Raw genomic sequence first — 57,671 nt, 5'->3', positions numbered from 1 at the left:
GGTATTTACCCAGGTTTCCATATGAATAAAAAACATTGGAACACCGTAAAAATCAACACTGCTGATGTTTCTGATGCTATGGTTTTTGAGTTGATAAATCATTCTTACGATTTAGTTGTACAAGGTTTAACTAAAAAAGCAAAAGCTGAATTAGCTAATTTGTAAAATGAAAAAAGCAGAACTTAGAAAAATATACAAACAAAAAAGACAACATTTATCTTCGGATGAAATTCGTCAACTTCAAGAAAGTATCTACAATCAAATTTATACTTTGGATATTTCTAACATTAAAATCATCCATATTTTTCTTTCGCTAGAAAAGTTTAAAGAGATTAATACGAAACCAATTATTGATTATTTTAGAGATAAAAAGATAAAAATTGTAGTTTCTAAAAGTGATTTTACAAACAATACCTTAACTCATTTTTACTTAGAAAAAGATACAGAAATTGAAGTAAATACATACGGAATTCCTGAACCCAAAAATGCAGAACAAGTTTTAGAAACAGAAATAGATTTGGTTTTTGTACCTCTTTTAATTTCTGATGAAATGGGTTACAGAGTAGGATATGGTAAAGGTTTTTACGATCGATTTTTATCTAATTGTAGAAAAGATGCAAAAAAAATAGGTTTAAATTTCTTTAAACCTATTTCGAATATTTCTGATGTTTATGAGTTTGATATTCCTTTGGATTTTGTTATTTATCCTAAGTAATAAATAATTTATAACTCATTTTTTACTCATGACAACTACAAGTAGGTGTCATAAAACTATTCGTATTCATATTTAAAGGAACCCCTTGGTTGTAACCTTCCATTTCAAAATAAAATGGGGTTCTTTTTTTATCGTAATTACCAATTTCATTCATAGTATCTACATCAAATAAACGACCATTTACCATAGTGTAAATTACAGAATTAGAGTTTTTAATATCCTCTAAAGGATTTTTATCAAGTATAATTAAATCTGCTAATTTCCCTTTTTCTAAAGAACCAATTTCATCAGCAACACCAATGTAATTTGCTCCATTTATGGTGGCTGCTTTTAAAGCTTCGTGATTACTTAAACCACCTTGTTGTAGCATCCATAATTCCCAGTGAGCGCCCAAACCTTGTAATTGCCCATGAGCACCTAAATTAACTTTTACACCTTCTTTTGCTAAAGCAGTAACAGTTTCAGAAGTTAAAACATGTCCGTTTTTATACTCTTCTTCAGGTATCATAGTTCTATGTCTAGAACGTGAATCAACCACATATCTTGGTGTGTATTTCATTAAGGTTTTGTTTTCCCAGACATTTGTTTTTTGATACCATTCATATTCACCACTCATACCACCATAATTTACAATTAAAGTAGGCGTGTAACCAGTTTTACTGTTTTTCCAAAGCGATATTACATCTTTATAAACAGGTGCAACAGGTATGTTGTGTTCAATTCCTGTATGGCCATCAAAAATCATAGACATGTTAGAGAAAAAATTAGAACCACCTTCAGGCACCACATTTACACCCAATTCTCTAGCTGCTTGCATAATTTGTTGACGCTGTTCTCTTCTTGGCTGATTGTAACTTTTAATTGATTTTGCACCAAAAGCTTTAGTTCTTGCAATTGCAAAACGAGCATCATCTAAATTATTAACAACTGCTTTAAAATCGCCTTCTGCTCCATATAAAATAAAACCAGTAGAAAACATTCTAGGACCAACTAAATCACCACTTTTTTGTAATTCTTCTAAGGTAAAAGCAGCAGCTGTATGCACAGAAGGGTCATGTGAAGTGGTAACTCCAAAAGCTAAATTCGCATAAAATTGCCAGTGTTTTTGAGTGCTTAATCCGTTTCTAAAAGCGCCAACATGTGCATGTACATCTACAATACCAGGCATAATGGTTTTACCTAACATTTTGTAAACCTTAGCATCAGCAGGAATATCAATATCATTGGTTTTACCAATTTTTTCAATTTTATTTTTATGGATGATAATGGTACCATCTTCAATTACTTGATTGCCATTCATAGTAATTATTCTGGCATTTTTAAACGCAATTCTACCTTCAGGAACATCAGATTTTTTAGTTAGATTTATTTTAATACTAGTAACATCTGTTGCTGCTAAATTTGTTTTTGCAAAAGGATCTGTTGTATTATTTACTACTGATTTCGATGAATATTCATCACCCAAAGTCCAGAATACTTTAGAATCGTTTTTTGCCCAATGTAAATTGATACCAGCGTTTATAGACAAGCTTTCTACATTAAAAGACTGTGTGTTGTTATCTAAATTAATTTCACTTCCGTTCTTAACAAAAGGAGCAACATACAATTTATGCAAATGAATAAAAGCAATAAATTTATTATCGTTACTTGGTACTAACCTGTTGGCTAATTTTGATGAAAAATGACTTCTTTCTTCTTTTCCATTTAAATCTACACTTTTTAATTTCTTTGTTAAACCACCAAAAAATGATCCTCCAGTTTGAAAGAAAATACGTTTATCATCCACAGAAAAACTTGGAAATTCTCCATTTTTAGAAACTAATTTTGGATCAGTTCCATTTGCATTAGCTAAGTAAATTCCTGTTTTTTTGGTGTAATCAAAACCTTGATCTCCATTTCCAGATTCTTTTCTGTATATAATTTTAGAATCAGTACTATTAAAAGCAGGGGTTCTGTATATTCCTTTTTCTTTTGTGATTTTAACTAAGTTGGTTCCATCCAAATTTATTTGGTAAATGTTCCCTAATTCTTCATCATTCCAAGTTACAAATAATATCGAATTTCCATCCGAAGAAAAACTAGGTTCAGCTTCAAAATCAGATAAAGTTGTAATTCTAGTAGGTATTCCTTCTGGTAAAACTTTTTTGTAAATATGACCTAAAGCTGTAAAAACTATCGTTTTTTCATCAGGAGAAGTTTGTACATTTTTAATCATTTTTGATGTGAAATTTTCTTCAAAAACTTTTCTTTTTACGCTGTGAGTTTTGGCCAGTTTAATTTCTTCATCAACTTGAAAAGGAATATTCTGAATCTGTTTTGTTTCAATATTTATTCTGTTAATTTTACCTTGAGCCCAAATAATAATGTCTTTGCTATCTGGCATCCAAGCAAAATGTGGATACACTCCGAACACAGCCCAAGCCTCACTTTGATCTTTGCTTAAGTTCTCGTAAATAGGCCATTCTTTACCTGTTTCTAATTCGTGAATGTATAAAACAGATTTTGTTCTTATACGTTTTACAAATGCCAAAAATTTACCATTTTTAGAAATAACAGGTCTTGCTGCACCTCCAGGACCACCAGTAATTCTTTCTGTTTTTCCGGTTTCAAAATTATATTGATTAATCACATAAATCTGTTTGTTAGGATCTTTATTGTACTGAAAAAATCCTCCAGGATACATATCTTCTGCATAATATAAATACTTTCCATCTGGCGAAATTGATGGGTCATTTACATCTTGTTGATCGTTTTTTCTTTTGGTTAATTGCAAACCTGCTGCACCAGAAAGTGGATATTGCCACATTTCTCCTGCACCAACAGAACGTTGAGAAGTAAAGTGTTTTCTAGCTACTAAAGATTTTCCATCTGGTGTCCAAACTGCATTGTTTAATAATCTGAATTTTTCTTTGGTAATCGATTTTGCATCATTACCATTTGCTTTCATCACCCAAATATTATTACCACCTTCAGCATCACTTGTAAACGAAATATATTTTCCATTTGGGCTAAATCTTGGTTGTACTTCATAAGCTAAACCAGAACGTAAACGAGTAGTTGTACCTCCAGAAATTGGCATTTTGTAAATATCACCTAGCAAATCGAAAACAATGGTTTTTCCATCAGGAGAAACGTCTAAATTCATCCAAGTACCTTCTGTTGTGCTCAATTGAAAAGAATTGTATCTCCAATCTTCATGCGGATTATTAACATCCCATTTTTTAGGTTTTTCTTGCGAATTGATTTGTATCGAAAACGCTAAACAAAGCAGTAGTAATATATTTTTAGACATAATTGATCTGGATTAAAAATTATACTTTATAAATGTAAGGTTTTTATTCTTGCTACGAATTCACGAATTAATTATTTTAATGAAATTAAATATTCGTTTATTAACGGCTAATTTTTTGAAAGTCAGTACTTCTAAATAATAAAATAGGATTAGGACAAATCTTTTTCCAATAATCAAGTTCACTTTCTAAAACAACACCAGGAAAATCATTTTTATAATTTAGTAATGAGAGAATTACTTGAAAATGTAAGTGAGGTACCCATTCACCATTTTCGTTATAATTTCCTAAATCACCAATTTTTTCACCTGCTTTTATTACATCATTCAAATTAAATTTTAAAATACTTTCTTCGGATAAATGTCCATATAAAGTATAAAATTCAACATCTTGAAACTGATGTTTTAGAATGACAAATCCGCCATAACCTTTTAAATCTTTTTGATGAATAGCGCATACAATTTCACCATCTAAAATTGCGTGAACAGCTGTATTTTCTGGTAACCAAAAATCAACACCCAAATGAATGTTTCTTTTTTCTGATGAATTTTCTGCATTATAAATATCAGAAGTGTATAAAGCACGTTTTTCTAAATAACCACCAGCAATTATTTTCTCTGGATTTTTGTTTTGAATAGCGAATAATTGAGCTTCAAAAAAAGTAGGATTATTGAATTCTGCCTCTGTTTTTACAGTGGAATTGTAAATGCTTAAATCAATAGGATAAAGTGCTGTTTTCTGAATTGTTGGGAATAATTCTTTTAAAGATAATTGTTGGTTTTTAGCCCAATTGATAAAATTTTGATAGCGTTGTTTTTCATCCATTATCAAAAATAAGTCTTTGAATTGAACTTACAAATATTTTTTATTTTGTTTGATAGTAGTTGACAAGGTAAGTAAGTTAAAATGAAATAATTCTTGACTATTTTTATCAACCTTATTCTAAATCCTTTTTTTATTATTTGTAATTTTGTGTTAAAGCATCAAATTATGATAGTACAAGGAAACATTGTCGATATTCAGAATAAAACCATTTTTAAAGGAGAAGTTGAGGTTAAAGATGATAAAATCATTGCTATTCGTGAAGTAAATCACGATATAGAAAATTATATTTTACCTGGTTTTATAGATGCTCATATTCACATAGAAAGTTCGATGTTAGTACCTTCTGAGTTTGCTAAAATTGCAGTTGTACATGGAACTGTTGCTACAGTTTCTGATCCGCATGAAATTGCCAATGTTTTAGGTGTAAAAGGTGTTGATTTTATGATTGAAAACGGAAAAAAAGTTCCGTTAAAATTCAATTTTGGAGCACCAAGTTGTGTGCCAGCAACTTCTTTTGAAAGTGCAGGAGCCATTATTAATGCAGATGACATTAAAAAAATGATGGAAAATTCTGACATTAAATATTTGGCAGAAATGATGAATTATCCAGGTGTTCTGTTTGATGATAAAGAAGTTTTAGCAAAGATTAAACACGCAAAAAATAACAACAAACCCATAGATGGTCATGCACCAGGTTTAAGAGGCGATGATGCTACAAAATATATTGCTGCAGGTATTTCTACAGATCATGAATGTTTTTCTTTTGATGAAGCCAAAGAGAAACTAGAAAAAGGAATGAAAGTAATTATAAGAGAAGGTTCTGCTGCCAAAAATTTTGAAGCTTTAATTGATCTTTTGCCAGATAATTATGATCATATGATGTTTTGCTCAGATGATAAACATCCAGATGATTTATTGTTAGGCCATATAAATCAATTGTGTGAAAGAGCAGTTGCTAAAGGAATTGATGTTTTTAAAGTGTTACAAGCAGCTTGTATAAACCCCGTAAAACATTATAATTTAGATGTTGGTTTATTAAAAAAAGATGATTTTGCTGATTTTGTTGTGGTTGATAGTTTAGAGAAATTTAATGTTTTAGAAACCTACATAAATGGAGAATTAGTTGCCAAAAATGGAAACTCATTTGTAAAAGATGTTGACTTCGAAGTTTTGAATAATTTTAATACAGATATAAAGAAAATTGAAGATTTTAGATTTGCATCATCAGCAGCAAAAATTAAAGTAATTGAAGCTTTAGATGGTGAGTTAGTAACCAATAAAATAGAAGCAGCATCTTTAATTGAAGATGGAAATTTAGTTTCGAATATTGAGACTGATATTTTAAAAATGACAGTCGTAAATCGTTATAAAAATGCTGAACCATCAATAGCATTTATCAAAAATTTTGGATTAAAAGAAGGTGCTATTGCAAGTTCTGTTGGGCATGATTCTCATAACATAATTGCAATTGGAGTTTCTGATGAAATGATTTGCAAAGCCGTTAATTTAATAATCGAAAATAGAGGAGGAGTTTGTGCTGTAACATCATCCAAAGAAAAAATAGTTTCATTGCCAGTTGCTGGTATCATGTCTGATAAACCAGCCAAAGAAATTGGTAAAGCTTATGCAGAATTAGATAAAATGGCCAAAGAAATGGGTAGCCAATTAAGAGCACCTTATATGAGTTTGTCTTTTATGGCTTTGCTTGTTATTCCGTCTTTAAAACTATCTGATAAAGGTCTGTTTGATGGAACAAGTTTTCAGTTTACATCATTAGAAATCGATTAAATCTTAAATCTTATTAATCTTTTTCACTAAACTTTCTGATAAATTAAATAACCATTTTACCTGTTCAAAAACCAATTGAGTTTCGTGTAAAGCAACTTTCATTTCATTAGAAATAGGAATCCCTTTTTCAATTTCTTCATCTCTTGTAGATGAAAGGTTTTTGTAATGTTTTTTGTAATTTTTTTCAGCAATTTTTAATTCTTTTGTGTTTAAAGAATTATTATTTTCTTTATCGTTTGTAGTGTCAATTACACTTTTTAAATTGGTCTGTATATTGGTTACGTAAATCTCAAATTGTTCTGGTGCAATACCTGTTTCGTTACTTCTAATAAACATCCCTAAAGAAGTTAAAGAAGATAAAAATGTATTACTAATAGATACCAAGTCATAAATTATTGCACTATTTTCTTGTTTAGATTTTGGTTCTTGGACAAATCTTTGATAAGCTGCATTTAGATTACCAACCTTTAAAAAAGCTTCTTTTCTTGCTAACCTATAATTGATTGATGTTTCCCCTTTTTTATGATAATAGATATTTATTTCGTTTAAAAGATTAGAAAAACTATTGGTAGATTCTTTTAAGAAATCTTTCATGTTTCTAGCCTCCCAAGCAGGCCAAAATAAATGGTTGGCTGCATACGCTAATAATGCTCCTATTAATGTATCAAAAACTCTAAATTGAATAACTTCTAATACATTTGGATAAATTATAGCATACATAAAAATTACATAAAGTGTAATAAAAGCGGCGCCATTTCTATAGTTCTGTTTCACTAAAGAAAAGCCTATAATTAAAGAAATTACTGCAATAAATGCATAAATGATTGTGTTTTGTGTAATAAGTACAATAGCAACACCAACCAAAGCACCTATAATTGTACCAATAACCCTGTTTTTAGTTCTTTCTTTTGTTAAACTATAACTTGGTCTCATGATTACGATTATGGTTAAAAGAATCCAATAAGATTGTTGTAATTCAATAATATGACCAACAATAAACCCAATTAAAGTGGTTAAAGTTAATCTTAAAGAATGCCTAAAGATTGGCGATTTAATACTAAAATTAGCCCTTAGCTTTTTTAAATCATAATCTTGAGGAGTAATAAACTGTTCTGCATTTTTTATACCTCTAATTTTATCATTTTTAGAGTATTTGCTTAAAATTCTAACAATATCATTTAAGTTTTGAATTTGCTTTTCTTGATATGTTTTGTAATTTAATAACAGAATTACATCTTCTCTAGATTCTGGTAAACCTACTTGTAGCTCAAAAAGATCAATCTGATTTTCTATTTTTTTTAATAATATTTTGAAATTGTTTGTAAACGAAAGTTTTTCTTCTTTTAAAATAACTTTAGAAATATGTAAAAGTCTTTCTGAAATTTCAATAATTAAAACTTTAAATTCATCAATTTTTTCTGGATGATCTTTATATAATACATCAAACTTTTTATAATTAATAGGGTTAGAAATGGCTAACTCATAAACTTCCATGAGTTTAGAAAATATTAATTGCTGACGTCTAATTCTGTTGCTAAAACCAGCATTAGTTCTTCTTTCTAAAATTACTTCTCTTAAGGTTTCATGTAGCTCATTAATATCAATCTGTAGTTTAAAACTTTTCTCTAATAGTAAAGTCCTATCTTCTTTTTCTACTAATAATTCACCTCTTAATTTTATAAAACTAGCTGTTTTTTCTATTAATGTAAAAAATAAAAAGTCGGTTTGAACTTTAGGGAAAATCAATTGAGTAGAAAGCGTTAAAAATAAATACCAAAAGCCACCCAGAGCAATAAATAAAGCATGTTGTAACAAAGAAACTTCATTACTATCGTAGGCAAAAGCCAAAACCAAAGCCAATAAACCTGCCAAAGAAATTAAAGAAGCTCTAAAACCAAATACAGAAATATACGAAACAGAAAAAACTAAAATTATTAAAATCGGAATTATTAATAACAAGTAACTACTAAAATAACCAACCATTAGAGTTATTGTAAAAGCTAGAATTATAGAGGCTAAAATACCATAGAATTTATGTTTTAAACTACCATTGATATCTGCAGGCAAACTTAATATTGCACCAAGAGCAATACTAAAACCAATATCCATACTATCAAAAAAATAGATAGATATAAATACAGGAATTGTCATGGCTAAAGCAACTAAAACCGCTTTTAAAAATTGAATACTTTTTATATATCTTAAAAAAGATGTAATCATAACTTATTTTATACTGCAAATTTAAGAAGTAATTTTAGGGCAGTATATTTATATGCATTATTTAAATATTTTTTTTAATACTATCAATCATCATAAAATAAAAGGGTTTGATTATTTTTGTACAATCAAAACATAGAAATGAGTTTATTACAAGATTTAGAAAAGAGAAGTGGCAATCAATGCGAATTGTGTTCAGCAACAAATAATTTAGCTATTTACGAAGTTAAACCAGTATCTACAGGTGGTTTTGATGGTAGTATTTTGGCTTGTGAAACTTGTATAAATCAAATTGAAAATCCTGAGGAAGTAGACGCAAATCATTGGCGTTGTTTAAATGATTCTATGTGGAGCGAATTTACACCTGTAAAGGTTACAGTTTGGCGAATGTTACATCGTTTAAAGAACGAAGGTTGGCCACAAGATTTATTAGGAATGATGTATTTAGAAGATGAAGAAATCCGTTTTGCAAAAGAAACAGGAGATCATTTATCAGAAAGTGAAAAGATTATTCATAGAGATGCAAATGGGGCAATTTTACAAGCAGGCGATTCTGTTGTGTTGATAAAAGACTTAAAAGTAAAAGGTTCTAGTATGGTTGCAAAACAAGGTACAGCTGTTCGTAGAATTTCTTTAGATCATGAAAATGCAAAATATATAGAAGGTAAAGTTGGGCCAACTCAAATAGTAATTATTACTGATTATGTAAAGAAAATGGCAGAAAAGGAATAATTTTTTTTTGATAAAAACTTAAAAAAGGCTTGTAATTTATTGAATTACAAGCCTTTTTTTATGCTTTAAAGAGAGATGTGATATAAAACAATAATATTTACAACTAAAAAATTAGTTTAAACTAGTTTTTTAGTTATATTTGTGTCGTTAAACTAAAAGTTTAGTTGAAAATTATGAAGAAACAATTAACAAAAGCAGAAGAGCAGATTATGCAAGTTTTATGGAATTTGGAAGAATCTTCTGTAAAAGAAATCATAGAAAAATTACCTGAACCTAAACCAGCTTATAATACAGTATCTACAATTATTAGAATTTTAGAAACTAAAGAATTTGTTGCACATAAAGCAAAAGGTAGAGGTTATGTGTATTACCCATTAATTGAAAAAGAAACGTATAGCAACCAAAGTTTACATAAATTAATGAATGGTTATTTTAATGGCTCATTTAAAAGTATGGTTTCCTTTTTTGTAAAAGAAAATAATATGGATGTTGCTGAATTGGAATCTATTTTAAAAGAAGTGAATAAAAAATAAAGTGATGAAAAATTTATCGTTCACACTTTTAATAATTTTCTGTTTTTGCTATGGATGTAAGTTAGAATCGAAAGAGGAAAATGTTTTAGTAATTAATTTAAATACTATTTCAGAAATAGAACAAAAGGATTTTTTAAAAATGAATTTAGATAAAAATCATCCAAATTTATTAAATCCTGATATTAGTAATCTGGATTTTGAAATAGTAGTGGAGTCTTGGACAAAATTGCATTCAGATTTATATCATTTTTTAAAAGACCATAACTTTAAATGGAATTCTAAAAAAGAAAACATTAAGATCTTTAACAAAATATATTTTACTAAAAAAGGAAAAATAAAAGTATACGCTTTTAAAATATTAGAAGATATAAGTGAAGATAAGATTATTGAGTACGAAAAGCTCGTTAATGAGTTTGCAAATAATGCTAAAATTAATGTAAAGAGAGATAGTGATTTTGCGCAATGTGGAAAAGCATCTTTACCTAATTTATAAAATATAAGCTATGATCAATTACATCCTTCAGGTTATCTTATTCCAAGTGTTATTCTTGACTGTTTATGATTTTTTTCTGAGCAAAGAAACCTTTTTTACCAAAAACAGATGGTATTTGTTAAGTACACAAATTTTATCTTTTGTGTTACCATTGATAAAAATACCAACGTTTCAAAAAGCAGTTCCACAAGAATTTGTAATACAATTACCAGAAATTGTTTTAAATCCTGATCAAGTAATCCAGCAAACAATTCAAGAAACAAATATAGAACAATCTATTAACTATATCAATATTTTATTTTGGATTGGAGTCGCTTTTTTCTCGGTTTTGTTTTTGATAAAATTGATAAAGATTATTTCATTTATTAGAAATAATGAAACGATTAATAAATCTGATTTTACTTTAATTTTAATTCCAAATCAAACCAAAGCCTTTTCATTTTTTAACTATATTTTTTTAGGGAAAGAAGTGCCCAAACATCAACAAGAAAACGTAATTCAGCACGAGTTGGTACATAGCCAGCAAAAGCATTCTTTTGATTTACTTTTTTTTGAAGTATTAAAAATTGTGATGTGGTTTAACCCAATGATTTATTTCTATCAAAAGCGAATCACTTTGGTACACGAATACATTTCTGATGCAATTGTAGCCAAATCAGAAACCAAAGAAAGTTATATCAATAATTTGTTATCTAGCTTTTTTCAAGTAGAAAATATATCGTTTGTAAATCAATTTTGTAAAGAATCTTTTATAAAACAAAGAATACTGATGATGAATCAGAATCAATCAAAAGCGGTAAAACAATTAAAATATTTGGTTTTAGTACCAATATTAATCAGTATGCTTTTTTACAGTTCTTGCGCATCTTTTGATAGTAGGTTAAAGAAAAGAATTGTAACGCATTATAGTGTTGCTGATGGAGAGTTATTTAGTTACAAAGGAGAAAAAGAATCAAGTTTAGACACTTACTATGGTCCTAATCCAAAAGGGCTTTTAGAAGAAATACCTTTAGAAGAATTGCCAGAAGAAATTAAAGAACGAGAGTATAATAGGTTTAAAAAATTCAGAAACAAAGGTGAAAGAAATCAATTGTTTTTATCTTTTTATAAATTCAATAAATATTTTAAAACACCTGATGGAAGAATTGCTCATGGTATGATTGGAGATAATTTGACTAGCATTCATCCAGATAAAGTTGGGGATGAATTGTTATTCATAAAATTAACTAAGTCACCCATTTTCCCTGGTTGTTCAAAAAGAGATTCTGATTGTTTTTTAGAAAAACTAGAACAACATTTCTTAGATAATTTTGATAGAAAAACTTTAACTGGTTTAAAATTAAATACAAAAAAAGTAAAAGTTTTGGTTGATTTTAATATTAATCCAAATGGTTATGTAGGAGATATTTCAGTAGAAGCACCAAATGAAACGATTAAAAATGAAGCTAAAAAAGTTATAGCTTCTTTACCAAAAATGACTGGTGGAGAAAAATATGGAAAACCAATAAAGGCGAAATACATATTGCCTTTTACAATTATACTTTAAAAAAAAATCTATGATTAATTACATCCTTCAAGTTATCTTATTCCAAGTGTTATTTTTGGCTATTTATGACTTCTTTTTAAGCAAAGAAACCTTTTTTACAAAGAATAGATGGTATTTATTAAGTACACCAGTTTTGTCTTTTTTAATTCCCTTGATAAAAATACCAACCTTTAAAAAAGCAGTTCCACAAGAGTTTTTTATTCAATTACCAGAAATTGTTTTAAACCCAGATAAAATAATTAAAGAAAGCATTACAACAATAAGTTTTACAGATTCTATCAATTATATTAATATTTTATTTTGGATTGGAGCCGCTTTTTTCTCGGTTTTATTTTTGATAAAATTGATTAAGATTATCAATTTTATCAAAAAATATGGAGCTCAAAAACTATCCGAATTTAGTTTGATAATGATTCCTAATGAAACCAAAGCCTTTTCATTTTTCAATTATATTTTTTTAGGATCTGCCATTAAAGAAATCAACAGAGATAAAATAATTAAACACGAATTGGTACATAGCCAACAAAAGCATTCTTTAGATTTAATATTTTTTGAAGTGCTAAAAATTCTGATGTGGTTTAATCCAATGATTTATTTCTATCAAAAGAGAATCACTTTAGTGCACGAATATATTTCTGATGCTGTAGTTAGTAAATCAGAAACCAAAGAAAGTTATATCAACAATTTGTTATCTGGTTATTTTCAGGTAGAGAATATTGAGTTTGTAAATCAATTTTATAAAAAGAGTTTAATTAAAAAAAGAATAATTATGATGAAAAAGAATCAATCTAAAAAAATGAATCAGTTAAAGTATTTAGTATTAGTTCCTGTTTTAATAAGTATGTTGTTTTATAGTTCTTGTTCAGATATAGATTCAAGCGAAATTGAATTATCAAAATTACAATTAGAAACAAGATATAGTATAAAAGAAGATAAATTAGTAGGTACAAAAGGGAGTAAAGAAACTTATTTGGATTCTTATATAGGTGTTGAAGAACCTATTGGTGTAAAAGAAATCTCTTTTGAATCACTTTCTGAAGAAGAAAAGAATGAATTTAATACACTGAACGAAAGAATGGTTGCACTTATGGAATCTAAACCTGAATATGAAAATATGGTTAGCTTTAAATTTTATAAAATGCCAAATGGAAGAAATGCATCTGGACTTTTTTTTAATTTTGATAAATTAAAAGAAAGAGAAGAAGCTAGAGTTAGTTCTATGACAGATATAACTGAAACTGAAGAAATTTCTTTTATAAATATTGACAAAGTACCAACTTTTCCTGGTTGTGATGAGGGAGATAGAAAGTGTTTTTCTAAAATGGTTCAAAAGCATTTTTCAAGAAACTTTGATGCAGATATGCCAAAAACATTAGGTTTAGAACCAGGTAGAAAAAGAGTTTTTATCGCTTTTAAAATTGATAAAGAAGGAGATGTTGTTGATGTACAAGCTAGAGCTCCTCATAATGATATTAAAGAAGAAGTATTAAAAGTAATGAATTCTTTACCAAAAATGATTCCAGGTGAACACCAAGGAAAAAATATAACAGTAAAATATTCAATACCTTTTACCTTATTTATAGAATAAACGATTTATGAAAAAGAAGATTTTATTTATATTAATATTTGCAATTGTTAAAGTTGAGGCACAAACCTCAACTTTTTCTGTTGCTGACAGTTTGTTTGCTAAAGGAAGATATAAACTTGCTTTAAAAGAATTAGACACCAAAGAAGCCTCATTTTTGTCCAACTACAAAAAAGCAGTTATTTATGAATCTATAGATAATTATAAAAAAGCAGCTTATTTTTTAGAAAAAGCCATCACTTTTAAAGATGATGAAAAGGCAAAATTAAAATTAGCTAAAATTTATAGAGCTTCTAAATTATCAAAAAAAGCCATTCCTATTTACGAAGAAATTCTAGCCATAGACTCTTTAAATTTAGTTTTAAAATATCAATTAGGTAAACTTTACATCATCAATAAAAAACCGAAAAAAGCTATTGAAACCTTTACCTACTTAATTAAAAACGATACAGAAAATCCAAATTATTCTTATCATTTAGGGTTATCTTATGCTTTAAATGGGCAAAGAGATCCTATGATAAATAGTTTTATAGATACATATCAAAAAGATTCTACACATATTAGAGCAATTTCTAGATTGGCTAAAAGTTTCCTTAAATTAAAAGATTTAGATTCAACCCAATTGTTTGTAAATAAAGGTTTAGCAATTTCGCCAAACGATTTAGACTTAAATAAAATAAAGATTAATCAATTTTTTAGAGACAAAAAGTACAAAGAAAGTATTCCCTATTTATTAAATATCGATTCTTTATATAAAAAAGAAACTTATAGTACATCACTTTTAGGTAAAGCCTATTACAATATAGATAGTTTGGAAAAAGCCAAAAAATATTTTACCAAATTAAAATTTAAAGATAGAGCAAACTTTAAAGCACATACATATTTAGGGCATATCGATTTTAAGCAAGAGAAATATAATTCAGCAAGAATGAATTATATGATGGCTACTTTTATTGGTAAAGAAAGTAGAGACGAAGAATATTATGGAATGGCAAGAGTGTTTTACGAATTAAAAAAGCCAAAACAAGCTATAAATGCATATCAAAATGCTTTTGAAGAAAACCATAGAAATTACAGGGCATTATATCAATTAGCCAAACTTTCTGATGATTATTATAAAGATAAAAAGATAGCCTACAAGCATTATATAAAATATATCGAAACTTTTTATGAAATAGATGAAGGGATGTCTGCTTTTGTAAGAAACAGAATAAAAGAGATAAAAAAAGAGTATTTTTTAAGAGGAGAAACTTTAAAATAAAAGTCATTAAAATTTAGTAAGTTTACGCTTTATAAGAAAACTATAAATGCGCGTTTTTTCTTTTTTAATTTTAATGATTTTTTGCACTTCGTGTGATAAATTCTCTTTCTCAAAAAATAAGAATGTACAAGTTGTAGATACTATTGTAGATTATACTTCTGTAGATACTTTTCCGTCTTTTAAAGTTTGCGATTCTTTTATTGATAAAATTAAAAAGCAAGATTGTTTTAGAAACACAATTCATCAAAAAATAGGAGAGGAGTTACAAAAACACATCTATTCTATTAAAGATTCTATTGATACAACTGTTTTGGTTGATTTAATTATCAATGCCAAAGGCGAAATAGTTTTTGATGGATTACAATCTGAAAATATAGAAATGCAATTACCAGAATTACAAGGTATAATTCGTAATTCTATTAATAATTTACCAACTGTTCTGCCAGCTGTTAAAAGAGGAATTCCTGTAACTACAAAATATCAATTACCAATAAGAATTTTGTTGAAAGAATAAAAGATGTTATTTCTTTAAATTCAAAACTCCAGAAATTAATAATAACAACCAAGGCAAACCGTGTAAAAGAACATCGAACCAATCTTGTGGTTGTAATCCTTTCTGAGCATCAAACGCATTTCCACCTAAAAGCCATTGTAATTTACCCCAAATATGAGGTGGATTAAAAGGGGCTAGTCCTAAAGTTAAACTCGCAATTAAAAAAAGTTTCCAATTATTTTTAAGTTGATCTTTCATTCTTTTTAAGTTTATAACTTTTATAAATAGCAAAAACAACCCCTATTATTGTGTGTAGAATTAGTGCAAATATTAATCTAAAAAAAGCACCTAATCCATACTCATCATATCCCCATAAAGATTTGCCTCCATATATTATTATACTAAAATAGATTGCAATTAATATTAGGTTTAAAAAAGCATACCAATATACATATTTCCAATAAGATAAAAGGTAAATACTAAACAACCACATTGCTATAATAAAGAAAATAAATAAAAGTATATACATAACATTTTATTCAAAAATCTGCTTAAAATCCTTTTTAGTGTTTAACGAAGTCTAAATAAAAATGATTCAGCTTAAGGTTTTTATATAAACCAATTCCAAACCAAACCAAAACGAATAGTAAAATCTCTATAAGGATAATTAGGAGCAGAAAAATAATTTTTTTCAGAAAAGCTAGAAGTTACATTATCTATCTTAAAGTAAATTCGAGTTCTACGTACTCTTGCGTTAAAGAACACATCAAAAGTTGGGTAGCCAATTTCATCCGTATTTTGTAGCGTAAATTCTGCCAATAAAGGGTTATAAGCATTGGCATTATACTTTGTAAAATACTTAAACGTAACTCCAATATTTACCAACATTGGTTTTCCCTTAAACCACTCATCAGTATAATATAAAGTATTTCTAGTAACAAATTCGGGTACTCTAAAAACTTCTGCACCACTAGTAACATTTTGATACATAACAGTGTTGTCTAATCCTAATTTCCAGAATTTAAACTCTCTGTTTGCTTTAACCTTTAAATATGTAATTTGACTTCCATATTGCTGAGGTAAATTACTTTCATCAAAATAAGTGTAGTTATCAATATTTGTAAAGTTTAAATTGGCATTTATCAATTTAGAAGTAAAAGCAAAACCTAAATCTCTTGTATTTACGTTACTAAAATCGTTTTGCCAATTATAATCATCATATTTACTTTGATGCAATAATGTATTAAAATTGGGCGATTTAGAACTTAATAATAAACTTCCTTTTAAGCCAAAAAGGCTGTCTTTTAAATACACAGCTTCACCTTGTAAATGGCTTCCAGATAATCTTCCAGAACCAGGAGTTAAAGCTGCATCAGCATTTAATTGAAAGTTTTTAATTCTTGCATTCCAGTCTGCACCAACAGAAATTGCGCTACCCTCTAATTTTAACTTGTTAATAGAACTACTCGTATTTAAAATGGTATCATAACCATAAGAATAGTTAATAAGGTTTGCTTTTGCTTTAAATTTACCTAAAACATATTTCGAATTAAATTCAAGATTTAATTCATTATTGGTTATAGAACTTTTGGCTTCGTTATTTGTAGCATCAGAAGCATTTGCACTACCAAAAATATCTGTTGTAGTTGAGGTTTGATTAAAGCTATAAAACTTGTTCTCGCTAGTAAAAACGTGACCAACTTTTAAATTAGTAAAATCTTTATCATTAATAGTGTCTTTGCTAGATAGTATTTTATAACTATGTTCTACATAAACCCTAGTACCATCAAACTGACTTTCTGCATCCTCAAGATTAACATCTAATCTAGAACGTTGTGTAAAATCAGGATCTTCAGTAACAAAATAATCTAAAGCATCAGCAGTTAAGCCACCACTTTCTTCGTGAAAAAAATCTTGGGATGTTAAATGCCCTCTAATTTCATATTGGTTTTCTTTAGTTCTGTAATGAAAAGCACCTCTAAAATTACCATTACTTACCAAAGATTGTCTGTATTCTCCCAAAGAACGTAAGCCTTTGTAAGAAAGTGAAACGTTTAATCTTTTAGAAAAATTTAGAGTAAAGAGTGCATCAACAACTTGCCCTTGTTGTAAGCCTGTTCTGTATAAAATTTCGGTTGTTGGTGTAGGCACTTCATAATATTTAATGTCTTCAACATCTAAATAACTAAATTGTTTTGCGCTAAAACCAATATCAGGAAATTGACTAACATTATCAAAACTATACCCTAAATTATTAAAAGTTTGCCCTTGGTTATGGAACTCAAGTAACTCAAAATTATCTTTTCTAAGATAATTGAATTTGTATTCTTTTTGTAAAGTTAAAGTAGTGTCTATGTAAGAAGTGTCTCTCTTATGAGAAAATATTTTGTAATCTGTATACTTTGTTTTACCAGATAAAATTACTTTAGTTTCGTTAGAATTATTTATGGTATCATTTCTAGAGTTTCCAAAAGACCCTCCTTCAATTTGTTCTTTTAGTCGCTGTCCAAATAAATTATTAGAGCAGATAAGCAGTAAAAAAATGTAAAAAAACGTTTTATTCATAGTAGATAAATACAAGAGCAAATGTAAAATAATTAAACGAAAAGAATAGTTAATAATTATGCTGAAATCTGTTAATTTGTAAAATGTTACAATCAAATTATAGTGGTTTTACTTTAGAAGCAGGTACAGACGAAGCTGGTAGAGGCTGTTTATGTGGTCCTGTTGTGGCAGCAGCCGTAATTTTGCCTAAAGATTTTACGCATCCTTTTTTAAATGATTCCAAGCAATTATCAGAAAAAAAGAGAGACGAATTAAGACCTTTTATAGAACAAAATGCCTTGGCTTTTGGGGTTTCTTTTATTTGGCAAGAAGAAGTGGATGAAATAAACGTGTTACAGGCTTCAATTACAGGAATGCACAGATCTTTAGATCAACTAAAAATTACACCAGAATTTATAATTATAGATGGTAATAAGTTTAGAGATTATAAAGACATACCACATAAAACCATTGTAAAAGGCGATGCCAAATTTTTGAGTATTGCAGCAGCATCTGTGTTAGCAAAAACGTATAGAGATGAGTATATGGCTAAAATTCATCAAGAATTACCCATGTACAATTGGCAAAAAAACAAAGGTTATCCAACTAAAGAACACAGAAATGCCATTCGCGAATTTGGTGCCACAAAATATCACAGAAAAACATTTAAGTTGTTGCCAGAACAATTAAAAATGAAATTGTAATTTTTTTAGAAGCTATTTCCTGCTTTCACTACTCGCTTTTTTTGCTCCAAAAAGCAAAAAAGAGCTCAAACAAGTCGTTCAATCAGGGCTAAACTTGTTTGCAAACTTTAGTAAATAACTTCAAATTATTTAAAAAAGTTCAACTATTTTTACGCTCCAAATTTCTAGATGATGATTAAAAAAACAAGAGCCGAAATCACCAAATGCATTTTACACAAAGTCGCTAATAAATTCAATAGTGGTCAAAATGTGCTTTCAGAAGATTTAATTCGTTTTGATCAAGAAGGTTACGATTTAATGAAAGGGTTTTTATTAAAACCATTTGGTAGTTTAACACAAAGTTATCGCTTTTCTCATCATGCAGATGTACGTTTAAATGAGTTAAATAATTATGCATCAGAAGTTTTTAAAGACGAAAATACGTTTATAGAATATTCTAAAAACATCGTAAATCATTTGTACGAACAATCGAATTCTGCACAAATTAAAACAGGAGATGTAATTGTTGTTTTTATAGAAGGTATAGAATATAAAGATGTTTTAACAGAGGCAATTGGAGTTTTTAAAATCGAAAATAAAGTTGACTTTTTTCAAACGTATTTAGATGATAATGAAAGTTTTGATGTTGTTGTACAAAAAGGAATATCAACAAAAAGAATAGATAAAGGATGTTTAATTTTAAATACATCAGATGTAGAAGGTACAGTTGTTTTTTCTGTAGATAATAACAACTACGATGCACAATATTGGATTAAGAATTTTCTTTCTGTAAAATTAGCTGATGATTATAATTCGCATACACAGAACTATTTAGAGTTGTGTAAAGAGTTTTCTGAAGAAGTAATAAAACCAGAATTTGGAAAACACGAGCAAGGTAATTTCTTAGCAAATACCGTAGATTATTTTAAAGAACACGAAGCTGTAGATTATCACGATTTTAAAGACGAAATTTTCGAAGAAGATAAACACAAGGATTTGTTCGAAGATTATAAAAAACATTACGAAGATTTAAATGATGTTTTAATTCGTAATAATTTTGATGTTTCAGGAGTTGTTTTAAAGAAAGAAAAAAGCAAGTTAAAAACAGAAATTAAGTTAGATACAAACATCAACATAAAATTAGATGTAGATGCACCAGATGCAGCCTCAGAATATTTAGAAAGAGGTTATGATGAAGAGAAAAAAATGAAATATTACAAAGTGTATTTTAACGAAGAGAAATAATTATTTGTAATTACAAAAGATAGTGAAGTAATCTGTTTAATAAATTTTGCAGATTACTTCGCAAATTCGCAATAACGTATTTTATGAAGCAACAAAAGCTTCAACCTCAAAAAGCGTTTTAAAATGCTTTAAAATTTTAGTTTTTACTTCTTCTAAATCAACCTTCCTATTTAATTCAGCTTCCATAGAAGTAACTGCTTTGCCTTTAATTCCACAAGGAATAATATTATCAAAATAACCTAAATTCACATTAGCATTTAAGGCAAAACCATGCATGGTTACCCATCTAGAAGAACGAATACCCATTGCACAAATTTTACGAGCAAAAGGTGTTCCAACATCAAGCCAAACTCCAGTTTCTCCTTTACTTCTTGTACCTTTTATTCCATATTCTGCAATGGTTAAAATTATGGTTTCTTCTAATAAACGTAAGTATTTATGAATATCTGTAAAGAAATTTTCTAAGTCTAAAATTGGGTAACCTACAATTTGTCCTGGCCCATGGTAGGTAATATCTCCACCTCTGTTTATTTTGTAAAAAGTAGCACCTTTTTCTTTAAGTTGATTTTCATTCAATAACAAATTACTCATATCACCACTTTTTCCTAATGTATACACATGAGGATGCTCTACAAACAAAAAGTGATTTTTTGTAGTTTCTTGTAAGTCATTTCTACGATTAGAAATCTTAACGTCTACAGTTTCTTGTAGTAATTCAGTTTGATAATCCCAAGTTTCCTTGTAATCCTTAACTAATAAGTCTTTTAATTCGATGTTTCTATTCATAATCTAAAGTACAAAGGTAAATATTTCATTATATTTGGAGAGCTAATATTAAAACGATATTATGAAAAATATAAGCCCTCTTTTTTTATTATTAACATTGTTCCTTTTGATAGGTTTTCAAATCAATGCTCAAGACAATTGGCAAAAGGTTTCAAAAACAAAATATGATAAGAATGAAACTGCTGTTTTTAGTAAAAAACATTTTCCAAAGGAATATAATTTGGTTTCTTTAAACTTAGAGAGTTTTGCTTCTAATCTTAAATCAAAATCAAAAAAAGCTAACAATATTATAAAGTTACCAGATGCAAATGGAAAATTGCAGAAATTTCGTTTAGAAGAATCTTCAAATTTTGAAGTTGAATTACAAGAGAAATTTCCTGAGATAAAATCATATTCAGCACAAGGAATTGATGATCCTACAGCAATTGCAAAAATAAGTATGGGTACAGATGGTTTACATGGAATTGTTTTTTCTGGTAATCAAGAAACAATGTATATAGATCCATACTCAAAAGACAAACAAGATTATATTGTTTATAGTAAAAATAGTATAGCTAAAGACGAAGCCGATTTTCAATGTATGGTAGAAGAAACTGCAAATAAAGAGCTTGTTTTTTCTGATGCAGCAAAAAATGCAGACGATGGTAAATTAAGAACTTTTAGATTGGCATTAGTTTGTAGTGGAGAGTATGCGCAATTCCATTTAACAAGACAAAATGTTTCATCAGCAGCAACAGATGCAGAAAAAAAAGCGGCAGTTTTATCAGCAATGAATACATCAATGACAAGAATAAATGGTGTTTTCGAAAAAGATTTATCAGTTAAACTAGTTATTGTGGGTAATAATGATGATGTTATTTTTTTAGATGAAGATACAGACAACATCACTGATGGTAATGCTAATACTATGATAGATGAAGTACAATCTATTTGCGATACTCAAATAGGTACTGCAAATTACGATATTGGACACATTTTTAGTGTTGGTGGAGATGGTTTAGCTGGTTTAGGAGTTGTTTGTATTTCTGGTCAAAAAGCAAGAGGTGTAACTGGTATTGGTTCTCCTGTTGGAGATCCCTATGATATTGATTATGTTGCTCATGAAATGGGACATCAATTTGGTGCAACTCATACACAAAATAACGATTGTAATAGAACAAGTTCTACAGCAGTAGAGCCTGGTAGTGGTTCTACAATTATGGGTTATGCAGGTATTTGTTCGCCAAATGTAATTGGTACAGGTTCAGCTACTGGTAATAGCGATGATTATTTTCATACAGTAAGTATAGCTCAAATGTGGAGCCACATACAATCTTCTGGTAGTTGTGCAGTTACTTCAAATACAAATAATACTGCACCTACAGCAAATGCAGGTTTAGATTATTCTATACCAAAATCTACACCTTTTAAATTAGAAGGTATAGCAACAGATGCAGATGGTTTAAGTTCATTAACTTATAATTGGGAACAGATAGACAACGAAGTAGGTACAATGCCACCTTCTGCAACAAACGATGTTGGCCCAATGTTTAGATCTTTGCCATCGAAAACTACACCAATTAGATATATGCCAGAATTGGCAACTATAGTTGCAGGGAATTCTTCTACAACTTGGGAGGTATTGCCTTCTGTTGCAAGAGATTTAAACTTTTCTTTTTTAGTTAGAGATAATAATATTGGTGGTGGAAGCACAGCAAGAGATGATGTTAAAATTACAGTTACAGATGCTATTGCATTTACAGTAAATACTCCTAATTCTGCTGTTATTTGGGATGTAGGTTCTACACAAACCATTACCTGGAATAAAGGTACAACAGATGTAGCACCAATTAATTCTACTTTGGTAAATATCAAATTGTCTACAGATGGTGGAATTACTTTTCCTATTTTATTAAAAACAAATACGGCAAATGACGGTTCAGAAAATATTATAATTCCAGATAATGCAACATCTAACGCAAGAATTATGGTAGAAGCAGCAGACAATGTTTTTTACAATGTAAATAGTACAAATTTTACAATAAATTCTACAGCACCAACTTTTGTAATGAATAATAATAGTGGTACTCAAATTGCTTGTAATTCTGGTAATGAAACTGTTAGTTATACTTTAAATTTCGATTTTGTTAATGGTTTTTCAGAAACAGTTACACTTTCTGCTACTGGTCAACCTACTGGATCTGTAGTAACTTTTAATCCGACAACTATAAATAGTGATGGTAATGTAACAATGTCGGTTTCTAATTTAGATGATGAAACTGCACAAGATTATGTATTATCAGTTTTAGGGTCTTCATTAAGTATAGTTCAGAGTTTAGATTTGGACTTAAAATTAACATCACCTGAATTTGGTACTTTAAAACTTACTTCACCAACAAATGGTGACACAAACATTGCTTTAACAGGAGATTTAGTTTGGGGAGCCAATACAAATGCTACCTCTTATGATGTTGAAGTAGCAACAGAAACAGGTTTTACAAACATTGTTTCTTCTGGTAATGTAACTACCAATTCTTACACAACAGATAATTTATCTGGATTAACAGAGTATTTTTGGAGAGTAAAACCTAAAAATGATTGTGGAGAAGGTTCTTATTCTACTGTGTATAGTTTTACAACATTATCACCAAGTTACTGCGAGTCTATATTTACAGATGAAACTGGTGGTTCAGAACATATACAAAATGTTACTTTTAATACCATTGAGAATGATTCTGGTAATGACACTGCAGATGGTTATATAAATTACACAAAAATATCAACAAATGTTAAAAGAGGAGATACACATCAAATTTCTGTAACTATGGATACAGCAGGTTATCAAGATCATTGTTTTGTTTTTATTGATTGGAATCAAGATTATGTATTTGATAATGATACAGAAAGATATGATTTAGGAAGTGTTACACAAGATATTGGTACTGTAACAGCATCTATAACAGTACCTGATGATGCAAGATTTGGAAGTACAAGAATGAGAGTAATTATTGAATACGATGATCCTAATGAAGGTTATGGTTTAGGTGCTTGTTTAGCAGATCATATTTGGGAATGGGGAGAAACAGAAGATTATAGTGTAATTGTAGACAACACAGCATCTATAGAAGACACCTCTTTTTCTAATTTTAATTTATACCCAAACCCTACTAAAGGAGCATTTACTTTGAATTTTGATATGCACAATGAAGAAGAGGTTAATCTAAAATTATATGATATTAGAGGTATGCTTGTAGGTGAAAAAAGATATGAAAATACAAGTTCTTATTTTTCTAGAAAAATTCAGTTTTATGATGTTGCTAGCGGATTATATCTATTGAAAATAATAAATGGAAACCTACAAACCACTAAAAAATTAATGATTGAATAATCATTTAAATAAAAAATAATTTTAAAAACCACACCATAATACATGATGTGGTTTTTTGTTTTAACTCCCAAAAAAGAAAGTGTGTAAATATCTACCAGGAGTAAAAGTAAATCCGCCAGCAATAATGATAGCACCTAAATAAAGAAAAATCATTTTAAACTTATGTTTTTTGATTTGTCCTTTTTTTACGGCGATAATTGCTGTAGGTACAGAGTATAAAGTTAAAAAACTAAATAAATGTATATAGCCAAAATGATTTAAAAATTGTGGGCCAACATAAGCAGGCATAAACAAAGTGATTATTGCAGTTATCATCATTAAAGCCATATATATTTTACCTAATGACTTATGAAATGGAGTTCCTTTTTTTACAGATAAAAGATAAGCACCAATAAAAAAACAAGGAACCACAGTTGCCAAATGAGCGTACATTAAATATTTATATTCCATAGTATTATAAAGTTTTTGTCTAAAAATAAGAAATAAAAAAAACCGTATAAAATTTTATACGGTTTTTAAATAATATGTTGTTTTTATTTATCCTAAGAAAGGATATTTATAATCTGTAGGCGTAACAAAAGTTTCTTTTATTAATCTTACAGATGTCCAACGTAATAAGTTTTGTGCAGAACCAGCTTTATCATTGGTTCCAGAAGCTCTAGCTCCTCCAAATGGTTGCTGACCTACAACAGCTCCTGTTGGTTTATCATTTATATAAAAGTTACCAGCAGCATTTTCTAATGCTTTTGATGCTTGCTCTACAATATATCTATCAGTTGAAAAAATTGCACCTGTTAATGCATATTCTGTAGATTTGTCTACTAATTTTAAAGAAGCCTCCCATTCAGCATCTTCGTAAACATAAACTGTCATTACTGGGCCAAAAAGTTCAGTTGTCATTGTAGAGAATGTTGGCGATTTTGCAAGAATAACTGTAGGTTCAATAAAATAACCAACAGATTTATCATAATTACCACCAATAATTACTTCAGCATTTTCATCAGCTTTAGCTAAGTCAATATACTTTGCAATTTTATCAAAAGAACCTTCGTGTATAACTGCGTTTATAAAGTTATCAGGGTTTTCTGGTGAGCCCATTTTTAATTCTGATGTCTGTGCAATTAAATGTGCTTTAACGTCACCCCAAATAGAAGCAGGTATGTAAGCACGTGAAGCTGCAGAACATTTTTGACCTTGATATTCAAAAGCACCCCTTGTAATTCCTGTTGCAACTTGTAAAGGATTTGCAGAATTGTGTGCCCAAATAAAATCTTTACCACCTGTTTCACCAACAATTCTTGGGTATGTTTTATAAGTATGGATGTTTGTACCAATTTGTTTCCATAATTCTTTAAAAACAAAAGTAGAACCTGTAAAATGTAATCCAGAGAAATCTGGAGAAGATAAACAAGTATCAGAAATCATTACAGGGTCTCCATAAACAACGTTAATTACGCCATCAGGTAAACCAGCTTCTTTAAATAAATCTACAATTACTTGTGCAGAATATGCTTGATGATCAGAAGGTTTCCAAACTACAACATTACCCATTAAAGCTGCTGCTGCAGGTAAATTTGCTGCAATAGAAGTAAAGTTAAAAGGAGAAATTGCATACACAAAGCCTTCTAAAGGTCTGTACTCAACTCTGTTCCAAATTCCTGGTGCAGATGCTGGTTGATCTTTAAAAATATCAGTCATGTATTGTACATTAAATCTAAAGAAATCAATCATTTCACAAGCAGCATCAATTTCTGCTTGGTGTACATTTTTAGATTGTGCAATCATTGTTGCAGCATTCATTTTTGCTCTATATGGTCCTGCTAATAACTCAGCAGCTTTTAAAAATATAGATGCTCTTTCCATCCAAGAAACAGAAGACCAAGCTTGTCTTGCTGCTAATGCAGTTTCAATAGCTTCATCTATATGTTTTTTTTCTGCTGTATGATATTGGCCAACAATATGCTTGTGATCATGAGGAGGTGTAACATTTTTTGTATTTCCTGTTCTTACTTCTGCACCATTAATATGCATAGGTATATCTATAGAACCATTAAACATTTCTTTGTAAGTTGCTAATAATTCTTCTCTTTCTGGAGAGCCAGGTGCATAGCCTTTTACAGGCTCGTTTACTGCAACTGGAACATTAAAAAATCCTCTTGCCATTTTGTATGTTTTTTAAATTTGAATCGACTAATTTTGTCTATGCAAAGTTACAGTTTTTGTTTCAATAAATTTAATGGTTTTTAGGTGTCTTTTGTTAAGGAAAATTTAAAAACTATATCAATATTTAAGATTTATCATAATTTTTTAAAAGATTTTTATGTGTACAGTTACCTATCTTCCTTTAGGAGGAAATAATTTTATTTTAACTTCTAATAGAGATGAAACTCCATTAAGAAAAACAATTCCGCCAAAAACTTATTTAGAAAATGGTGTGGAAATTACCTACCCAAAAGATGAATTAGCAGGTGGAACTTGGATTGGTACAAGCAATAAGAATAGATTAGTTTGCTTGTTAAATGGAGGTTTTGAAAATCATAAAAGGGAATTGCCTTATAAAATGAGTAGAGGTATTATTGTTAAAAACATACTTTCTGCGGATGATGCAGTAGCGTATATAAATAATTTTGATTTTAATAATATTGAGCCTTTTACGCTAATTCTCGCTGATTGGAATAGCTCTTTAGAAACTTATGAGTTAGTTTGGGACGGATTAAAAAAACATTTTAATAAATTGCCACAAGAACCAAAAATTTGGTCTTCGTCTACGTTATATACTTCTGATATGAGACGATTAAGACAAGTTTGGTTTGCAGATTGGTTAGCGAAAAATAGGTTATTTACCCAAGAAAAAATATTACAATTTCATAATAATTCTACTTTGGGAAGTGTAGGAACATCAATTAAAATGAAACGCGAATTTGTAGAAACTGTTAGTGTTACATCAATCTTAAAAATAGTAGATAGTGTTACGTTTGATTATTTTGATTTAGCTAAAATGGAAGTATAGTTTTTGTTTAAAACAGCGCAAAAGATATCACAAAAACAAAAATAATACCAATTGTAGCTACTATAGAATAGCTGAAATTCAATAACATAAACTTCATAAAAGTTTTAATATAGCCCTGCTGATAAAACTTTTTCATTGCAATAATTAAATACAGTAAAAAGAGAATAGTAAAAATCCAGAGTTCTGGTTTTAGTCCACAAATTTTTAATAAAAAGAAAATAGCAAACAGCATAAAAAATACAGTTTGTATATGAAAAACAAAGATTAAGTGATCTATGTAGCCAAATTTTCTTCGGATGTAAAAGAACTTTAGAAACAATGTAAAAAAGGGTAAAAGTATAAATAGAGAAATAGAGCCCGAAGATAAAATTTGACTAAAAAATTGATCTCTACTATCTTCATCCTCAGTAAAAGAATATAAAGTTTTTGCTCTTGTAAATAAAAATCGATTTGTAAAATTTTTCTCAAAACCCAAAGAGTCTAAAGCTACATCCATTTTAGAATTTGGATATTCTTTTATATAATCAGTAAATTTATCTAACCTTGTAATTCCACCAAAATTAAAACTGATATCATCTTTTTTATTGGTTGTAGTAGTGTCTCTAGCTTCTTTTTCTACTTCTTCTAATATTTTTTTTCTTGCAGACGCTGGTATAGGAACAAAAGATTTTTTTAATTGGCTATCTAATTTTTGTTTAATTGAATCTATTTCTGCATCAGTTGGTGTTTCTTTTTTCTTTTGTATAGAATCTTTTTTAACTACTTCAGTAATTTCTGCTACACTTTCTTTGGCTAATTCTTCGTATTTATCTATAGATTTAGATAAACCTACAATTAAAAAGAAAAGAATGGAAACAGTTAAGTAAAAACGAAAAGGATTTGAATAACGTTGTCTTTTACCATCAATATAATCTCTAGAAACTTTACCTGGTTTTATTAAAAGAGGAACAATAGTTTTCCAAAACTTAGCATCAAAATTGAATAAACCATTAAAAACTTCGTGAATAAAACTTTTAAAAGTAATTTTATTTCCTTTATTAGTTTGGCCACATTCTGGACAGAATTTTTCGTAGCCAGAAAAAGGAAAGCCGCAATTCAGACATTCTGGATCTTTAATTTTAGCAACTTTATTTTTTCTTTTTTTTAGTTTGATAAGACTTTTGTTATGAGTTGAAATGTGGGTATTATAACATTAAATTTTTCTAAAGTTTCTATGTTTTCCATAGCATAAAAACCTTTCATAGCTCCAATATTAGATTCTAAAAAACAACCAGAACTATATGAATATGTGTCATTTGGTTTTAAAACCGGAGTTTGCCCAACAACACCTTCGCCTTCAACGATTTCAGATTTATTTAAAGAATCAAAAATTTGCCAAAAACGATCTGTTAATTTTACAGTTTCAGTAGAGAAATTTTCTATAGTAATAAAATATGCAAATACATAATACAAACTGTTATTTCTATAGCTTGTACCATTGTATTTTGTTTTGACAGAAATTTTAATGCCTTTTGTTATTTGTTCTACCATTCAGGGTAAATGTAGTTTTTTTGAATAAAAAATACAAGTCAAAACTTAATTTAAAAAGTTTGTTTAAGAATCAATGTTTATAAAAGTAGTAATTGTCGGTTTTTGGGTAAAATTTACCCAATTATATTGAGAATTACACATGTTTTACACATTCTTTTTTACGGTATTTTGACGTGGTTGTTTTTTAGTTCGCTGTTAATTAGTGTTTTATGAATATTTATCTATAATAGGTTTTTTACGGCATATTTATTTCAATATACCTAATCGAAAATAATTATTAATTTAAAAACTTATCATTATGAAAAAATTAGTTTTAACAGTAACATTAGCAGTATTAACAAGTGGAGTATCAGTTTATGCTTTAGAAAGCAACAATTACAACAATCCAAGCGAAATTATTAAGACAGTTGTAAATGACGAATTTAAAGAAATTGCCATTGCAGATTTACCAGTAGCAGTTTCTGAAGCAATTACAAAAGATTTTGCATCTGCAACTGTAACAAAAGCTTTTGTAAACGAAAGTGAGCAGTATAAAATTGAAATTACAATGGATGGTGCTGAAAGTGTTGTATATTCAGATAAAGAAGGAAGCTGGTTAGAGGAAAAAGAAATTATGACTAAGAAATAGATTAGTACATAAGTAAAAGAATTTTTAAGAATACATACACATTTATAAATCCAATATTATGAAAAAATTAGTTTTAACAGTAACATTAGCAGTATTAACAAGTGGAGTATCAATTTATGCTTTAGAAAGCAACAATAACAATAATCCAAACGAAATTATTAAGACAGTTGTAAATAACGAATTTAAAGAAATTGCCATTGCAGATTTACCAGCAGCAGTTTCTGAAGCAATTACAAAAGATTTTGAATCAGCAACTGTAACAAAAGTATATGTAAATGCTAGTGAGCAATATAAAATTGAAATTAAAGTTGATGAAAAAGAAACTGTTGTTTATGCAGATAAAGAAGGTAGTTGGTTAAAAGAAGAAGATATTATTACAGAAAAAGGTAGTAAATTAAAGATGTAATTATCTAAAATTTCATTTTTTTAATCAAATAGGGGGGAAGGCATTTTTTAATTAAAATGCCTTTTTTTTATATCAATCAATTTATCTTGATATTTTTGTAATAAATCTATAAGCTTTATGAAAAAGATTTTATTAATTGAAGATGATGTAACTTTTTCAGAAATGTTAAAGCGTTTTTTAGTACGACATAAATATGTTGTTGATGCAAGCTATACTATAAAAAGTGCTTTATTACAGTTAAAAAATCATAACTACGATTTAGTTTTTACAGATTTACGTTTGCCTGATGGAGATGGAATTACTTTGTTAAAACAAATAAAGCTCAGTAAAAAGCCAATTCCTGTAGTTTTAATGACAAGTTATGCAGAGGTTTCTACTGCAGTACAAGCAATGAAACAAGGTGCTTTCGATTATATTTCAAAACCTTTTAATCCTGATGAAGTTTTAGAGGTTATAAGTAATGCATTAGTAGAAAAACCGGAAGTTAATACAGTAGTTTCTGAAAAGAAGCAAGAAAAAAGAACAAACAAAGTCGCAACAGAATTTATAAAAGGGATTAGTAATTCTTCTAAAATTTTATATGAATACATAGATTTAGTTGCACCAACAGATATGTCTGTACTTATAACAGGAGAAAGTGGTACTGGTAAAGAAGTGGTTGCAAAAACAATTCATTTAAAAAGTTCAAGAAAAGATCAGCCTTTTATTCCTGTAGATTGTGGTGCAATTCCTAGAGAAATTGCTTCTAGCGAGTTTTTTGGTCATAAAAAAGGTTCTTTTACAGGTGCTAACGAAGATAAAATTGGGCATTTTGAGTCCGCAAATGGAGGTACACTTTTCTTAGATGAAGTAGGTAATTTAACTTACGAAAATCAAATACAATTATTACGTGCTTTACAAGAAAGAAAAATTAAACCAATTGGTAGTAGCAAAGAGATTAATGTTGATATTCGTTTAATTACTGCAACCAATGAAGATTTACTTTTGGCTGTAGATAAAGGCGATTTTAGAGAAGATTTGTATCATCGTTTAAATGAGTTTTCTATTAAAGTGCCTAACTTAAAAGACAGAAGCGACGATTTAATTCTATATGCTGATTTCTTTTTAAATAAGGCAAACCAACAATTGAATAAATCAGTTGTTGGTTTTTCTAAAAATGTATTAACTATTTTTCAAAATTATCAATGGCCAGGTAATTTAAGAGAATTATCTAATGTAATTAAAAGAGCTACATTATTAACTAAATCAGAAATTATTGATGTGAATGCTTTGCCAAGTGAGTTAACTCAGGTTAAAGAGTCTGCTTCAGTTTTATCTACTGCTAAAAAGTTTTCTACAAAAGAAAACGAGAAAATACTTATTATAAATGCCTTAGAAGAAGTTGGGAATAATAAAACTCAAGCTGCAAAACTATTAAACATCACCAGAAAAACATTGTATAATAAAATGAAAGAATATAATCTTAATTAAGGTATTTTTTTATTGATGTTACAATTGTATTTAATTTATATATAAAATCAGTAAAAACTTCATCATCAAAAGAATTAGCAGTTTCAAATAATTCTAAATGCGGAATTACAGTTTTAATTTCTAATTGTTTAAACATACTCAACATTTTATGGCTTACCTCATTTAAGGTATATATGTCTTTTTTTTCTTGTGCATTTTTTAATAAAATAGAATTATTTTCAGTGTCTTTTAAGAAAGTCTGTAAGGTGTTGTTTACAGCATCAGCATCATTATTTAAAAAAGAATTTAGTGTTTTTAGATTAAAACCTTCTGTAGTTTTCTCTTCATTATTATTGATGTTACTATTAAGATCTGTAATATTTGCATCAAAAAAGCGAAGTAAAGTATTTTGCAATTTTTTAGAATTAAAAGGTTTTATTAAAACATCAGAAAAACCGCTTTTTATTAAATCTTCTTTAGTAATATTTTCACGACCTGTCATTGCAAAAACTGGTTGCTGTTTGTAAGATGTGCTATTTTTAAGTGTTTCCATAAAATGGATACCATTCATTTTGGGTAATTGAATATCAGTTAAAACAAAACTGTAAGCTATTTTATCAATGGATTTAATGGCATCTTGAGCGTTTTTAAAAAGTATTGGTTTTATTTTAAGTTGCTTTAAAAAGTCTTCTAAAAGTTGTCTTAAAGAAGCATCATCTTCTACAATAATAGCAGTTAAATTAAAAGTAGCAATACTGTTTTTAGCTTCTTTAATATTTGTAATTCTTTTTTTTGATAGTGTAACAGGTAGTTTTAAGGTAAAAGTACTTCCTACATCTATTTTACTTTCTAGAGTTAATGAACCTTTTAATAATTCTGTAAGTTTTTTAGAAATGGTTAAACCTAATCCAAAGCCTTTAATAGTATTGTTTTTGTTTTCTGCTTGATTAAAAGCTTTAAAAATATTTTCTTTTTGGTCTTTACTGATGCCAATTCCTGTATCTTTTACTTTAATTTCTAAAGTATTATTTTTTAAAAAACTTTCAATAGTTATTGTTCCTTCTTGGGTAAATTTACAAGCATTAATAATAAGGTTAGATAATATTTGTTTAATTCTAAAAGGATCACTAATTATAAGTTTGTTGATCAATTTATCATGTTTAACAATAATAGTTACAGGTTTATTTTTGATAAAAGTTTTTGCGTTTTCACTAATTTCATCAATAGAATTTTCTAGGTTAAAAGGAATAGATTCTATGGTTATATTTCCATTTTCTAGCGTAGAAAATTCTAAAAGATCGTTTACTAATTGCCCCATATAACCAGATGCCCTGCGAATATGGTCTATATAATTCTTGTCTTTTGTACTTTGTGTTGTTTTTTGAAGTAATTCACTAAAACCAGAAATGGTGTTTATAGGAGTTCTTAAATCATGACTTACCATAGAAATTAGCTGTTCTCTACTTTTTAAAAGTGATGTTGTTTTTGAGTTTGCTTTTTCTAATTGATTACGATAACGTTGCGTTTTCCAATAATCATTTAAAATAATTATAGAAAAAAATATGATGATTATAAAACTGATAGCTGCAGCAAGCAAAATAATTTTTCTACTTCCATTAATTGTTTCTTCTCGCTGATTATTCATATCAGTTGTGTAAAGAATAATATCTTTTTCAAGATTGTCTAAAAGTTCATAGAGTTTTCTAGAAATGGTTAAATCATTTTTAATAAGTTCTTTTTGTTTTCTTTGAAGATAAAAACGCCTACTATCATTTTTGTTTTTAGCTTCTTTTAACATCCTTTTAGAAATAGAAACTAGAGTGTCAATTTCTGTTTCACCAAGTTTAGTGATAGAATCTTTTGGTGTATTTTTATCTAAAGAAGCTGTATAATCTTCTAGTTTTAATTTAGTTTCATTGTCTAAATTTAATTGGTTATTTACAAAATCGTTTGTGTTAATTTGTACTAGAAGTGAGTCTATAGAAGTTAGTTTGTTAATTGCATTATTTATAGATTCATCAGTATCATTTTTACGATTTAAATTATGTAAATCGATAACATTTTTTAATTTTTTATCAATAATTAATTTAATGCTATCTAAAATAAACTCTTGCGAATTATTAGAAATACTAAGATTTAACGAGTCTAATCTTGATATTAATTTTTTGTTTTCAGTAAGGTACTCGTTAAATTTTTCTCTAGAATTAAATTGAAGAGCGGCCCTAGCTAAACTCTCATTTTTATAAATATTAGCAATTAAAGTACCAGTTTTTACAATTACATTTCTATCAGTAACATCTTGTTTTTGTAATTGCGTAAAAGTTTTTATTTCAGAAAGCACTAAAAAACCAGAAACAACAGCTAAAAGGCTAAGTGTTATATAACCTATTATTACCTTAAAAGTAAATTTCTGTTTTAATGATTTCATAAATTAGAATAATTATCTAAATTTTAAATCTAAAAGAATAAAATTGCTAGTTTAGTTTTTGTAATTATCTATTTTGATCAAAATAAGTAGTTCCAACTCCAATAACTCTATCATATAAACCTCCAAAAGCTTTGTAGTAGGCAATAACTGTATATTGGTTTTCTGTTTGATAAAAATTACCATTTATAGCATTCGTATCAACTTTGTTATATTTATCTACAGTTACAAAAGTATAATTGTAAAAACCTTGCTTTAGTAAAATGCTTCCTTTATAGCTGAGATCTTTAAAATCATATTCCATTTTGGCATTTTTATCAATTTTAAAATTATTGAAAGCACCATAAATATATACGTCTTTGTCTAAAAAAGGAGTATCAGCATATAAAGTAAAATGCATCATTGCATAATCTGCTTCTGTATTTGTATCAGTACCTTCTAAGGTTCTAATTACAAATTGCCCATTAATATCAGGATTGTATCTATAAGATAAATACTCATTATATGTATAAGGGTATAAATAATGATGAAAAATATCTTTCATCTCAATTCTAACTGTATTTACACTTCTATTTCTGATGAGCTTGCTATCAAAATTTAAATATTCATTGCCACCGTCAAAATTGGTTTTATTAGTATAAGTGTATAATAATTGATTTTGTTTGAAAAATGTAGGCTGTAAATCTGTTATTTTTTCATTCCAGTTTTCATTTTTTAAAACAACAACATTTATTTCTTGTGATGGATTGTTGATGCGTAAATTAGGGTGATTTATAGAAAATTGTACAGTTTGTTGTGTGTTTGTAGTTTTTGCATTTCTACTTCTGGTAACATTAGCAGCAACAATAGCTGCACTTTCATAAAGTACAAATTTTCTGGTAAAAACAACTTCGTCATCATCATTTAAAACTGATAAAAGGTAATTGCCACTTTTAGTAATCACTGTATTTATATTCGGAATTTTTACTGAATAATGAGAGTAACTCTGAAAAGTATTAAACGAATTTGTTACATCTATAATCGAGTTTTCATCAAACCCATCTATAAACTGACTAGATAACAATCTACTTTTTTTCCAATCGTGAGTCATGTGCTCAATTCTATATCTATAGTCTTTAGCATCAGCATCTAAATCATCAAAAGACAATTCTAAAAGAGTGCCTAAAGGTACAATTGAAGAATAATTATTTTCTTGTAAAGTTCTTAGTTGAATAGATTTTATACTTTGAGAGTAAGATAAATAGCAACAAAAGCTTAATAATAAAGGTAGAAATTTCTTTAACATTATACAAAAATAAGAATTCACTTTTCAGAAATATCAAATTTTAAGCCAAAAATTATTACGATAACGTTTTCATTAAATATATTTATTTAGAATAAATATAAATAGCGAATTTAAGCTTTAAAAAGTATCAAAAAGAAGATGTAAAATCCGTAAATTTGCTTGATTTTTTTAGATAATTAAAATTCCAAATTTACTATGTCAAAAGACATTCGTATTAAAAAAGGCTTAGATATTAAGCTTGTTGGTATTGCAGAAAAAAACACTACAAAAAGTACTTTAAGTAGTGTTTATGCAGTTAAGCCAGAAGATTTTCACGGAATTATACCTAAACTTGTTGCCAAAGAAGGAGCAGAAGTAAAAGCAGGAGAAACACTTTTTTATTCAAAAAGTGACGAACGCATTTTATTTCCTAGCCCTGTTTCTGGTAAAGTTGTAGAGGTAATTCGTGGAGCAAGAAGAAAAGTTTTAACCATAAAAATTGCTGCTGATGCTTCTCAAGTTTATACAGACTTTGGGGTAGTAGATGTTAATAAAATGTCTGAGCAAGAAGTGAAAAATCACTTGTTTACTTCAGGTTGTTGGCCATTTATAAAACAACGTCCTTATGATGTTGTTGCGAATCCAAATCAAGCCCCAAAAGCAATATTTATTTCTGGTTATGCAAGTGCACCTTTAGCTGCAGATTTAGACTATACTTTAGCTGGTAAAGAAGCTGAGTTACAAGCTGCAATTAATGCAGTATCTAAATTAACAGAAGGCAAAGTACATCTTTCAGTTGGTGCAAACTCTAATTCAGTTTTATCAAAATTAACAGGTGTAGAGTTGCATAAAGTTTCTGGTCCACATCCATCAGGTAATGTAGGTACTCAAATTGCAAACATAGATCCTATTAATAAAGGAGAAGTTGTTTGGGTTGTAACGCCTCAAGATTTGGTTGTAATTGGTGAGTTGTTGTTAACAGGTAAGTTTAATGCAGAAAGAACAATTGCATTAACAGGTTCTAAATTTAGTAAACCACAATATGTAACTGCAATTGCAGGAGCAGCAATAGAAGATATTACAAAAGATAATTTAATTGCTGATAATACAAGAGTTATTAGTGGTAACGTTTTATCTGGTAAGCAAGTTGCAGCAGATGGTTTTATCGGTTTTTATGATAACCAAATAACTGCAATTCCAGAAGGAGATGATTATGAATTCTTTGGGTGGAATAAGCCAATCTTTAATAAAATCTCTACTTCAAGAGCATTAACTTTTTCTTGGTTAAATCCTAAGAAAAAGTACGATTTAGATACCAATACAAATGGAGAGCATAGAGCTTTTGTTGTAACTGGTGCTTATGAACAAGTTTTTCCTTTAGATATTTATCCAATGCAATTGTTAAAAGCATTTATGATACAAGATTTAGATGAAATGGAAGCGTTAGGTGGTTATGAAGTAGCTCCAGAAGATTTTGCATTAACCGAATTTATTTGTGTGTCTAAACAACCACACCAAAAAATAATTCGTGAAGGTTTAGATTTAATGAGACAAGAATTAGGATAAGATTATGGGCTTAAAACAAAATTTACATAATTTAAAAGAAAAATATAAAGGGACAAAAATGGCTCCTGCATTTAATGCAATCCATACCTTTTTATATTTACCAAATGAAGTTACTCATGGAGGAACTCATATAAAAGCAGCAGACGATTTAAAGCGTACAATGAACATTGTAATTATGGCTTTAGTACCTTGTTTGTTATTTGGTATGTTTAATGCAGGTTATCAGCATTATGCTGCAATAGATGGTTCTTTAAGAACTGATGTTATAGCTAACTTTTTTACTTGGGATAACCTTTGGATTGGAATTATAAAAGTACTACCATTAGTAATTGTTTCTTATGGAGTTGGTCTTATTGTAGAATTTATATTCGCAGTTATTAAAGGTCATGAAGTAGAAGAAGGATATTTAGTAACAGGTATGTTAGTACCTTTAATTGTACCAATTGATACCCCACTTTGGATGTTAGCTGTTGCAGTTGTTTTTGGAGTTGTTATTGGTAAAGAAGTTTTTGGAGGTACAGGTATGAATATCTTAAACCCTGCATTAACAATTAGAGCATTCTTATTCTTTGCATATCCAACTTGGATGTCTGGAGATAAAGTTTGGGTTTACGATGCAGTAAAAAGAACTGGTACAGAAGATGCAATTTCTGGAGAAACTATTTTAGGAAGTTACGCACAAAATAATGATGTAGTTTACTCTACTTGGGATATGTTTATGGGATTCATTCCTGGTTCTGTTGGTGAAACATCAACTTTATTAATCTTATTAGGTGCAGCTTTCTTAATTTTTACAAAAATAGGAAGTTGGAGAATTATTGTATCAACTTTTATTGGTGCAGCTGTAATGGGATTAATTTTTAACGGAATTGTAAATGCTGATATCATTACAGAATCTAGTAAATTCTACGGATTAATGAGCACTGATTGGTGGCAACACTTAATAATTGGAGGTTTAGCATTTGGGGCTGTGTTTATGGCAACAGATCCTGTAACAGCATCACAAACAAATAAAGGAAAATGGATTTACGGTTTCTTAATTGGTTTTATATCAATTATGATTCGTGTATTTAATCCTGCTTACCCAGAAGGTGTGTTTTTAGCAATCTTGTTAATGAATGTATTTGCACCAACTATAGACCATTATGTGGTTCAAGGAAACATAAAAAAGAGATTAAAACGTACTAAAGTTAAAACTGCCTAATTATGAGTAAGAGAACAGATAGTAATAGTTATACAATGATTTTCGCTGTTGTAATGGTGTTAATTGTTGGTTCTTTATTGGCTTTTTTAGCTTCGTCTTTAAAACCAGCCATTAAAGAAAATGAAAGAATAGAAAAGCAACAGAATATTCTGTATGCTATGGGTGTAAACGAAAATGACGAGTCTAGTGCTACATTCGTATCAACATCAGTTGCAGGAGAAGAGTTTGCAAAATACATTAAAAAGCAAATTGTTATAGAAGGAGATAAAATTTCTGAAAATGACGAAGCGTATTTAATAGATGTAAAAAAGCAACAAGCAAATGCTAAAGAAGGTAAAATTAGAAAATTGCCTTTATTTATTGGAGAAAAAGAAGGTAAAACATTTTACGTAGCTCCAATTAGAGGTAAAGGTTTATGGGACGCTATTTGGGGTTATGTTTCTATGGATGAAAATATGGTTGTACAAGGAGCTTATTTTGATCATAAAGGAGAAACACCAGGATTAGGGGCTAACATTAAACAACGTTATTTTATGGATGATTTTTACGGAGAGCATTTATTAACAAAAGCTGGAGTTTTTAAAGGAATTACAGTAGCTAAAGGAAATAACGATCCTAAAAACGAAGAAAAAACAGATTATGAGGTAGATGCAATTGCTGGTGCAACAATTACTGGTGATGGTGTTTCTGCAATGATAAAGAAAGATTTAGCATTGTATGTACCTTATTTTAAATCATTAAAAAAATAATTTATGGGACTTTTATCAAAAAAAGACGCAGCATTAATTAAAGATCCGTTATTAGATAATAATCCAATTACAATTCAAGTATTGGGTATTTGTTCTGCATTAGCAATTACTGCAGAGCTAAAAGCTTCTATTGTAATGTCAATTTCTGTATTATTCGTATTAGGAGTTGGTAACGTGGTTATCTCTTTAATGAGAAACATTATTCCATCAAAAATTAGAATTATTGTGCAACTTATTGTTGTTGCAACATTGGTAATTATTGTTGATTTAGTTTTGAAAGCCTTTGCTTATGAGTTAAGTAAAACATTATCCGTTTTTGTTGGTTTAATTATTACAAACTGTATTATTATGGGACGTTTTGAAGCTTTTGCTTTAGGTAATGGACCTTGGAGATCTTTCTTAGACGGAATTGGTAATGCAGTAGGTTATGGTGTAATTTTAATTGCAGTTGGTTTCTTTAGAGAATTATTAGGTTCAGGAACTTTATTAGGTTTTAAAGTTTTGGGAGACCCAATTGAAAAAACAGGTTTATATGCTATAGGATATGAAAATAACGGATTTATGTTATTATCACCAATGGCATTAATTGTTGTAGGTATCATTATTTGGGTACAGAGAACTAAGAACAAATCATTAATAGAAGAACATTAAAATTAGTTTGCAGTAAGCAGTCACAGTTTGCAGTCAAATGCTAACTAAATACTGAAACTGAAAACTGAAAACTAAAAAATATATGGAACATATAGAATTATTTTTCAAATCGATATTTATAGATAACATGGTTTTTGCTACCTTTTTAGGTATGTGTTCTTACCTTGCTGTATCTAAAAAAGTATCTACTGCTGTTGGTTTAGGGGCTGCTGTAATTTTTGTACTAGCAGTTACTGTACCTTTAAACTGGTTATTAGATCAATATATATTAAAAGACGGAGCTTTAGTTTGGTTAGGAGAAGAGTATGCAGAGTACGATTTAAGCTTCTTATCATTTATTATGTTTATTGCAACTATTGCAACAATGGTACAATTGGTAGAAATTATTGTTGAAAAATTTTCACCATCATTATACAATTCATTAGGTATTTTCTTACCATTAATTGCCGTAAACTGTGCTATTTTAGGTGGTAGTTTATTTATGCAATCTAGAGAAATCCCTTCTTTAGGCTTAGCTTTAACTTATGGTGTAGGCTCTGGAATTGGTTGGTTTTTAGCAATTTTAGCCATTGCAGCTATTCGTGAAAAGATTAGATATTCTTCAGTTCCTCCAGCATTAAGAGGTTTAGGAATTACTTTTATTATTACAGGTTTAATGGCTATTGGTTTTATGAGCTTTGGAGGTATGTTAACTGGTGGAGATGAAAAGAAAGAAGAAAAACCAGCTGTAGAAGCAAAGGTGAAAGAGGTTAAAGTAAAAGAAGAAAAGGCTAAAGAAATTGTAGCTGAAAACACAAATATAAACTAGTAAAAGAATGATATTAGCAGCAGGTACAACAGGAACCATTATTGCAACAGTAGCAGCCTTTTTATTAATAACATTGTTATTGGTAACATTGTTACTATTTGTAAAACAAAAATTATCTCCTTCTGGTCCAGTAACAATTACCATTAATGGAGAAAAGAAAATAGAAGTTGGTTCTGGTAGCACACTTTTAACAACATTAGGAAACGAGAAAATATTTTTACCATCAGCTTGTGGTGGTGGTGGTTCTTGTGTTCAATGTGAGTGTCACGTTTTAGAAGGTGGAGGAGAAGCTTTACCTACAGAAGTGCCACATTTTACAAAAAAAGAATTAAAATCAGGTATACGTTTAGCTTGTCAAGTTAAAGTTAAACAAGACATGAACATTACTATTCCAGAAGAAGTTTTCGGAATAAAAAAATGGGATGCAGTTGTTGTTAGAAATTACAATGTAGCTTCTTTTATTAAAGAGTTTGTAGTTGAGATTCCTGAAGATATGGGTTATAAAGCTGGTGGATATATTCAAATTGAAATTCCTCCATGTGAAGTAAAGTATTCAGAAATGGATATTACAGCTCACCCAGAAGAACATGAAACACCAGATAAATTTGAAGCTGAATGGGATAAGTTTAAATTACGTCCATTAGTAATGAAAAATACTGAAACTGTAGAAAGAGCATATTCTATGGCTTCTTACCCAGCTGAAGGTAGAGAAATTATGTTAAATGTTCGTATTGCAACTCCACCATTTGATAGAGCAAAAGGTGGCTGGATGGATGTAAATCCTGGAGTTGCATCTTCTTACATTTTCAATTTAAAGAAGGGTGATAAATGTGTAATTTCTGGTCCTTATGGAGAGTTCTTCATTAACGAGTCAGATGCAGAAATGTTATATGTTGGTGGTGGTGCAGGTATGGCTCCAATGCGTTCTCATTTATATCATTTATTCAGAACTTTAAAAACCGGTAGAAAAGTAACTTATTGGTATGGAGGTCGTTCTAAAGCAGAGTTATTCTATATTGAACACTTTAGAGCTTTGGAAAAAGATTTTCCTAATTTCAAATTCTATATAGCGTTATCAGATCCTTTAGAAGCTGATAACTGGAAAGTTAAAAAAGATATTCATGATGAAACTGGTGATGGATTTACAGGTTTTATTCATAATTGTGTAATTGATAACTATTTAAGTCTTCATGATGCACCTGAAGATTTAGAATTATATTTCTGTGGACCACCATTAATGAACAAAGCTGTTCAGAAAATGGGTGAAGATTTTGGTCTTGCAGATGAAAATATTCGTTTTGATGACTTTGGAGGATAAACCAAACTGTTATCATTAATCAACAAAAAACCGATTCAATTATTATGAATCGGTTTTTTGTTGTTCGTTATTTAATATAATTATTGTTTTACTTATGCTAAAAATGTTTGTAGATGATAAATTGGCTCACCATCTTCTTGTTCAAAAATCTTTGAATAATCCATAACATTAGGAATGTTATCAAGTTTGCATAATAGTTCAACTACGTTAGAAAGACCATTAAATAATACTTCATTAGAACTAGGGTTTTCGGGTTTAGTGTTATAATGACATAAAGGAGTTTTAAATCCGCAGGCATCTAAAAATACTTTTTCTATTTGTAATATTTCTTTTGGTGAATAGCCATTAAATTTTCTTCCTAAATTTTGATGTACTCTGCCAACATAACTAAGCTCTAAAGAACCATGATTGTTTGATAAATGTTTCCAACTATCATGATTGTCTAATATATTACCCACTGCACAAGCAGTACAATCCTCAGGATTTAATCTATTATTATGATATGCATTGTATAGCTTAAGAAGAGCTTGTTCAAGTCTTTTTGTAGTTTTCATATACTATTGCTTTTTATCAATCTAAAAATACTAAATTTTTGTTACTAAATCAAATGTTAGTATAGTTTATAGAATTAAATTAAATAAGACTTATGCTGGTTTTTTTTCATCCTTTTATATTGTATTTTTGATGATCTTATTTTCAAAAAATGAAAAATATTCAAAAAATATTAAAGAAGAATAAATACATCAAAATTAAATTAAAGCGTATTGAAACCAACCATTTGGAATTAAAAGCAACTTTGAATGGTATAAAAGGTAGATTTATTTTAGATACTGGAGCTTCAAATTCTTGTGTAGGATTAGATTTAATTGAATATTTTAATCTTGATGCAAAAGAAAGTGAAACCAAAGCAGCAGGAGCAGGTGCTACAGATATGGAAACCCAATTATCAGAAAATAATGTTTTAAAAATAGGTGATTGGAATACAAAAAAATGTCATTTGGTTTTGTTTGATTTATCGCATGTTAATACTGCTTTAGTACAGCATAAAGCTAAAAAAGTACATGGTATTATAGGTGCAGATATTTTACAAAAAGGAAAAGCATTTATAGATTATAATAAGAATATTTTATATCTAAAAAAGACAAAGAAATAATTAATTTAAAATTAAATAAAATGAGTTTGCAAAAACAAGTAATGGATAAAATGAAAGAAGCTATGAAAGCAAAAGATACTGTTGCTTTACAAGCTTTAAGGGCTGTTAAGTCTGCTTTTTTATTAGCAAAAACTGAAACAGGTGTTCAAAAAGAGTTAACTGAAGAGCTAGAAGTTAAAATTATACAGAAACAAGTTAAACAAAGAAAAGATAGTGCAGCTGTTTTTTTAAAACAGGGTAGAGAAGATTTAGCAGAACCAGAATTGATAGAAATTACTGTTTTAGAACAATTTTTACCAGAAGCTTTATCCGAAGAAAAAGTAGAGGAAATTGTTAAAGCTACTATTACAAATTTAGGAGCTTCTGGAATGCAAGATATGGGTAAAGTTATGGGAGTAGTTTCTAAAGAATTGGCTGGGCAAGCAGATGGAAAAACAATTTCTACTTTAGTTAAAAAGCATTTAATGAGTTAACAACTGCATTGTAATATTAAAATGGCTCCATAGTTCAACTGAATAGAATATCAGATTTCGGCTCTGAGGGTTGCAGGTTTGAATCCTGCTGGAGTCACAAAAAGGAATAAAAAAAAGAAGCGATGATAAGATTTATCTTTCATCGCTCTCTTTTTTACAAACAATTAACTAGAAAACTAGTTTTGGATTTATTATAATCTTGGGGGTTAGATTTATAATACTGGTTCAAATTTACATTAGATTTATAAACTATACAATCCCCATAAATGGTGAAATTTTTTTCTCCCTATAAATGGGGAGATTCCTCCCCATTTATAGGGAGGACTCTCAAAAGAAATGATTTTAAAAATGTAAATTATTGTCCGAATAAATGTAATTCAGTAAATTCTTTGTGAACAGTAATTGTTTGTGATTCAATTGATTCTGATTGATTTATTTCAATTTCTACATTGTCTATTTGTACAGATGTAATTTTAAAAGGTAAATTGTGTAAGTTTACATTAAACTTAGTATAACTAGCATCAAAAGTACCTTCTTTGTGTTGCTGTAAAATAAATTCTTTCTTTTTACCAGTTAATTTAAAAGTACGTAAACTATATCGTCCTTTCTTATAGTCATAACCATCATGCGCATCATCATATAATTGAGACTTTTCTTTACCAGCTTTGTAATAAACATCTAATGTAATTTCATCGAAGTTCTTTTCACCTACATATTGTTGTACAGGATATTTTGGTATAACAGCACCTTCTTTTATAAAAATTGGCATACTGTCTAGTTCAGCATCTACCCAAATTTCTTTACCTCCTTCAACTACTTCATTTGTCCAGAAATTATACCATTTTCCTCTTGGTATATACATTCTTCTTCCTTTAGCATTTGGTTCTTGTATTGGGCAAACTAAAATTTGTTCTCCATAAACAAACTCATCACTTCTATAATGTGTTTGTGCATCTTCTTGATCGAATAAAACAAGAGATTTAAGTATTGGAGTTCCATGATTTATGTGTTTCCAAAAAGCTGTATATAAATAAGGTAATAATTGGTATCTTAATTCTACAAACTTTCTTACGATATCTGTAATTTCATGTCCGAAAACCCATGGTTCTTGATCTCCATGATCACCAGAAGAATGTACTCTACAGAATGCGTGAAATATCCCTAATTGAATCCATCTTGCAAAAAGTTCTCCTTGAGGTTGTTCTGCAAACCCACCAATATCAGATCCTGCAAAAGAAAAACCAGACATTGCCATTCTTTGAGCTTGATTATTTGCAATTGCTAAATGTTCCCAAGTGGCAACATTATCACCCATCCAAGTTGATGTATATCTTTGAGTACCAGAATATGCTGCTCTTGTAATTACAAAAGGTCTTTTTGGATATGAGTATTTTTTTAATCCATGGTAAGTGGCACGTGCCATTTGCATACCATAAATATTATGTGCTTTTCTATGCGAACAATGGTTACCATCATAATCATGACGTACATCATTTGGGAAAGATTTATTTGGCACATCCATTACAGCTGGCTCATTCATATCATTCCAAACACCTTTTACACCAATTTCTTCTATTAATTCTTGAAATAAACCAGACCACCATTCTCTTACTTCTGGTTTTGTATAATCAGGAAAATAACATTCTCCTGGCCATACTTTACCCTTCATATATGGCCCATCTGCACGTTTACAGAAATAATCTTTGTCTAATGCTTCTTTAAAAACATCATATTCTAAATCTATTTTTATTCCTGGATCTATAATAACAACAGTTTTAAAACCGTCTTCTTCTAGCTCAGTTACCATTCTTTTTGGATCTGGGAAATAATTTTTATCCCAAGTAAAACAACGGAAACCATCCATATAATCGATGTCTAAATAAATAGCATCACAAGGAATCTGTAAATCTCTAAAAGTTTTTGTAATTTCTTTTACATTACTTTCTGGATAATAACTCCATTTACATTGATGGAAACCTAAAGCCCACAAAGGTGGTAATGCATGAGGTTTACCTGTTAAATCTGTATAATTGGCAACTACATCTTGCATTTTTGGTCCATAGATAAAATAATAATCCATTTCGCCACCTTGTGCCCAAAAACTTGTTACATTTCTTCTTTCTTGTGCAAAATCGAAATAAGTTCTAAAAGTATTATCAAAGAAAATACCATAAGCTTTATTATTACAGATAGATGTATAAAATGGTATTGCTTTATATATTGGATCTGTGTCTTTACCAAATGCGTAAGAATCAGTTACCCAGTTTTCGAAACGTTTTCCTTTTAAATTTACATCTACAGGTTTATCTCCTAAACCATAATAACTTTCAGCTTTTTGAGATATTTTACTCATTTTCACAATATCTCCACCATATTCATAGCTTTCTTCCCAATGAAAACCTATTTCATCTTCATTGATTAAAACCATATCTATAGCATCATAAATGCTTACTTGTAAACTTAACTTTTCTACTTTACAAACTAATTTAGATGTTGTAATAATATAATGAGTTTCATCTTCTGTAATTTCTAAAAAATTATATCCTCTAGATGCGTGTATAGTAATACCATAAGAAAAATCATTTTCGAATTTTCCTGTTGTTGCATATCTAAATCGAATTACACTATCTCTTACAACTGTAACTTGTAAAACAACGTTGTTTTTAGTTGTAAAGTAGAGAGTATCTACATCTTTTTTATAACCTATTATTTTAGAAGGAAATAAATTTCCTTTTTGTTCTAATTCAGTATTTACAATCATAATTGATTTTTTTAGTTATGTATTAAGGTATCTTTATAAGATAAATTTACCTTAATATATAAGGTATGTTAAAAACAAAAATATTGCTTATTTATTTAAAAATAAACCGAATACAATATCTTTTAAGTTTTTTGCTGTATAATTTATATTGTGATAATATTGGTTAGTTTTTTTAAGAAGTATATAAAAAACACTCTTTTTTCACTGTGATTTTTGATGAAAAAAGAGTGGTTTTTTTTCTATTTGTATTTAAAAGCTAACATACTGAGAGGAGGTAGGTTCAATTCTATAGAATTCTCACGATTATTCCATTCTAAAGTATTTGATTGTAATTTTGTGTTTTTATAATTACCAGTACCAAAATATTTCTTTTGATCACTATTAAAAACTGTTTTTAAATTACCTGATTTAGGTAAACCAATTCTATAATTCTCTCTAGGAACAGGTGTAAGGTTTAAAACGATAATTATATTATCTTTTTCATCTTCGCCTTTTCTAATATAAGATAAAACTGAATTCTTATGATCGCCAAGATCTATCCATTCAAAACCTAAATAAGAAAATTGTTTTTGATGCAAAGCTGGTTCTTTTCTGTAAAAAGTATTTAGATCTTTTACTAGTTGTTGCGCACCTTTATGTACATCATACTCTAATAAATGCCAGTCTAAACTTCCTTGAAAATTCCATTCGCTTGTTTGTCCAAATTCACCACCTTGAAATAATAATTTTGTACCTGGATGAGTATACATAAATGAATACAGCACTCTTAAATTTCCAAAACGTTGCCATTCATCACCAGGCATTTTACTAACTATAGATTTTTTACCATATACTACTTCATCATGAGAAAGAGGTAACATAAAGTTTTCTGTAAATGCATAGTTTAAACTAAAGGTTAACTCATTTTGATGGTGTTGTCTGTAAATTGGTTCTTTTTTAAAATAGTCTAAAGTATCATGCATCCAACCCATCATCCATTTCATACCAAAACCTAAACCACCATCATAAATTGGTCTAGAGACTTTAGAAAATGAAGTAGATTCTTCTGCAATAGTTTGTACATCAGGAAAAGATGCATAAACTTCTGTATTCATTTCTTTGATAAAATCTATGGCTTCTAAGTATTCTCTTCCTCCATATTTATTAGCTTCCCATTGACCTTCTTCTCTAGAATAATCTAAAAATAACATAGAAGCTACAGCATCTACTCTTAAGCCATCTGCATGAAATTGATCTAACCAAAATATGGCATTACTAATTAAAAATGCTTTTATTTCGTTTCTCCCATAATTAAAAATTAGACTTTTCCAGTCTTGGTGATATCCTTTTCTTCTATCTGGGTGTTCGTATAAATGAGAGCCATCAAAATAACCTAGACCATGATCGTCTGAAGGAAAGTGAGAAGGAACCCAGTCTAAAAGAACTCCAATTCCTTTTTCGTGAAATTTATCTACTAAATATTTAAAATCATCTGGATAACCAAAACGTGCTGTAGGTGCAAAGTATCCTGTTAATTGATATCCCCAACTTGGGTCATAAGGATACTCCATAATTGGCATAAATTCTACGTGAGTAAAATTCATGTCTGCAACATAGTTTACTAATTCTTCTGCAAGTTCTCTATAACTTAAAAATCTATTTTCTTCTATTTGTTTTTTCCAAGAGCCTAAATGAACTTCATAAACAGAAAAAGGTGCATCTAGTGCATTGTTTTTCTTTCTGTTTTTCATCCATTTTTTGTCTTGCCATTTGTAATCATCTGACCAAACTTCTGATGCTGTTCTTGGAGGGTGCTCACATCTTCTTGCAAACGGATCTGCTTTTTCTGTGGTTACATTATTATATGAACTTTGTATTTTGTATTTGTATTTAGTTCCTTTACCAATACTTGGTATAAAGCCTTCCCAAATTCCACTTCCATCCCATCTAACATTTAATTGATGATCTGACTCTTGCCAAAAATTAAAATCTCCTATTACAGAAACTGATTTAGCACTTGGTGCCCAAACAGCGAAATAAGTTCCGTTTTCATTATCAAGTGTGGTTATGTGAGATCCAAATTTTTCGTATAAACGATAATGTTTACCTGCTTTAAATAAATTTATATCAAACTCTGTAAATAAACTGTGTACTTTAACTTTTGGCATGTATTTTTTTATAAGTAGGTATTATTAAATAGATGTTCCTTTTGGTATTGTAGCACCTTTTTTTACAACAACAATACCGTCTTTAATTAAATAATTATCGGTTTCATTATCTTTTAAATGAGGGCCACCATTTATAGTAACATCATCTCCAATTCTACAGTTTTTATCTACGATACAATTATTAATTGTACATCTATCTCCAATACCTAAAAGGTTTTCTATTTTATTATTTTCTATGTCTTGTAAAGATTCATAAGAGTCATTACCCATCATATAAGTATTGGTAACAACAGAACCTTTACCAATTCTTGATCTTACTCCAATTACGCTTCTTTCAATTTTATCTGCATGTATAATACATCCATCAGAAATTACAGATTTATTTAATAATGTTCCAGAAATTTTAGATGTAGGTAAAATTCTTGCTCTTGTATAAATTCTATTGTCATCGTATAAATTAAATTTAGGAATTTCATCTGTTAATCCTAAATTTGCTTCAAAGAAAGATTCTATTGTACCAATGTCTGTCCAATATCCTTCGTATTGATAACTTGTTGTTTTATGATTATGTATAGCATTCGGAATTATTTCTTTTCCAAAATCTATAGTATCTGGGTTTTTCATTAATTCAACTAAAAGGTCTCTATTAAATATATAAATACCCATAGAGGCTAGGTAATTTCTACCTTCACTTTTCATTTCATCACTTACATCAGAAGTCCAATCTGGTAATAATGATTCGTCTGGTTTTTCTATAAATGATGTAATTGTATTTTCGTTATCTGTTTTTAAAAGCCCAAAACCAGTTGCTTCTTTTGCTGTAACAGGATAAGTTGCAATTGTAATTTCTGCTCCACTTTCTTTATGTTTTTTAACCATGTCTTGCAGATCCATGTTATATAATTGGTCTCCAGAAAGTATTAAAGCGTATTCAAAATCATTTTCTAAAAAGTGGTGCATACTTTGCCTTACAGCATCTGCAGTACCTTGAAACCATTTATCACTTTGCATGGTTTGTTCTGCAGCTAAAACATCAACAAAAGCTTGACTAAAAAAACTAAAGTGATATGTGTTTTTTATGTGTTTATTTAAAGAAGCAGAATTAAATTGTGTTAATACATACATTCTTTTAATGTTAGAATTAATACAATTAGAAATTGGTATATCTACTAATCTGTATTTACCAGCAATAGGTACAGCAGGTTTGGACCTGTCTGCTGTTAACGGATATAGTCTAGAACCTTGACCACCACCTAAAATTATTGATAATACACTGTTGTTAATCATAGTTTACTTTTTTAAAGATTTATATAAGTTTATATATTCTTGTGCAGAATTATTCCAAGAATGATCGATTGACATTATTTTTTTTGAATTTTTTATAAATTCTTTTTTCTTTTGATAAAAGGTATTTGCTCTACTTATTGCATTTGTAACATTATTTACAGAAACACCATTATGGGTAATACCAAAACCATTGGTTTCTTCTAAATCTATTATTGTGTCTTTTAAACCTCCAATTGCATTTACAATTGGCATTGTACCATATCTTAAAGAATACATTTGATTTAAACCACAAGGTTCTACTCTAGATGGCATAAGTATAAAATCTGCACCTGCATAAATAATATGAGAGAGTTTTTCATCGTAACCAATATAGGCGTTATAATTATCTGTGTTTAATAAAGCTTTAAGTTGTTTTTCTGTTTCTTTATTACCTGAACCTAATAAGAGTATAGAAATATCATTCTCTGCTAAAGATTTTTTAAATATTTCTGGGAATAGATCACTTCCTTTTTCGCCAACTAATCTTCCTATAAAAGCAAAAAGAGGTTTGTTTATATCTAAATTAAACTCGTTACAAAGCCATTCTTTATTTGCCTTTTTACCTGAAACTACTGTTGATTTTGTGTAGTTTTTTATGAGATAACTATCAGTTTCTGTATTCCAAACATTCCAATCAATACCATTTAAAACTCCTAAACATTTGTCACTTTCATGATTTAGTAGTGTTTCTAATCCGTTTGCGTTTTGTTTTAACTCGTTCATGTAAGAAGGAGAAACTGTAGTTACAGCCCAAGCGCATTTAATTGCTGCTGCTAATGGATTTATTATACTATTCCAGTCTAATAAACCAACGTTTTGAAAATTAAATTCTGGGATTAAATACACTTTTCTATGAGAAAACCATCCTTGATATTGTGCATTGTGAATGGTTAAAATAGTAGGTATAAATTGTAAAGGTTTATACTTGTATGATTGTTTAATCATAAAAGGGATTAAACCTGTGTGATGATCATGAACGTGAATAATATCTGGGTTTTCTTCCCAAGATAAAATCCAATCTAAAACAGCAATTTGAAAAGCTAAAAAACGCTCTGTATCATCTGAAGAATAAACATACTCTTTATATATTAATTCAGGTATATCTACACAATATAAATCAAAATCTAAATCGTTATTAGTAAGTTTTAGTATTTTAAAATTTAAGGTATCGTAACCCAGAACTATTTTACTATCATGAACTATATCAAAGCTATTGTTTTGGGTAAACTTGTTGTTGTAAAAAGGCATTACAACATTACTATTTACATTAAGTTCTCTTTGGTATTTAGGTAAAGCTCCTACAACATCTGCTAAACCACCAACTTTTGCAATAGGATAACATTCTGCACTTACATGTAATATATTCAAAATATAATTTTTAATTTCTGATTTAAAATTACAAAAATTATATTTATTAATAGTAAAGTTTTAAATTATTTATATAAATTTAATTATGCTTTAATTTTATTGTCATATTAATGAAAATTGATTTATAATATGATATATATCATTATTAAATTATTGTAGTATTTTATTAAATAATTATATTTATTATAAGAAATTAAATGAATGTTACAAGCTAATAATTTTATAGTTTTCACTATTATTTATACTGTATTTTTGTTTTGATCAAGTTGTAATCTCTAACTAGAATTAGCTATTTCTGTGTTTATTAATTTCGTCTTGTAACTCTCTTCGTAATTTTTGTTCTCTTTCTATAGATTTTTTTCTATGATTTTCAAATTCTTGTTCAACATCAATTAAATTATTTTGAGCTTGTTTTGTTAAAACATTACTTCTAGAAAACTTAAATATAAAGTAAAATAACGCTAATAATGAAATAACAATAATACTCCATAGTACAAGGTTATATGTTACTTTGCTAAGTTGTATACCTAATAATGAAATAGAGTTTTCTTTTAAATTAGATACTTCTAAATCTGTTTTTGTTTTAGCGAGAGTTTCTTTTGTCTTTTTTATGTTTTCTCTTTCGGTTTTTAGTAAGTTTTCTTTTTCTAAGATTAAGTTTTTAGCATCTTGTAAAGAATCTAAAACATTGCTTTTAAGCTTTAAAAATTTTTCTTTATCTATAACTTTGTATACCTGGTAAGTGGTAGAAATTCTATAAATTTTATCAAACTGACCTTTTAAAGAAGTGTCTTCTGGCTTAGTTTGTTGTTCAGATTGTTGAGAGAATATAGAAGTACTTATAAAAAGTACAGAAAAGAACAGTGTTTTAAATCTCATAATGTTGTTATTAAAAGTGTAAATTTATGAAAAAAACCCAAACAAAATGTTTGGGTTTTTAATATAAGCAAGTATTATTATTTATTTAATTTTATCTACAACTGCCTTAAAAGCTTCTGGGTTGTTAACTGCTAAATCTGCTAAAACCTTACGATTTAATTCGATATTGTTAGCTTTTACTTTTCCCATAAACTGAGAGTAAGACATTCCGTTTAAACGAGCTGCTGCGTTAATACGCGTAATCCATAATGAACGAAAGTTTCTCTTGTTGTTTTTACGGTCTCTATATGCATAAAGCATACCTTTTTCAACCGCATTTTTTGCTACTGTATAAACGTTTTTTCTACGTCCAAAGTAACCTTTTGCTGCCTTCAAGATTTTTTTTCTTCTATTTCTTGAGGCTACTGAATTTACTGATCTTGGCATAATTTCAATGTGTTTTGTAGTAGGCGATTCAATTAAGAATACTTTGTTTTTTGCCTAACTCCATGGTTAATAATAAAATTCCCTGGTTAAACTTATTATTTTAAGTTTAACATTTGTTTAATGCTAGGCTCATCTGCTTTATGTACTAAAGTATCATGAGTTAGCTTTAATTTACGTTTTTTAGACTTCTTTGTTAAGATGTGACTTTTAAACGCGTGCTTTCTTTTTAATTTTCCAGTACCAGTAACTTTAAATCGTTTTTTGGCGCTAGACTTTGTTTTCATTTTAGGCATTTCTCCTTCGTTTTAACTTGCTTAATATTTTTAGTTTTAAAGTTGAAGGTTTATAAAGCATCAATGTTAAGTATGCACAAAACTTTGATACTTTAAGAACTTTTATACTTTAAGAACTCTATTTTATTTTACTTTTTTGGGAGCAATAAACATAATCATACGTTTACCTTCTAATTTTGGTAACTGCTCTACTTTACCATAATCTTCTAATTCTTGTGCTAATTTTAATAATAAAATTTGCCCCTGTTCTTTAAATATTATAGAACGTCCTTTAAAGAATACGAATGCTTTTAATTTAGCTCCATCTTGTAAAAACTTAATGGCGTGCTTCTTTTTAAATTCATAATCGTGTTCATCTGTTTGAGGACCGAAACGTATTTCTTTAATAGTCACTTTTGTTGCTTTAGACTTTAAAGCTTTTTCACGTTTCTTCTGCTCATACAAGAACTTCTTGTAATCAATAATTTTACAAACAGGTGGTTTTGCTTTTGGTGAAATCTCTACCAAATCCAATTCCTGTTCTTTAGCTAATTCTCTAGCTTTAGCTAAAGGATATACACCAACTTCAACATTGTCGCCTACCAGACGAACTTCATCAACATATCTTATTTTTTCATTAATTCTATGTTGATCTTCTTTGATTACTCTTAGTGGTCTTCTCGACCTGCTTCTACGTATTGCTATGACTTATAAATTTAAATTTAACTTATTTATTTTTTTTACTGATGTTACTCAGTATGTACTTTTTTGATGAAACCCTAATATATTAAAATTTCTTTAATGTTTTGTATTCTTCTTCTTTTATTAAGGTAATAAATTCTTCAATTGTAAAAGTACCTATATCTCCTTCACCATGTTTTCTAACAGAAACTGTACCATCTTGTTCTTCCTTTTCACCTACAATCACCATAAATGGTATTTTGCTCACTTCTGCATCACGTATTTTACGTCCAGTTTTTTCACTTCGGTTATCTACGAGGGCGCGAATTTCGGAATTTTCTAACGATTCTAAAACTTTTTCTGTATATTTTTGATATTTATCACTGATTGGCAATAAGATAACTTGATCTGGAGTAAGCCAAAGTGGGAAATTACCCCCTGTATGCTCCAATAAAACAGCTATAAAACGCTCCATAGAACCAAAAGGAGCTCTATGAATCATTACTGGTCTGTGTTGTTGGTTATCTGCACCTGTATATGTCAAATCAAAACGTTCTGGTAAATTATAGTCTACTTGAATTGTTCCTAATTGCCAACTTCTGCCTAAAGCATCCTTAACCATAAAGTCTAACTTTGGGCCATAAAATGCAGCTTCACCAGTTTCAATAACTGTAGATAAGCCTTTTTCTTCAGAAGCTTCAATAATCGCAGCTTCTGCTTTTACCCAATTTTCATCCTTACCAATATATTTTTCTGGTTTTTCAGGATCTCTTAAAGAAATCTGAGCCTTAAAATCATCAAAACCTAAAGAATTAAATACATACAGTACTAAATCAATAGTAGCTTTAAACTCTTCTTTTAATTGATCTGGTGTGCAAAATATATGAGCATCATCTTGTGTAAAAGAACGTACTCGAGTCATACCATGTAATTCTCCAGACTGTTCATATCTATATACTGTTCCAAACTCAGCATAACGTTTAGGTAAGTCTTTATATGAAAAAGGTTTAAAATTATAGATTTCACAATGATGTGGACAGTTCATAGGTTTCAATAAAAACTCCTCATCCATTTTAGGGGTTTTAATAGGTTGAAAGCTGTCTTCTCCATATTTTTCATAATGTCCAGAAGTTACGTATAGTTCTTTCTGACCAATATGTGGGGTTGCTACCATTTCGTATCCACCCTTTTTTAAAGCTTTCTTTAAGAAATCTTCTAAACGTTGTCTTAAAGCAGCTCCTTTTGGTAACCATAAAGGTAAGCCAGCACCAACTTTCTGAGAAAAAGTAAACAATTCTAATTCCTTACCAAGCTTTCTATGGTCACGTTTTTTAGCTTCTTCTAATAAAGCTAAATATTCAGTCAACATCTTTTGCTTCGGAAAACTTATTCCATAAATTCTTGTTAACTGATTATTCTTTTCATCACCTCTCCAGTAAGCACCAGCAACATTCATTATTTTAATAGCCTTTATAATACCAGTATTAGGTATGTGGCCTCCTCTACATAAATCTGTAAAAGTGCTATGGTCACAAAAAGTAATATCTCCATCAGTTAAGTTTTCTATTAACTCAACTTTATATTGATTGTTTTCTTTTTTATATTTAGCTAAAGCATCAGCTTTAGATACTTCACGCATTTTAAATTCGTGTTTACCACGAGCAATTTCAAGAAACTTCTTTTCAATTGCAGCAAAGTCTTTTTCAGAAATGATTTCATCACCTAAATCCAAATCATAATAAAAACCATTATCAATAGCTGGTCCAATAGTTAATTTTGCATTCGGATGAAAACTTAATATAGCCTCTGCCAAAACGTGTGCAGAAGAATGCCAAAAAGCTTTTTTACCCTCAGCATCGTTAAATGTAAATAAAACTAGAGTTCCATCTGTGGTTAAAGGTGTGGTTGTTTCAACTGTTTCTCCGTTAAAACTTGCAGAAATTACGTTTCTTGCCAATCCTTCACTTATGCTTTTAGCAACATCAATAGGAGTGCTGTTTGCAGTGAACTCTTTAATACTTCCGTCAGGTAAAGTAATTTTTATCATTTAATGTGTCTTATTTTAAGGCTACAAAGATATTAGAAAACTATTTTTCCTACAATATATATATGTACTTACTTGTGATTTTTAATTTTTTTATGGTGTTCCCCTTCTTTTAGTCGGGTCAGGCTTTCCGCACTCGCTTTTTTTTGTTTCTTTTTGGAGTATTGAGTTATCTTATTATAGATTAATTTACATAAAACGAACTAAAATTTCCTTAGATAACAAAAAAAGAGCTCAGACAACTGCTACAATCCTTAACACAAGGTTAGTCGTTTGAGCTAGGCTTGTGATAAAGAAAAACACTATGTTAAAAAAAAGGATTAAATTTTTAAAAATACTTTATGAGTTAAATATCTTGTTTTAATGCAGTTATAGAAAGGTTAAAAATAAATTTAAATTTTTTTCATAAAAACACTTGTGAGGTTAAGAATGGGTTGTATATTTGCACCCGCTAAGCGAAAAACGAAATACATTTTTATGTTAGTTTATTAGTTTATCAGAGTTCATTGAGAGATTGTTTTTGTTAGATGAAGTTTAACTGTTTTAATTTTTAATTTAAAAAAATAAATATTAAAATAGTTTTAATTTATTAGTGTTAGGAGGGATATTAATTGTAGGTTTGCATTCCGAAATTTTCGGGGGATTAAATTTTGATTTTTAAGTTGAAAAAAAATAAAAAAATAAATTCTTTTTTTTATTGTCAGATTAAAAATAGTTTATATATTTGCATCCGCTAACAAATACAGCGAAAAAGTTCAGAGAGATTTTGGAATGATTGAAAAAAAATCAACTAGTTCGATTCTAGTGTTTCTACAAAATTAAGGAGATAAGAGGTGTGATAAACGCTTATTGAATCAACTTAGATTAGTTCATTGAAAATATTGAAATTGACAGCGTAAACAAAGAGTAGAATAACCGCATTAATTTATTAATGTAAATTCTTTTGAAACTTATTCATTAAACATATTTAAAATATACAATGAAGAGTTTGATCCTGGCTCAGGATGAACGCTAGCGGCAGGCTTAACACATGCAAGTCGAGGGGTAACATTGTAGCTTGCTACAGATGACGACCGGCGCACGGGTGCGTAACGCGTATAGAACTTACCTTTTACAGAGGGATAGCCTTTAGAAATGAAGATTAATACCTCATAGTATTGAGAACTGGCATCGGTTTTTAATTAAAGATTTATCGGTAAAAGATGGCTATGCGTCCTATTAGCTAGATGGTAAGGTAATGGCTTACCATGGCTACGATAGGTAGGGGCCCTGAGAGGGGGATCCCCCACACTGGTACTGAGACACGGACCAGACTCCTACGGGAGGCAGCAGTGAGGAATATTGGGCAATGGAGGTAACTCTGACCCAGCCATGCCGCGTGCAGGAAGACTGCCCTATGGGTTGTAAACTGCTTTTATACAGGAAGAAACACTGCTACGTGTAGCAGCTTGACGGTACTGTAAGAATAAGGACCGGCTAACTCCGTGCCAGCAGCCGCGGTAATACGGAGGGTCCGAGCGTTATCCGGAATCATTGGGTTTAAAGGGTCCGCAGGCGGTCAATTAAGTCAGAGGTGAAATCCCATAGCTTAACTATGGAACTGCCTTTGATACTGGTTGACTTGAGTCATATGGAAGTAGATAGAATGTGTAGTGTAGCGGTGAAATGCATAGATATTACACAGAATACCGATTGCGAAGGCAGTCTACTACGTATGTACTGACGCTCATGGACGAAAGCGTGGGGAGCGAACAGGATTAGATACCCTGGTAGTCCACGCCGTAAACGATGGACACTAGTTGTTGGGCATTAGCTCAGTGACTAAGCGAAAGTGATAAGTGTCCCACCTGGGGAGTACGATCGCAAGATTGAAACTCAAAGGAATTGACGGGGGCCCGCACAAGCGGTGGAGCATGTGGTTTAATTCGATGATACGCGAGGAACCTTACCAGGGCTTAAATGTAGTCTGACAGCTTTAGAGATAGAGTTTTCTTCGGACAGATTACAAGGTGCTGCATGGTTGTCGTCAGCTCGTGCCGTGAGGTGTCAGGTTAAGTCCTATAACGAGCGCAACCCTTGTCGTTAGTTGCCAGCATGTAAAGATGGGGACTCTAACGAGACTGCCGGTGCAAACCGCGAGGAAGGTGGGGATGACGTCAAATCATCACGGCCCTTACGTCCTGGGCCACACACGTGCTACAATGGTATGGACAATGAGCAGCCATCTGGTAACAGAGAGCGAATCTATAAACCATATCACAGTTCGGATCGGAGTCTGCAACTCGACTCCGTGAAGCTGGAATCGCTAGTAATCGGATATCAGCCATGATCCGGTGAATACGTTCCCGGGCCTTGTACACACCGCCCGTCAAGCCATGGAAGCTGGGAGTGCCTGAAGTCGGTCACCGCAAGGAGCCGCCTAGGGTAAAACTGGTAACTAGGGCTAAGTCGTAACAAGGTAGCCGTACCGGAAGGTGCGGCTGGAACACCTCCTTTCTAGAGAAAGATGGTGAGTTACAAAAGGTAAATTTTACTCTTTGCTGTTAATTTTAAAATATAAGAATATCAAAGCTATTATAGTCTCGTAGCTCAGCTGGTTAGAGCGCTACACTGATAATGTAGAGGTCGGCAGTTCGAGTCTGCCCGGGACTACTAAAATTTTGATATTTGAAAGGAAATTCTGGAAGTAAGAGGATTCTACATTCATAATTTAGGATTTATTCTGAATTTCATAATGGGGGATTAGCTCAGCTGGCTAGAGCGCTTGCCTTGCACGCAAGAGGTCATCGGTTCGACTCCGATATTCTCCACGACGGTCAATTTTAATAATAGACCACAAGTTCATTGACATATTGGTAAAATGATATCGTAAGAATCAAAAAGATAGAGAGTTTAAAATAGAGATGTTTTAAACAAAATTTTATAAAAATATAAAAGAGCTCGTTGCAGTATTTATACTGTAGCAAAAAGTACAATAAGTTAAGTAAGGGCGTATGGCGGATGCCTAGGCTCTCAGAGGCGATGAAGGAC

48 protein-coding genes, 3 tRNA genes and 2 rRNA genes (2 of these 53 cut by a window edge) are annotated in these 57,671 nt (G+C 29.5%); 31 read left to right on the top strand and 22 right to left on the bottom strand.

The window, feature by feature from the left end; all coding sequences use genetic code 11:
- Both KO506_RS03275 and KO506_RS03270 read left to right on the top strand, forming a co-directional pair.
- A protein-coding gene (locus tag KO506_RS03275; protein ID WP_215993463.1) for an MmcQ/YjbR family DNA-binding protein crosses the window boundary here: on the top strand, window positions 1-165 show its 3' portion. It extends 204 nt beyond the left edge of the window; 165 of the gene's 369 nt are visible here — the last part of the coding sequence; its start codon lies beyond the left edge, outside the window; its stop codon occupies window positions 163-165.
- Window position 166: 1 nt separating this feature from the next.
- Complete coding sequence (locus KO506_RS03270; RefSeq protein WP_215993462.1) at window positions 167-715, top strand: 5-formyltetrahydrofolate cyclo-ligase; 549 nt, start codon at window positions 167-169, stop codon at window positions 713-715.
- Window positions 716-737: 22 nt separating this feature from the next.
- Here the strand turns inward: KO506_RS03270 and KO506_RS03265 are convergent, their stop codons facing one another.
- Both KO506_RS03265 and KO506_RS03260 read right to left on the bottom strand, forming a co-directional pair.
- Window positions 738-4,007, bottom strand: a complete 3,270-nt coding sequence (locus KO506_RS03265) for an amidohydrolase family protein (protein ID WP_215993461.1) — start codon at window positions 4,005-4,007, stop codon at window positions 738-740.
- A 100-nt stretch (window positions 4,008-4,107) separates the two neighbouring features.
- Entirely contained in the window at window positions 4,108-4,830 is a 723-nt protein-coding gene (locus KO506_RS03260; protein WP_215993460.1) for a peptidoglycan DD-metalloendopeptidase family protein, read from the bottom strand.
- Window positions 4,831-4,995: 165 nt separating this feature from the next.
- Here KO506_RS03260 and ade point away from each other — a divergent pair, with 165 nt between their 5' ends.
- On the top strand, window positions 4,996-6,618 hold the full coding sequence (gene ade, locus KO506_RS03255) for an adenine deaminase (protein WP_215993459.1): 1,623 nt from the start codon (window positions 4,996-4,998) through the stop codon (window positions 6,616-6,618).
- 3 nt (window positions 6,619-6,621) lie between these two features.
- Here ade and KO506_RS03250 read toward each other — a convergent pair whose 3' ends face one another.
- On the bottom strand, window positions 6,622-8,838 hold the full coding sequence (locus KO506_RS03250) for an FUSC family protein (protein ID WP_215993458.1): 2,217 nt from the start codon (window positions 8,836-8,838) through the stop codon (window positions 6,622-6,624).
- A 138-nt stretch (window positions 8,839-8,976) separates the two neighbouring features.
- Between KO506_RS03250 and KO506_RS03245 the strand changes: the two genes are divergently transcribed.
- From KO506_RS03245 to KO506_RS03215, 7 genes are all read left to right on the top strand, one after another.
- Window positions 8,977-9,567: a PhnA domain-containing protein gene (locus KO506_RS03245; RefSeq protein WP_215993457.1), complete on the top strand. Its 591-nt coding sequence runs from the start codon at window positions 8,977-8,979 to the stop codon at window positions 9,565-9,567.
- 173 nt (window positions 9,568-9,740) lie between these two features.
- Window positions 9,741-10,100: a BlaI/MecI/CopY family transcriptional regulator gene (locus tag KO506_RS03240; protein WP_215993456.1), complete on the top strand. Its 360-nt coding sequence runs from the start codon at window positions 9,741-9,743 to the stop codon at window positions 10,098-10,100.
- A gap of 4 nt (window positions 10,101-10,104) precedes the next feature.
- On the top strand, window positions 10,105-10,593 hold the full coding sequence (locus tag KO506_RS03235) for a hypothetical protein (RefSeq protein WP_215993455.1): 489 nt from the start codon (window positions 10,105-10,107) through the stop codon (window positions 10,591-10,593).
- Between the two features lie 115 nt (window positions 10,594-10,708).
- Window positions 10,709-12,139 carry a M56 family metallopeptidase gene (locus KO506_RS03230; protein WP_252726771.1) on the top strand — a complete coding sequence of 477 codons (1,431 nt, stop codon included), beginning with the start codon at window positions 10,709-10,711 and terminating at the stop codon, window positions 12,137-12,139.
- 10 nt (window positions 12,140-12,149) lie between these two features.
- Window positions 12,150-13,727, top strand: a complete 1,578-nt coding sequence (locus tag KO506_RS03225; protein WP_215993453.1) for a M56 family metallopeptidase — start codon at window positions 12,150-12,152, stop codon at window positions 13,725-13,727.
- 7 nt (window positions 13,728-13,734) lie between these two features.
- On the top strand, window positions 13,735-14,985 hold the full coding sequence (locus tag KO506_RS03220) for a tetratricopeptide repeat protein (RefSeq protein WP_215993452.1): 1,251 nt from the start codon (window positions 13,735-13,737) through the stop codon (window positions 14,983-14,985).
- Between the two features lie 46 nt (window positions 14,986-15,031).
- A complete protein-coding gene (locus tag KO506_RS03215; protein WP_215993451.1) occupies window positions 15,032-15,499 on the top strand; it encodes a hypothetical protein in 468 nt (155 codons plus the stop codon).
- A 6-nt stretch (window positions 15,500-15,505) separates the two neighbouring features.
- Here the strand turns inward: KO506_RS03215 and KO506_RS03210 are convergent, their stop codons facing one another.
- Both KO506_RS03210 and KO506_RS03205 read right to left on the bottom strand, forming a co-directional pair.
- Window positions 15,506-15,736, bottom strand: a complete 231-nt coding sequence (locus KO506_RS03210) for a hypothetical protein (protein ID WP_215993450.1) — start codon at window positions 15,734-15,736, stop codon at window positions 15,506-15,508.
- 351 nt (window positions 15,737-16,087) lie between these two features.
- On the bottom strand, window positions 16,088-18,043 hold the full coding sequence (locus KO506_RS03205; RefSeq protein ID WP_215993449.1) for a putative porin: 1,956 nt from the start codon (window positions 18,041-18,043) through the stop codon (window positions 16,088-16,090).
- An 83-nt stretch (window positions 18,044-18,126) separates the two neighbouring features.
- Here KO506_RS03205 and KO506_RS03200 point away from each other — a divergent pair, with 83 nt between their 5' ends.
- Together KO506_RS03200 and KO506_RS03195 are read left to right on the top strand one after the other, a co-directional pair.
- Window positions 18,127-18,726: a ribonuclease HII gene (locus KO506_RS03200; protein ID WP_215993448.1), complete on the top strand. Its 600-nt coding sequence runs from the start codon at window positions 18,127-18,129 to the stop codon at window positions 18,724-18,726.
- 171 nt (window positions 18,727-18,897) lie between these two features.
- Window positions 18,898-19,950 carry a nucleoid-associated protein gene (locus KO506_RS03195; protein ID WP_215993750.1) on the top strand — a complete coding sequence of 351 codons (1,053 nt, stop codon included), beginning with the start codon at window positions 18,898-18,900 and terminating at the stop codon, window positions 19,948-19,950.
- An 81-nt stretch (window positions 19,951-20,031) separates the two neighbouring features.
- Here the strand turns inward: KO506_RS03195 and lipB are convergent, their stop codons facing one another.
- On the bottom strand, window positions 20,032-20,736 hold the full coding sequence (gene lipB / locus KO506_RS03190; protein WP_215993447.1) for a lipoyl(octanoyl) transferase LipB: 705 nt from the start codon (window positions 20,734-20,736) through the stop codon (window positions 20,032-20,034).
- Between the two features lie 61 nt (window positions 20,737-20,797).
- On the opposite strand from lipB, the gene KO506_RS03185 reads away from it, so the two are divergent.
- Entirely contained in the window at window positions 20,798-24,103 is a 3,306-nt protein-coding gene (locus KO506_RS03185) for a reprolysin-like metallopeptidase (protein WP_215993446.1), read from the top strand.
- A gap of 60 nt (window positions 24,104-24,163) precedes the next feature.
- On the opposite strand, the gene KO506_RS03180 is transcribed toward KO506_RS03185, so the two are convergent.
- Both KO506_RS03180 and pruA read right to left on the bottom strand, forming a co-directional pair.
- A complete protein-coding gene (locus KO506_RS03180) occupies window positions 24,164-24,553 on the bottom strand; it encodes a DUF2306 domain-containing protein (RefSeq protein WP_215993445.1) in 390 nt (129 codons plus the stop codon).
- A gap of 87 nt (window positions 24,554-24,640) precedes the next feature.
- The gene (gene pruA, locus KO506_RS03175; protein ID WP_215993444.1) at window positions 24,641-26,266 is read right to left on the bottom strand and encodes an L-glutamate gamma-semialdehyde dehydrogenase; all 1,626 of its coding nucleotides are present in this window, start codon (window positions 26,264-26,266) and stop codon (window positions 24,641-24,643) included.
- 157 nt (window positions 26,267-26,423) lie between these two features.
- Here pruA and KO506_RS03170 point away from each other — a divergent pair, with 157 nt between their 5' ends.
- The gene (locus KO506_RS03170) at window positions 26,424-27,113 is read left to right on the top strand and encodes an NRDE family protein (RefSeq protein ID WP_215993443.1); all 690 of its coding nucleotides are present in this window, start codon (window positions 26,424-26,426) and stop codon (window positions 27,111-27,113) included.
- Between the two features lie 7 nt (window positions 27,114-27,120).
- Here KO506_RS03170 and KO506_RS17060 read toward each other — a convergent pair whose 3' ends face one another.
- Window positions 27,121-27,609, bottom strand: coding sequence for a hypothetical protein (locus KO506_RS17060; protein ID WP_252726770.1), 489 nt, complete (start codon window positions 27,607-27,609; stop codon window positions 27,121-27,123).
- A 100-nt stretch (window positions 27,610-27,709) separates the two neighbouring features.
- Here KO506_RS17060 and KO506_RS17055 point away from each other — a divergent pair, with 100 nt between their 5' ends.
- Entirely contained in the window at window positions 27,710-27,979 is a 270-nt protein-coding gene (locus KO506_RS17055; RefSeq protein ID WP_252726769.1) for a hypothetical protein, read from the top strand.
- A gap of 277 nt (window positions 27,980-28,256) precedes the next feature.
- On the opposite strand, the gene apaG is transcribed toward KO506_RS17055, so the two are convergent.
- Complete coding sequence (gene apaG / locus KO506_RS03160; RefSeq protein WP_215993442.1) at window positions 28,257-28,643, bottom strand: Co2+/Mg2+ efflux protein ApaG; 387 nt, start codon at window positions 28,641-28,643, stop codon at window positions 28,257-28,259.
- A gap of 298 nt (window positions 28,644-28,941) precedes the next feature.
- Between apaG and KO506_RS03155 the strand changes: the two genes are divergently transcribed.
- The 3 genes from KO506_RS03155 to KO506_RS03145 all read left to right on the top strand — a co-directional run bounded on the left by KO506_RS03155 (window position 28,942) and on the right by KO506_RS03145 (window position 31,147).
- Window positions 28,942-29,271, top strand: a complete 330-nt coding sequence (locus KO506_RS03155; RefSeq protein WP_215993441.1) for a hypothetical protein — start codon at window positions 28,942-28,944, stop codon at window positions 29,269-29,271.
- Window positions 29,272-29,329: 58 nt separating this feature from the next.
- The gene (locus tag KO506_RS03150; protein WP_215993440.1) at window positions 29,330-29,677 is read left to right on the top strand and encodes a hypothetical protein; all 348 of its coding nucleotides are present in this window, start codon (window positions 29,330-29,332) and stop codon (window positions 29,675-29,677) included.
- 117 nt (window positions 29,678-29,794) lie between these two features.
- On the top strand, window positions 29,795-31,147 hold the full coding sequence (locus KO506_RS03145; protein ID WP_215993439.1) for a sigma-54-dependent transcriptional regulator: 1,353 nt from the start codon (window positions 29,795-29,797) through the stop codon (window positions 31,145-31,147).
- Here the strand turns inward: KO506_RS03145 and KO506_RS03140 are convergent.
- Complete coding sequence (locus KO506_RS03140; RefSeq protein ID WP_215993438.1) at window positions 31,140-33,554, bottom strand: hybrid sensor histidine kinase/response regulator; 2,415 nt, start codon at window positions 33,552-33,554, stop codon at window positions 31,140-31,142. The genes KO506_RS03145 and KO506_RS03140 overlap by 8 nt on opposite strands.
- Window positions 33,555-33,618: 64 nt before the next feature.
- A complete protein-coding gene (locus tag KO506_RS03135) occupies window positions 33,619-34,836 on the bottom strand; it encodes a DUF5103 domain-containing protein (protein WP_215993437.1) in 1,218 nt (405 codons plus the stop codon).
- 195 nt (window positions 34,837-35,031) lie between these two features.
- Here KO506_RS03135 and KO506_RS03130 point away from each other — a divergent pair, with 195 nt between their 5' ends.
- The 6 genes from KO506_RS03130 to nqrF all read left to right on the top strand — a co-directional run bounded on the left by KO506_RS03130 (window position 35,032) and on the right by nqrF (window position 41,111).
- The gene (locus KO506_RS03130; protein ID WP_215993436.1) at window positions 35,032-36,381 is read left to right on the top strand and encodes a Na(+)-translocating NADH-quinone reductase subunit A; all 1,350 of its coding nucleotides are present in this window, start codon (window positions 35,032-35,034) and stop codon (window positions 36,379-36,381) included.
- Window positions 36,382-36,385: 4 nt separating this feature from the next.
- The gene (locus KO506_RS03125; RefSeq protein ID WP_215993435.1) at window positions 36,386-37,585 is read left to right on the top strand and encodes an NADH:ubiquinone reductase (Na(+)-transporting) subunit B; all 1,200 of its coding nucleotides are present in this window, start codon (window positions 36,386-36,388) and stop codon (window positions 37,583-37,585) included.
- 2 nt (window positions 37,586-37,587) lie between these two features.
- A complete protein-coding gene (locus KO506_RS03120) occupies window positions 37,588-38,334 on the top strand; it encodes a Na(+)-translocating NADH-quinone reductase subunit C (RefSeq protein WP_215993434.1) in 747 nt (248 codons plus the stop codon).
- 3 nt (window positions 38,335-38,337) lie between these two features.
- Window positions 38,338-38,985 carry an NADH:ubiquinone reductase (Na(+)-transporting) subunit D gene (locus KO506_RS03115; protein WP_068355489.1) on the top strand — a complete coding sequence of 216 codons (648 nt, stop codon included), beginning with the start codon at window positions 38,338-38,340 and terminating at the stop codon, window positions 38,983-38,985.
- Between the two features lie 82 nt (window positions 38,986-39,067).
- Window positions 39,068-39,793 (top strand): NADH:ubiquinone reductase (Na(+)-transporting) subunit E, encoded by a 726-nt coding sequence (gene nqrE, locus KO506_RS03110; RefSeq protein WP_215993433.1) that lies wholly within the window; start codon window positions 39,068-39,070, stop codon window positions 39,791-39,793.
- Window positions 39,794-39,800: 7 nt separating this feature from the next.
- The gene (nqrF, locus tag KO506_RS03105; protein ID WP_215993432.1) at window positions 39,801-41,111 is read left to right on the top strand and encodes an NADH:ubiquinone reductase (Na(+)-transporting) subunit F; all 1,311 of its coding nucleotides are present in this window, start codon (window positions 39,801-39,803) and stop codon (window positions 41,109-41,111) included.
- Between the two features lie 92 nt (window positions 41,112-41,203).
- Here nqrF and KO506_RS03100 read toward each other — a convergent pair whose 3' ends face one another.
- Window positions 41,204-41,665 carry a Na(+)-translocating NADH-quinone reductase subunit F gene (locus KO506_RS03100; protein ID WP_215993431.1) on the bottom strand — a complete coding sequence of 154 codons (462 nt, stop codon included), beginning with the start codon at window positions 41,663-41,665 and terminating at the stop codon, window positions 41,204-41,206.
- 149 nt (window positions 41,666-41,814) lie between these two features.
- Between KO506_RS03100 and KO506_RS03095 the strand changes: the two genes are divergently transcribed.
- The 3 genes from KO506_RS03095 to KO506_RS03085 all read left to right on the top strand — a co-directional run bounded on the left by KO506_RS03095 (window position 41,815) and on the right by KO506_RS03085 (window position 42,834).
- A complete protein-coding gene (locus tag KO506_RS03095; protein WP_215993430.1) occupies window positions 41,815-42,264 on the top strand; it encodes a retropepsin-like aspartic protease in 450 nt (149 codons plus the stop codon).
- Between the two features lie 20 nt (window positions 42,265-42,284).
- Complete coding sequence (locus KO506_RS03090; RefSeq protein WP_215993429.1) at window positions 42,285-42,737, top strand: GatB/YqeY domain-containing protein; 453 nt, start codon at window positions 42,285-42,287, stop codon at window positions 42,735-42,737.
- Window positions 42,738-42,760: 23 nt separating this feature from the next.
- Window positions 42,761-42,834, top strand: a tRNA-Arg gene (locus KO506_RS03085).
- Between the two features lie 258 nt (window positions 42,835-43,092).
- On the opposite strand, the gene KO506_RS03080 is transcribed toward KO506_RS03085, so the two are convergent.
- From KO506_RS03080 to thrS, 9 genes are all read right to left on the bottom strand, one after another.
- Window positions 43,093-45,498, bottom strand: a complete 2,406-nt coding sequence (locus tag KO506_RS03080) for a glycoside hydrolase family 31 protein (protein ID WP_215993428.1) — start codon at window positions 45,496-45,498, stop codon at window positions 43,093-43,095.
- 239 nt (window positions 45,499-45,737) lie between these two features.
- On the bottom strand, window positions 45,738-47,645 hold the full coding sequence (gene glgB / locus KO506_RS03075; RefSeq protein ID WP_215993427.1) for a 1,4-alpha-glucan branching protein GlgB: 1,908 nt from the start codon (window positions 47,643-47,645) through the stop codon (window positions 45,738-45,740).
- A 24-nt stretch (window positions 47,646-47,669) separates the two neighbouring features.
- A complete protein-coding gene (locus tag KO506_RS03070) occupies window positions 47,670-48,932 on the bottom strand; it encodes a glucose-1-phosphate adenylyltransferase (protein WP_215993426.1) in 1,263 nt (420 codons plus the stop codon).
- Between the two features lie 3 nt (window positions 48,933-48,935).
- A complete protein-coding gene (locus tag KO506_RS03065) occupies window positions 48,936-50,339 on the bottom strand; it encodes a glycogen synthase (RefSeq protein ID WP_215993425.1) in 1,404 nt (467 codons plus the stop codon).
- Between the two features lie 285 nt (window positions 50,340-50,624).
- Window positions 50,625-51,218 carry a hypothetical protein gene (locus KO506_RS03060; RefSeq protein ID WP_215993424.1) on the bottom strand — a complete coding sequence of 198 codons (594 nt, stop codon included), beginning with the start codon at window positions 51,216-51,218 and terminating at the stop codon, window positions 50,625-50,627.
- An 81-nt stretch (window positions 51,219-51,299) separates the two neighbouring features.
- On the bottom strand, window positions 51,300-51,644 hold the full coding sequence (gene rplT / locus KO506_RS03055; protein ID WP_068355457.1) for a 50S ribosomal protein L20: 345 nt from the start codon (window positions 51,642-51,644) through the stop codon (window positions 51,300-51,302).
- Between the two features lie 95 nt (window positions 51,645-51,739).
- On the bottom strand, window positions 51,740-51,937 hold the full coding sequence (gene rpmI / locus KO506_RS03050; protein ID WP_068355454.1) for a 50S ribosomal protein L35: 198 nt from the start codon (window positions 51,935-51,937) through the stop codon (window positions 51,740-51,742).
- Between the two features lie 123 nt (window positions 51,938-52,060).
- Entirely contained in the window at window positions 52,061-52,579 is a 519-nt protein-coding gene (infC, locus tag KO506_RS03045) for a translation initiation factor IF-3 (protein ID WP_076686370.1), read from the bottom strand.
- Between the two features lie 124 nt (window positions 52,580-52,703).
- Window positions 52,704-54,644 (bottom strand): threonine--tRNA ligase, encoded by a 1,941-nt coding sequence (thrS, locus tag KO506_RS03040; protein WP_215993423.1) that lies wholly within the window; start codon window positions 54,642-54,644, stop codon window positions 52,704-52,706.
- Between the two features lie 973 nt (window positions 54,645-55,617).
- On the opposite strand from thrS, the gene KO506_RS03035 reads away from it, so the two are divergent.
- The 4 genes from KO506_RS03035 to KO506_RS03020 form a co-directional block, all read left to right on the top strand.
- Window positions 55,618-57,137, top strand: a 16S ribosomal RNA gene (locus tag KO506_RS03035).
- Between the two features lie 82 nt (window positions 57,138-57,219).
- Window positions 57,220-57,293, top strand: a tRNA-Ile gene (locus KO506_RS03030).
- An 84-nt stretch (window positions 57,294-57,377) separates the two neighbouring features.
- A tRNA-Ala gene (locus tag KO506_RS03025) sits at window positions 57,378-57,451 on the top strand.
- A 162-nt stretch (window positions 57,452-57,613) separates the two neighbouring features.
- Window positions 57,614-57,671 (top strand): 23S ribosomal RNA (locus KO506_RS03020); it runs 2,754 nt beyond the window's last position.
- Together the 16S and 23S rRNA genes with 2 tRNA genes alongside form the textbook arrangement of a ribosomal RNA operon.

The organism is Polaribacter vadi (assembly GCF_018861005.1).
Lineage (GTDB): Bacteria > Bacteroidota > Bacteroidia > Flavobacteriales > Flavobacteriaceae > Polaribacter > Polaribacter vadi_A.
The sequence above is the reverse complement of the archived record's forward strand: the minus strand, read 5'-3'. Positions and strand labels throughout refer to the sequence as shown.

Bases quoted from the DNA above. Each gene is read 5' to 3' on its own strand.
- KO506_RS03270 (WP_215993462.1), top strand. From the start codon at position 167: ATGAAAAAAGCAGAACTTAGAAAAATATACAAACAAAAAAGACAACAT.
- KO506_RS03265 (WP_215993461.1), bottom strand. From the start codon at position 4,007: ATGTCTAAAAATATATTACTACTGCTTTGTTTAGCGTTTTCGATACAA.
- KO506_RS03260 (WP_215993460.1), bottom strand. From the start codon at position 4,830: ATGGATGAAAAACAACGCTATCAAAATTTTATCAATTGGGCTAAAAAC.
- ade (WP_215993459.1), top strand. From the start codon at position 4,996: ATGATAGTACAAGGAAACATTGTCGATATTCAGAATAAAACCATTTTT.
- KO506_RS03250 (WP_215993458.1), bottom strand. From the start codon at position 8,838: ATGATTACATCTTTTTTAAGATATATAAAAAGTATTCAATTTTTAAAA.
- KO506_RS03245 (WP_215993457.1), top strand. From the start codon at position 8,977: ATGAGTTTATTACAAGATTTAGAAAAGAGAAGTGGCAATCAATGCGAA.
- KO506_RS03240 (WP_215993456.1), top strand. From the start codon at position 9,741: ATGAAGAAACAATTAACAAAAGCAGAAGAGCAGATTATGCAAGTTTTA.
- KO506_RS03235 (WP_215993455.1), top strand. From the start codon at position 10,105: ATGAAAAATTTATCGTTCACACTTTTAATAATTTTCTGTTTTTGCTAT.
- KO506_RS03225 (WP_215993453.1), top strand. From the start codon at position 12,150: ATGATTAATTACATCCTTCAAGTTATCTTATTCCAAGTGTTATTTTTG.
- KO506_RS03220 (WP_215993452.1), top strand. From the start codon at position 13,735: ATGAAAAAGAAGATTTTATTTATATTAATATTTGCAATTGTTAAAGTT.
- KO506_RS03215 (WP_215993451.1), top strand. From the start codon at position 15,032: ATGCGCGTTTTTTCTTTTTTAATTTTAATGATTTTTTGCACTTCGTGT.
- KO506_RS03210 (WP_215993450.1), bottom strand. From the start codon at position 15,736: ATGAAAGATCAACTTAAAAATAATTGGAAACTTTTTTTAATTGCGAGT.
- KO506_RS03205 (WP_215993449.1), bottom strand. From the start codon at position 18,043: ATGAATAAAACGTTTTTTTACATTTTTTTACTGCTTATCTGCTCTAAT.
- KO506_RS03200 (WP_215993448.1), top strand. From the start codon at position 18,127: ATGTTACAATCAAATTATAGTGGTTTTACTTTAGAAGCAGGTACAGAC.
- KO506_RS03195 (WP_215993750.1), top strand. From the start codon at position 18,898: ATGATTAAAAAAACAAGAGCCGAAATCACCAAATGCATTTTACACAAA.
- lipB (WP_215993447.1), bottom strand. From the start codon at position 20,736: ATGAATAGAAACATCGAATTAAAAGACTTATTAGTTAAGGATTACAAG.
- KO506_RS03185 (WP_215993446.1), top strand. From the start codon at position 20,798: ATGAAAAATATAAGCCCTCTTTTTTTATTATTAACATTGTTCCTTTTG.
- KO506_RS03180 (WP_215993445.1), bottom strand. From the start codon at position 24,553: ATGGAATATAAATATTTAATGTACGCTCATTTGGCAACTGTGGTTCCT.
- pruA (WP_215993444.1), bottom strand. From the start codon at position 26,266: ATGGCAAGAGGATTTTTTAATGTTCCAGTTGCAGTAAACGAGCCTGTA.
- KO506_RS03170 (WP_215993443.1), top strand. From the start codon at position 26,424: ATGTGTACAGTTACCTATCTTCCTTTAGGAGGAAATAATTTTATTTTA.
- KO506_RS17060 (WP_252726770.1), bottom strand. From the start codon at position 27,609: ATGGATGTAGCTTTAGACTCTTTGGGTTTTGAGAAAAATTTTACAAAT.
- apaG (WP_215993442.1), bottom strand. From the start codon at position 28,643: ATGGTAGAACAAATAACAAAAGGCATTAAAATTTCTGTCAAAACAAAA.
- KO506_RS03155 (WP_215993441.1), top strand. From the start codon at position 28,942: ATGAAAAAATTAGTTTTAACAGTAACATTAGCAGTATTAACAAGTGGA.
- KO506_RS03150 (WP_215993440.1), top strand. From the start codon at position 29,330: ATGAAAAAATTAGTTTTAACAGTAACATTAGCAGTATTAACAAGTGGA.
- KO506_RS03145 (WP_215993439.1), top strand. From the start codon at position 29,795: ATGAAAAAGATTTTATTAATTGAAGATGATGTAACTTTTTCAGAAATG.
- KO506_RS03140 (WP_215993438.1), bottom strand. From the start codon at position 33,554: ATGAAATCATTAAAACAGAAATTTACTTTTAAGGTAATAATAGGTTAT.
- KO506_RS03135 (WP_215993437.1), bottom strand. From the start codon at position 34,836: ATGTTAAAGAAATTTCTACCTTTATTATTAAGCTTTTGTTGCTATTTA.
- KO506_RS03130 (WP_215993436.1), top strand. From the start codon at position 35,032: ATGTCAAAAGACATTCGTATTAAAAAAGGCTTAGATATTAAGCTTGTT.
- KO506_RS03125 (WP_215993435.1), top strand. From the start codon at position 36,386: ATGGGCTTAAAACAAAATTTACATAATTTAAAAGAAAAATATAAAGGG.
- KO506_RS03120 (WP_215993434.1), top strand. From the start codon at position 37,588: ATGAGTAAGAGAACAGATAGTAATAGTTATACAATGATTTTCGCTGTT.
- KO506_RS03115 (WP_068355489.1), top strand. From the start codon at position 38,338: ATGGGACTTTTATCAAAAAAAGACGCAGCATTAATTAAAGATCCGTTA.
- nqrE (WP_215993433.1), top strand. From the start codon at position 39,068: ATGGAACATATAGAATTATTTTTCAAATCGATATTTATAGATAACATG.
- nqrF (WP_215993432.1), top strand. From the start codon at position 39,801: ATGATATTAGCAGCAGGTACAACAGGAACCATTATTGCAACAGTAGCA.
- KO506_RS03100 (WP_215993431.1), bottom strand. From the start codon at position 41,665: ATGAAAACTACAAAAAGACTTGAACAAGCTCTTCTTAAGCTATACAAT.
- KO506_RS03095 (WP_215993430.1), top strand. From the start codon at position 41,815: ATGAAAAATATTCAAAAAATATTAAAGAAGAATAAATACATCAAAATT.
- KO506_RS03090 (WP_215993429.1), top strand. From the start codon at position 42,285: ATGAGTTTGCAAAAACAAGTAATGGATAAAATGAAAGAAGCTATGAAA.
- KO506_RS03080 (WP_215993428.1), bottom strand. From the start codon at position 45,498: ATGATTGTAAATACTGAATTAGAACAAAAAGGAAATTTATTTCCTTCT.
- glgB (WP_215993427.1), bottom strand. From the start codon at position 47,645: ATGCCAAAAGTTAAAGTACACAGTTTATTTACAGAGTTTGATATAAAT.
- KO506_RS03070 (WP_215993426.1), bottom strand. From the start codon at position 48,932: ATGATTAACAACAGTGTATTATCAATAATTTTAGGTGGTGGTCAAGGT.
- KO506_RS03060 (WP_215993424.1), bottom strand. From the start codon at position 51,218: ATGAGATTTAAAACACTGTTCTTTTCTGTACTTTTTATAAGTACTTCT.
- rplT (WP_068355457.1), bottom strand. From the start codon at position 51,644: ATGCCAAGATCAGTAAATTCAGTAGCCTCAAGAAATAGAAGAAAAAAA.
- rpmI (WP_068355454.1), bottom strand. From the start codon at position 51,937: ATGCCTAAAATGAAAACAAAGTCTAGCGCCAAAAAACGATTTAAAGTT.
- thrS (WP_215993423.1), bottom strand. From the start codon at position 54,644: ATGATAAAAATTACTTTACCTGACGGAAGTATTAAAGAGTTCACTGCA.